We start from the raw sequence: 46,301 nt of genomic DNA, 5'->3' as shown, positions 1-46,301 counted from the left end.
TTCTTCTGACCTATCTTTTTTTACCACAAGTCGGTCAACCCCTCACCCGCTCCGGGTTTTGGCGGGGTTGTCACCCCGCCAGGTAATTAGAGCTTGTTGTTCGCAGATATTACTACATCCTCTCTTGTCTAGTAGTCGCCAGTATAAGGGGATACTTCGTTTTTGCCAGACCAGACTGAGCATAAATACGTTGTGCGATCGCCCGAAGAGTGCGATCAATCGCAAGCTTCAAAGGTTTCGATTTCTTAAATTTGGCTTTTAAAATTTCTTTGACCAGCGGAAACCACAGACTTTCTATGTGGAGGCAGTCTAATTTGAGAAATCTTTGCAGACTACGCCTCCGGCTCTCAAATTGAATTGGATAGGGCCAGAAAGAAGCGAGCAATTCAATACTAACCTGTCTGTGGCTCTGCAACAAATATACCAGAATTTTGAGAGTCAGGTATTCTGCTGGTTTGAGTTGTTTTTCTAAATGGTTCTGGTAAGATTGAGGAAACATAATTAACAGATGGGGCCACTTAATAATTTCGACCCCATCTTTTTTTAGCTCAAGTTGGGTAAATCCGCCACCACTACGGGTTTTGACGGGGTTGTCACCCCGTCAGGTGAGCGCGACTTGACTAAGCGCTCGCCGAACCTCTTAGGCAGAAGTCTAAGATCTAAAATCTAAAATTGACTGATGGCGGACTAATTTCCATCCGGGTTGGTAGGAAATGTGACGGTAAAATTAGTCCAGCCATTCCGGCTTTCAACCTCAATTTTTCCCTGCAACTGTTCGACAAGTTTTTGAACCAAAGCTAAACCCAAACCTGTACCTCCTTGTTTCCAAGGATCGGCGTTGGGAACTCGATAAAATTTCTCAAAAATTCGAGGCAATTCCTCTATGGAAATGGACGATTGATTGCTGAGTGTAAATTGGATTTCTGAAGCCACGGCACTTGCTTGTCGCGAATTTGTCCTTTGTCCTCCCTGTTCCCCGTCTCCGTTTTTGCACTCAACTTTCAGAAAAATTTCGCCGTCATTGGCAGTATATTTGCACGCATTGTTGAGGAGCTCGGCTAAAATTCGTCCCAAACTAGCGCGGTTGGAACTGATCGTGGGGAGGTGGCGATCGCACTCTACTCGCAAATCCTGGTGGCGGTCGTGGGCCCGGGTGTAAAACGGGTCGATAATAGTAGGCAGCCAGACTTCTAAGTTTACTGGTTCGAGGTCGATCGGACAAGTTGCGGCTTCGAGCCGCTGCAAATCTAGCAAAGCATTAATCAAATCTGTTTCTCTAGTACATTCTGTTTCTAAAATTTCTAGATAAATCTGGCGCCGATCTAGCGTGGGAGAAATTCTCAACATATGAATAGCCATTTTTATATTAGCTAAAGGCGTCCGCAGTTCGTGAGAAACGGTGCTGAGAAATTCATCTTTGAGGACGTTTAAATGCTGGAGTTCGTGAACTTTTTGCTGCAATTCGGCGGTGCGTTCTTGGACTTGGCGTTCCAGGTCGGTGTTGAGATTTTGGACTTGCTGATAGAGTTGGGCTTGCTGAATGGCGATCGCGATTTGAGTTGCCAGTTGCAGCAGCAAATCCACTTCCGAAGGTTGCCACTGACGGGATTGGGAACACTGATGGACACACATCATCCCCCACAAATTGCCGTCTTGCAAAATTGGTACAATCAAATAAGCTTTGATTTGCGCTTGCTGGAACCGCGCATATTTTTCGGCGCTCAAACAGGCTTGGTCGAGGTCCGGAACCGCATAAATTTCCTGTTCGATCACAGAAGCAGATTCTTGCCAAATATTATCCGGCATGATTTCTCCCAAGATTGAAGGCCAATTTTCGGCAACTGATTCTGCCACTACAATGCCGTAATTGCTGGACTCTAAATGCAGGATTGCTACTCGGTCAGCTTGCAAAACTTGGCGGACTTCATCGACGCTGGCGTTGAGAATTTCTTCGAGGTTTAAGGATTGGTGAATCCGCAAGGAAATGTGAGTTAACAACCGATCGCGCTGCAATTGTTCGTGGAGTTTTGCAGTCCGTTCCCGCACCTGCTGTTCCAGTTTGGCGTTGCGGCTTTGCAACAGTTCCACTTTTTCGGCTTGGAGCTGATAAACCGACTGCTGCAACTGTTTGACAACTCGGTACATTTCGGTGGGGTCGAGGACTCTGAGCAAGCTGGTCTGAGTAATAATTCCCAACAGTTCTCCGCGCCCCCCGCACACGACCAACCGCTGCACTTGTTGCTGCTCCATTTCTTTGTGGGCCGTCCACAGGGAATCGGAAGGTTGAAGAAATTGCAGGGGAGTTCTCATGACTTTTTGAGCTGGGGTTTGCTCGAAATTTAGTTCGAGAAACTGTGCCTGCACGATGTCGTATTCGGTAACAATTCCCAGGGGTTGGTGAAAGGAATAGTGAAAAATGGAGGTATAGTCATCTTTGGGCTTCTCCATTGTTAATTCTTTATTTTTTGTGATGACTACGCAACTGACTTGATGCTCAGACATCAGTTCGGTTATACTCTGCAGCGAGGCGGTGTGGGGTGCTGTAATTGGCGTAGTCATCAATTCTGCTACCCGCCGCAATTTGAGAATGTTTGAAGGCTGCAATACTTGGCGAATTCTTTCCCGCGTCAGCACTCCTAACAAGTGGCCCAATTGATTGACGATCGGCAAATAGCGAATCTTGTGCTGGCGAAATAAGGATAAAGCGGTAAACACGTCTTGGTCGTCGGATTCTGTGAGGGAGACCGAAACCGGGGACATCACTTCAGAAATTGGTATTTTGTGCAGGGCTACTTTGTGCTGGGTGTCTATTTTGCCAGAAGCTATCAGCCTCACTAAGTCGGCGGGAGTTAATATGCCGATTAACAGTCCGCGCCTGGGGCTATCGGATAAGTTCCCTGTGGTAATAGTCTGCTGGTTCTGCACGACGATCACGCACCGGGCTCGCACCTTGTCCGGCGGGGAGGTTTCGGTCATCCCCCCCCGGTCTGAGGGTACAGGTGTTTTGACTAGGGGACAACTGTTTTGCAACTGACTCATCAGGGCGATCGCCGCTGCTAAGGAAGTTTCTGGCCCGGCAGTTAGGGGGTAGCGGTCGATCGCTTGTTCTAAGGCTGAGGAGTAAAAGGGCGGGTGGTTAAACGGCATAGTTGATTGCAGGTTGTCAGAGGGCGGCTAACTATCGGGCAAAGCCTTAGGGAACGGCAGAAACACCTCGCCTGTGCTTGGGATTTAAATAATAAACTTTCTCATTGATTATTTCCACGCAATCTGAGCTTTAGATTAATGGTGCCACTAATTCGCAATCTCACCGATCTCAAATCCTTGGGCGGTTTTTACTGCCTGCTTTTCTCCTGAGACTCTCCTATAATCAAAATAACCCGAATGTAAAGTTTTACTACAAGATTTATCCATAATGACAACTTTAAGCTTAGAGCAAATTGCAGCCAAGTTAGAAAGCCAAAATTCAGCCGATCGAATGGTGGCTTTGGCCAACTTGCGGAATGTGCCTGCTGCAGAGGCGGTGCCTTTGATTAAAAAGGTGTTGGACGACGAAAGTTTGCAAGTGCGATCGATGGCTGTGTTTGCTCTCGGGGTCAAACCGACAGCAGAGTGCTATCCTATTTTAGTCAAATTGCTAGAAACAGACCCGGATTACGGCATTCGCGCTGACGCTGCGGGTGCTTTGGGCTATCTGGAAGATATCAGAGCTTTTGACGCTTTGGTGCGGGCTTTTTACGAAGATACTCAATGGCTGGTGCGCTTCAGTGCTGCTGTTTCTCTGGGAAATCTCAAAGATCCCCGGGCCCGCGACGTGCTGCTGAAAGCTCTCGACAGCGAGCAAGTGGTGATCCAGCAGGCGGCAATTTCGGCTTTGGGAGAAATTAAAGATCTTGGGGCGATCGATCGCATCCTCAATTTTGCTCAGTCGGAAGATTGGCTGATTCGCCAGAGGCTGGCTGAAGCTTTGGGCAATTTGCCGAGTGTTAAGAGCGTTTCGGCTTTGAAATACTTAGAAAAAGATAGTAATTCTCAAGTATCTAAGGCGGCAACAATTTCTCTCGATCGCCTGTCAAAAGCAGAAGCGTGACATAAAACTTTTAGTATGTTGAAAAACCCGGTTTATTCAATAAACCGGGTTAATCCGTATTTTAGCAATCTTAATAAAATTTATAGAGTAGTGAGTAAAACCAGAATGTATTATTTAAGCTGCGAGGCTAAATCGCAAGTTAAAATAGTTGTCAATCTCCTTTAACTCAAACTAATCATGAATCAAGCGCCCAATCCCTTTAACTCAAATCCCTCCAATCCCCTAGACCCCTTGGAGCAAGAAGTTGACGATCAAGGTGAAGCATTGCCGAGACAGTACCACCCGGCAACTAAAAAAACTCTGCAAAAAGTCTTTATTATCCTGGTAGTTGTCGGGGCAATTATTGGGGGAATTCTGTCTATAGGGGTGATTTCGCTGATGCAGAAGGCGGGACTGACAGATGTGCCGGCAAGGGTACAGAATCCTAAGTGAATGGGTGGGTTGAGCGTACCTGAAGCGATCGCCGAGCCTTAAATTATAATATCGTTCAATATCGTGTCCATTTGCTGGCGCGAAATTAAGATGCGATCGCTCGCCTTCCAAATGAATCTTAATATTTTCGTTATTTTATTTGAGGCAACTGTGCCTATACAATCAAATTCGGTGCTGTCGCGGCCCGGGCCAAAAACAGTTTTAAATAAACCCCACTTATTCTAAGTAAGAAAATGTTACTTATTGCCCTATTTATCGCCACGTTTTTTTTAGCATACTGCAATGGTGCTAATGATAATTTTAAAGGCGTGGCGACACTTTTTGGCAGTCAGACGACGAACTATAAAACAGCAATTGGTTGGGCAACGATTACAACTTTTGCAGGTTCAGTATTTTCTATTTTTTTAGCAGAAACGCTGGTAAAAAGCTTTTCTGGAAAAGGGCTAGTTCCAGACGAGATCGCCAATGGCACAGATTTTCACTTGGCAGTCGCGATCGCTGCGGGTTTAACCGTTATTCTTGCTACCTTAACTGGATTCCCTATTTCCACAACTCACGGTCTTACAGGTGCCCTTAGCGGTGCAGGTTTAGTAGCAATTGGTACTCAAGTTAATTTTTCTGCATTGCAGAAAAGTTTTCTAATGCCTTTGTTGCTGAGTCCCATGATTGCGATTCTATTAGGAGCTTTAATTTATGCGCTGTCTCGCTACCTGCGAGTTTGTTTAGGAATCCAGAAAGAATGGTGTATTTGCGCTGGTCAAATTCAACAGATTATTCCCATTCCCCAGCCCGATGCAACTAACATACTGAAGTGCATCACAACCGCTGATGTCGCGGTCGATTCTCTAGATAAATGCACGCAAAGGTACCAGGGAAATTTTATACAAATTCCCAGCCAAAAGTTAGTGGATGTTTGCCATTTTATGAGTGCGGGAATCGTCAGTTTTGCCCGAGGGTTGAACGATACTCCGAAAATTGTTTCGCTGATGTTAGTCGGTCAATCAATATCAGTTCAGTGGGGAAGTTTAGCAGTAGGTTTGGGAATGGCTATCGGCGGTTTATTGAATGCTAAAAAAGTTGCAGAAACAATGAGCAAAAAGCTTACAGCAATGAATACCGGTCAAGGGCTGGTGGCAAACTTAGTGACGGGATTTTTAGTTATTGCTGCCAGTCGCTATGGACTTCCAGTTTCTACTACCCATGTTTCGGTAGGTTCAATCTTTGGTGTTGGATTGATTTCAAAAAAAGCTAATGTGCGCGTTTTCTATCAGATTCTACTATCATGGATTTTGACCTTGCCAATTGCTGCTGCGATCAGCGGCTGCGCTTACTGGGTGTTGCATCGGTAAGAGAATTAATCGTTAGTCCTAGAAGAGAAAGAGTTCGCAGTTGATTTGGGATTGTCATCAAAGGGTAACCCGATCAAATCTAACGGTAAAAACAAGAAATCGCGCCGGGAGTTTTTGAATAAAAATTTAAGGGTAATTTATGGTTAAAAATTCTACGATCGCGCCACCTGTTGCAGATAAATTGATCGCTGCTGGCTTTCACGCTCTTTCTGACCCCCTGCGGATTCTGATTTTGGAGTTGCTGCGAGAACAGGAGTTGTGCGTTTGCGAATTGTGCGATCGACTTTCTGTCCCTCAGCCTAAACTCTCTTTCCACCTCAAAACCCTAAAAGAAGCCGGTTTAGTTCGCAGCCGCCAAGAAGGCCGCTGGATCTACTACAGCCTCAATTTAGCTCAGTTTGTCGCCCTGGAACTATACCTCGCCGAATACCGCCGCTTCAGCCAGATCCTGCCGGCGCGCCCCTGTTCCGACGCGGTTTAACCTATCAACATTTCTTAATCACTCAAATACTGATATGGAGTGTTTGATGATTGACATATAAATTTTTTTTGATATGATGGCAGGGAACCAATTAGTTGAGAGCGATGGATGCAACAGCTCATAGGTTAGCTTGTACTCGGCCAGATTGCAGGCGAGAGGCGATCGCCGAATTTCTAGGTACATTTATTTTGGTTTTTGCAGGCACCGGCGCGGTGATGGTTAACAAAACTAGCGCTGGTTCCGTAACTCATTTAGGCGTCAGTTTTGTATTTGGTGCAGTAGTAACTGCGATGATTTACGCCCTAGGACACATCAGCGGTGCACACTTTAATCCGGCTGTAACTTTAGGGTTTTGGGCGAGCGGTTTTTTCCCAAAATACAAAGTTTTGCCTTACATTTTAGCGCAGTGTGCGGGTGCAATCGCAGCTTCTCAACTGCTGCTAATTACTTTAGGTGAAGTAGCAAATCTCGGTGCAACTATCCCTCTCAATGGTCACTGGTTGCAGTCTCTAATTTTAGAAACAGTTTTGACCTTTATCTTAATGTTTGTTATCCTCGGTTCGGGACTAGATAGACGCGCTCACATCGGCTTTGCCGGGATAGCAATTGGGTTAACTGTAGGGTTAGAAGCTGCATTTATGGGGCCGATTACCGGAGCTAGCATGAATCCGGCACGCTCTCTCGGGCCGGCTTTAATTGGCGGCATTTGGGATCACCATTGGGTTTACTGGGTTGCTCCTATTTGGGGAGCACAATTAGCAGTCGCAGTTTATCGGGAATTGTCTAACGGATTTCGGGATTTTAATTGAAAGTATCATGGCAAATTTTACGCACAAACCGAGAATTTTGTTTCTATACGGCTCTTTGAGAGAGCGTTCTTACAGCCGCTTGTTGGCGGAAGAAGCGGCGAGAATTATTGAGGACTTCGGTGCCGAAGTTAGGTTCTTTAATCCTCTAGAATTGCCGATTTATGGTAGCGTTCCCGATACGCATCCGAAGGTTCAAGAATTACGGGAATTGAGCCTGTGGTCGGAGGGTCAAGTGTGGTCTAGTCCAGAAATGCACGGCAATATTACCGGCATTATGAAAAATCAAATTGACTGGATTCCTTTAAGCATTGGGGCTGTCAGACCGACTCAAGGCCGAACTTTGGCGGTGATGCAAGTTAGCGGTGGTTCGCAATCTTTTAATGCGGTCAATACTTTGAGAATTTTGGGCCGGTGGATGCGGATGTTTACGATTCCGAACCAGTCTTCGGTTGCGAAAGCTTATCAGGAATTTAATGAAGATGGGACGATGAAGGATTCGCCTTATCGCGATCGCGCGATCGACGTGATGGAGGAACTGTACAAGTTTACCCTGCTGTTGCGGGAGCAAACGGACTATTTGACCGATCGCTACAGCGAACGCAAGGAACAAGCAGCTAAAGAGGCGATCGCACTAGCAAATCGCGCCCTTGAATTACCGGGCGCTTAGAAACCGCCGGAACCCCCACAGCAACCGAGAACCAACAACTCACAAAAACCATGAAAAAAGTAATGTTCGTTTGCAAAAGAAACTCCTGCAGATCGCAAATGGCAGAAGGATTCGCTAAAACCATCGGAGCAGGCCAGATTGGAGTCACCAGTTCCGGGTTAGAATCAAGCAGAGTTCATCCGACAGCAATTCAAGTCATGTCAGAAATCGGCATTGATATCACCGATCAAACATCCAACCCATTAAACGAATTCAATGCAGAAGACTACGATGCCGTAATTTCTCTCTGTGGCTGTGGCGTGAATTTACCCGAAGCGTGGGTATTGCGAGAAGTGTTTGAAGATTGGCAACTCGACGACCCCGACGGACAACCCATCGAAACTTTTCACCGGGTTCGAGATGAAATTAAAGCACGAGTTGAAACATTAGTTGACTCTCTCAAGTAAGATTAAGTAGACGGGCGGGCAGGATTCCCACCCCACAAGAAAATTAACTTTTGTGGAACAGGCCGGAAAGCCTGTTCTTAAGAATGGTGCAAGATGTGAGTTTCAATTAACTTTGTTGCCAATCATTCAAATTAGTCGCTGTCGCATCCAAAGAATTAGTGCTAAATTATGAGAGGTGTTCCGCTGGAACGCCTCTACATTCGTTGCGAGAACAGACCAAAAGGTTAGCACATGATTCAGACAGCAGTCACGCCTTTCAAAAACAAAATTAACTCAGCTTTAACTAAAAAGCAGATTACAGTTTTACAAATTAATCTCGGCAAACGCTGCAACCTCGCTTGCACTCACTGCCACGTAGAAGCTAGCCCGAAACGAACAGAAGAACTTTCCCCGGAAATTTGCGACCAATTAATTGAAATAATTCGCCGCTTTCCTCAAATTAAAACAGTTGACCTCACCGGCGGTGCTCCCGAAATGCTTTACGGTTTTAAACCGCTAGCGGAAGCTGCCAGGGCGGCAGGTAAAGAGGTTATTGTTCGTTCTAATTTGACGATTTACTTTGAAAAAGGTTTTGAAGATATTCCCGAATATTGCGCGCAGCACCAACTCAGAATTGTGGCGTCGCTTCCCTGCTACCAAGCTGACAATGTGGACAAAATGCGCGGCAACGGTGTTTTTGACAGTTCGATTCGGGCGCTGCAAAAGCTAAATCAGTTGGGATACGGAAAAAACCCAAATTTAATTGTAGATTTGGTGTACAATCCACAAGTGCCGGCTACAGACAAGTTTTCGCTAACACCGGAACAAGGCAAGTTAGAGCAAGATTACAAGATTTATTTAGCCGAACAGTTTGGGATTTGTTTTAATCAATTGTTCGCGATTACTAATTTGCCGGTGGGACGGACTAAGTTTCATTTGGAACATAAGAAACTGCACAAGCCTTATCTCGGGTTTTTGGAGGAGAATTTTAACCCCGGTACTCTGGAACATTTAATGTGCCGTAACGAATTGTCGATCGACTATTTGGGCAATGTCTACGACTGCGATTTTAACCAAATGGAAAATTTGCCCGCGAAAACTGGCAGCGGGGAAAAGATAACTGTTGCTAAATTGCTCGAATCTGGCAGTTTAGATGTGATTCAAGAGGTGCAAACTGCTGCTTATTGTTATGGCTGTACGGCGGGTTGCGGTTCTAGCTGCGGCGGTACTTTGATTTGAGAAGGAAGAAGGAAGAAGGAAGAAGGAAGAAGGAAGAAGGAAGAAGGAAGAAGGAAGAAGGAAGAAACTATGCTCTTGGGCCCGATTCCCGATTCCCGATTCCCGATTCCCGATTCCCCATGCTTTTGGGCCCAATGCCCCATGCCCATATTATTGAGAGTGGAGAGTTGAGGTAATGAATGATTCGCGATCGCCCGGTGAAAATCCCCCAACATCAAACAGGTGGAAGCTGATTTTAGGGATTGGTTTAGCTGTGGCTTTAATTGCTGCGACCAAGTTTTTCAACTTCCAAGGAATTTTGAAAAATGCCTTGGAGTCGATCGCGAGTCTCGGCCCTTGGGGCCCGGCAGCTTTTATTCTAATTTACATTGTAGCAACGGTTCTATTTATCCCTGGTTCTTTGCTGACTCTCGGTTCTGGCGTTTTGTTCGGAGTCGTTGGCGGTTCGGTTTGTGTTTCCATCGGCTCGGTTTTAGGCGCAACTTGCGCTTTTTTGGTAGGGCGGTATTTAACTCGCGACTGGGTTTCCAAACAGATAGAGGGCAATCAAAAATTTAAGGCGATCGACTCCGCAGTTGCTTCTGAAGGATGGAAAATTGTGCTGCTGACGCGGCTTTCTCCCATTTTTCCGTTTAATTTGCTTAACTATGCTTTCGGAGTCACGCAGGTATCTTTAAAAGACTATTTTTTGGCATCTTGGATCGGCATGATTCCGGGAACTGTCATGTATGTATATATCGGTTCCCTGGCCGGGAGTTTGACTGCACTTGGAGCGCAAGGGCGATCGCGCACTGCTGCTGAGTGGGCTCTCTACGGCATTGGTTTGCTAGCAACGATCGCCCTCACCGTTTATGCAACCCGCTTGGCTAAGAAAGCTTTAGACGAAAAAATTTCCCCTTGAAACCACAGCGCAAATTGGTAAAATTGTCAATAGTGTTTTTCCCATACATTATAATACATTGCTAATTTAAAAAAGTCCGTATTTTCTCTGTGTTATTTACAATTATTTTGTTATACAAACAAGATAGATATTAAAGATATCGTAAAGCACTAACCTCAAGTAGGTAAACCGAAGGTCGAAATATAAAATTGATGCCAAAATAGAAGGCGATCGTGCGCTCGGAATAAGAATTGTTTGGAGTCAGGAATGCAAGTCATACCATTTTAAATTTGAGATTTGAGATTTTAGATTCGGAATGACTGATGACTACCAGGGTCGGGAGCACCCGCCTACAGTTGCATTATTTTCTGAAAGTGGTCTCACGACTTGCCTGATATTAATTCTGCCGAATGACCAATACCGTTTGATGAATTTGATTCGGAGAGAACATTTGATGATGCAAAACCCAGCAAATCAAGCCGGATCTGTGTCTGCGGCGCCCCCACACCAAACAAAAAACCTGCGCCACTTTTGGGAAAACATCACCAATTCTGCTCAATCAAGGTGGCAGCAAGCGCATAGTCTTTGGCAGCACAGACGGCAGCGCCGCCATTTGCTGACCCTGCTAATTCTGGCCACCACGGCTTTAACCATTAGCACAACTGCTTGCATCAGCTATTTTTTTGTGCGCGGGCTAATCCTCGACAATTTAAAGCAAATAGCACTATTAAAACTAGAAAAAGGCACTGACGAAATCGACCGCTGGCTCAGCACTCGCAAAGCAGAAATAGAAACCCTTGCTTACGATCCTACGGTTAACACTCTCAATTGGAAATTAGTCGAACCCAGGTTGCAAGGAGAAATATACAGGTTAAAAGAGTATTTCATCCTGTCATTAACTCAACCGGACGGCTCGTTTATCAACACTCTAGGCAACCGCGCGAACAACAAAGACCGCCAACACTTTAAAAAAGCAATGGCAGGGCAGCTCAACGTTTCCGACCCGCTGATCGGCCGCAGTACAAAAGTTCCGACGATCATCATTTCAGCTCCTATTTGGGCCTTACCCCCCGCTCCCAATCAAGTAATTGGAACCCTATCGGGCAGCATTAAATTAGACCGAGTAACATCGGTCGCTAACAGCTTACTGTACGGTTCTGACAGTTATGCTTTTGCGCTCAATTCACAAGGAGTGCCCATTGTTCATCCCAACAGTAACTTAATCGGAAATATCGACCGGGAGACCCCAAGCTTTTTACAGTCACAAGACCCCGCACTCTCCACAATTGCGCGGCAGATGATCGACCGCCAGACGAACATCGAACTGGTAAAAATAGATAATAAATGGGTGTATGTGGCCTATGCTCCCCTCAAGGAAGTTAACTGGTCGATGGCTTTAGTAATTCCCCGCGAAAATATTGAATCCCAACTGCAAGCATTAAATTTGCTGACATCCGTAGTCGCCGGACTGCTCGTCCCGGCAATGCTAGCAGCCATTTGGCTAATTTACTCCTCCGAAAACAATCGCGCTCAAGCGGAGCGAGAAGCCATGCTCAACCGGATTGCTGGACGCATTCGCGCTTCCCTGGAATTAGACCAAATTGTGCAAAGTACAGTCGAAGAAATAGCAAGTTTGCTGCACCTAGAACGGGCGGCTTTTGGTTGGTACAAACCGCAAGAAAAAATGTTACAAATCCTCTGGGAATGTTGCCCATCTGATTCTCGGACACAAGCCATAAAGTTTGAGCCTTACTTTCTCGAAAATGTGTTAGTACGGAGCGCTCAAGGCGAACCAATTATTCTTTCGAGCGACACTTGGGCGGAGGGTGTAACTCAACCGCCCGAATTTAAAGCTAATAGCTATTTAGCCGTACCTGTCCATACTCAGAACCAGCCGCAGGGTTATTTAATTTGCAGCCACGTTACTCATTGGCTTTGGAGCAAGGAGGAAATCCAACTCTTAAAAGCGGTAGCCGACCAACTGGCGATCGCAATTACTCAAGCTCACCTTTACAGTCAAACCCAAGACCAAGTAAAACTCCTTAATAGTGCCTTAAATGAACTGAAAAAGACTCAAACTCATTTAGTGCAGAGCGAAAAAATGTCATCACTAGGTCAAATGGTAGCTGGGATAGCGCACGAAATCAACAACCCGGTTAACTTCATTTCGGCTAATTTACCTCACACCAGCAAATATACTAAAAATTTATTAGAATTGGTGAGTTTATACAAACAAAAGTTCCCGGAAGTCCCCCCGGAAATCGCAGACTTTACCGAAGAAATCGAGTTAGACTTTATCGAGGAAGATTTGCCGCATATATTGGATTCTATGAAAATAGGAACCGAACGCATTCGCAGCATCGTTCTTTCTTTGCGTAACTTTTCTCGCCTCGATGAATCTGACAAAAAGCAGGCGGATATTCACGAAGGTATAGAAAATACCTTGCTGTTGCTCTCCAACCGCATCAAAAATAGAATTTATATAGTCAAGAAATACGGAAAAGTGCCTTCAGTCGAGTGCTATCCGTCTCAGCTCAATCAGGTTTTTATGAACTTGCTGAGCAATGCGATCGATGCCTTGAACGAGATCGATCGCCTAGATAAAATCATTACAATTTCCACGGGAGTAGTTCGCGAAAATGGCGGTAAATTTCTGAAAGTGGCGATCGCCGACAACGGCCCCGGCATTCCCGACAGCGTTAAAGACAAAATTTATAATCCATTTTTTACTACTAAACCAGTGGGCCAAGGCACTGGTTTGGGGTTAGCAATTAGCTACAAGATTGTAGTGGATGGACACGGCGGCAGCATCAAAATTTCTCAACCTCCCGGCGGCGGGACGGAGTTTTTGGTAAAAATTCCTATTAGTAACGGAAAGTAAGAGTATTTTAGATTTTAGATTTTAGATTTTCAATTTGGGAATGACTGATAATACAAGGTTTTGGATATTATCTATAGTTGCATTATTTTTGGAAACTGGTATCAGGAGGAAGTGGGAATGGAAGCCCACGGAGTTTGTAACCGAGGTAAGGGATAGAGGTTCGAGGGAAGATGTTGGAGGGGACAAAAAGTTTTAATTAATGCTAAGTTGACGGCCGTTGGCTAAAATTAGAAGAGTTTTTGTTAAAGGTGTTTTATGGCTGTTGGCAAGGATACAATTTTCGAGCGCTTTTTGTCGCCCCTGATGCGACTGGCGATCGACGAACAAGCACTGAAACGACTCTACGAAGGTATCGACTGGGAAACAGCGGGCGATCGCTACCGACAACCCGACTTAGTTTATCCCGAATATTACACCAGCCAAAACTTTCACGGCATTAAACGCGGCTACCTCAACCCCAGTGCCGCCGTTTCCTACGATCCAATCACGCAATATGTTTTGCCTCCCCACGAAACAGTCGTCAGGCAAGGCTTAATTGACGCTGTGCGGGTGAAACCGCGCCGAATTATAGATTTGGGATGCGGCACCGGTTCGACAACGCTCATGCTCAAGCAAGCCTTTCCCGAAGCGGAAGTTGTCGGCTTGGACTTGTCGCCTTATATGCTGGTAGTTGCCGACATGAAAGCGCAAAAAGCAGGCTTAAATATCGAGTGGTTGCACGGAAATGCCGAAAGCGTTGCTTTTGGCGATGCCAGCTTTGATTTAGTCGCAGCTTCCTTGCTGTTTCACGAGACGCCGCCTGCTGTGTCGCGGGCAATTTTGCGAGAAAGCTTCCGACTGCTGAAGGTTGGGGGACAAGTGGCAATTTTGGACGGAAATCAAAAAACTTTGCGGCAGACAGAGTGGCTGACTGATATCTTTGAGGAGCCTTATATTAAGTCTTACGCGGCTGGCAGCCTCGATGCTTGGGCGGGGGCGGCTGGATTCGCGGCGGTGCAAACTCACGAACACTGGTGGGCGAATCAGGTGACACATGGCGTGAAACCTTTGCCGGGGGAAGATTTGGAACAGGTGAGGGTGGCGAGGGGGTGGAATTTGGGCGATCGAACTCCTGATTTTGATGGGGATTTACCGGGCATTCCAGCTCCTGCTTGATCTATTAACTGTTGACTGTTGACTGTTGACTGTTGACTGTTGACTGTTGACTGCTGACTGTTGACTGCTGACTGCTGACTGTTGACTACTAACTAATGACTAATGACTAATGACTAATGACTACTAACTAATGACTACTAACTAATGACTACTGACTACTGACTAATGACTCTAAAAGCAGTTTTATTTGATTTTAATGGCGTGATTGTTAATGACGAGCCAATTCACGAGAAAATAATCGATCGATTGATGCTCGATGAAAATCTCCAGCTCAAACGTGGGGAGTTTCGAGAAGTTTGTTTGGGAAAAAGCGATTGCGCTTGCATTACCGCACTGCTAGAGCGCCGGGGACGATTTCTGACAGAAACATATCTTGAGCGACTGCTGCAGCGCAAGGCCCAAGCTTACAAAGCTCAAATAGATACTTTGGAGAAAGTGCCGATTTATCCTGGTTTGGCAGAATTTATTGACAAAATTCGGGTCGCCGGACTAAAAATGGCCGTAGTTAGCGGGGCAATGCGATCGGAGATAGAATTGGTGTTACATCGGGCCGGTTTGGCAGCAAACTTTGAGTTCATTGTCGCAGGCGACGACTTGACGGCGAGCAAACCAGCACCCGACGGCTATCTATTGGCTGTTGAACTTTTCAACCAGAAATATCCCGACTTTAACCTGCAACCGATCGAGTGTTTGGCGCTAGAAGATAGTTTTGCGGGGATTGAAGCGGCGAAAAAAGCGGGGATTCAGGTTGCGGGTGTGACTCACACTTACCCGTTTCACATGATCCAGCGCCAAGCCAATTGGACGGTGGACTATTTTGCTGATTTAGAGTTGGACAGAGTGGCGCAAGTTTGCTCGATCGCTCCCACTGAGTCGGCTGCGGAAAAAACTTGACCTTTTTAGCAGTTACGTGCTACTGTAGGTGACGGTCTGCGAACGTGAGAGCAAGCAAGACCTGTAAGCCTTTTAGATTCGGCAATCCCGCATCTAAAATGCTAAATTAAAACTCAATCAGGGGAATTAGCTCAGTTGGTAGAGCGCTGCGATCGCACCGCAGAGGCCAGCGGTTCGAGTCCGCTATTCTCCATATGTCGAATTACAAATTATTTGTCGTTGTTAACACATTAATGTCCTGATAATAGACAATACCTAGCTTCAAGTTTGAGAGGAGGCGGGGAGTGCGATCGCAAACTCTGCTCCCCCTCCCAAAGATGAAATTACCTCTATTTTACCCCGATGTTTTTCCACAATCTGGTAGCAAATCGCGAGGCCAATACCAGTGCCTTTTCCTGGTGCTTTAGTTGTAAAAAATGGGTCAAATAGCTTGCTTTGGATTGCGAGTGAAATGCCAGGCCCGTTATCGCTAATTCGCACCATAATTTGGCTACTATCCAACTTTTGCGTCTGAATTAAAATCTGAGGAATTTTACTTTTTTTATAGTTATCCCCGGACTCTTCGAGTGCATCTATCGCATTTTCTATAATATTCATAAATACTTGATTTAGCTGCGCTGGATAACACTCTATTTTGGGCAATTCTCCATAGTTTTTGACAACTTCAATTCCCTGCTTGAGGCGGCTGCTCAAAATCAATAGTGTATTGTCAATGCCTTCATGGATATCAACTAATTTCATTTGAGCTTCATCTAAACGAGAGAAGTTTCGCAAAGACAAAACTATTTGCCTGATGCGTTCTGAACCGATTTTCATAGATTCAAGCAGTTTTAGTAAATCTTCTCTGAGAAAGTCTAGTTCTATCTCTGCGATTTCTTCTGCGATCGCCTCTGTGGGTTGCGGGTATTCCTCCTGATAGAGACGAATTAACTTTAGCAAATCTATAATATACTGGTTGGCGTATTCTAGGTTGCCGTGAATAAAGTTAACAGGGTTGTTTATTTCATGGGCTACCCCTGCCACCATCTGGCCTAAACTGGACATTTTTTCGGTTTGAATTAACTGGGTTTGGGTGTGTTTGAGTTCGTAAAGGGCTGCTGTAAGTTCTTCTGTTCTTTGTTCTACTCGCTCTTCCAAAGTTTGGCGAGCCTGTTCTAATTCATGGGTGTATTCTGCTACCCATTCAACTAATTGATTGATGGATTTGGCTAAGGTGCCCACTTCATCTTCTGTGGTGACAGGTACTTGCAAATCAAAATTTGCTTGTTGAGTAATAGTTTTAGCTACGGTGGTTACCGCTTGGAGAGGAAGGGCGATCGCGCGGCTGGTACAGATGGCTAGAAAAATAGCGATAGCGACTGACCCTAACATACTCACTACGATGATTTGCACTCGCAAGTCCTCAGCTTTATTAAAATTAATGTAAGCTTGTCCCTGCTGTGCCTTAGCTACTTGTGTCATCAAGCTCAAACTCTCTGACAGCCGCTCAAACTTCACATCGAGCTTAACTGCTTTATCCCCTCTAATTAAATCCAATACTTGCTGCTGTGCCTCTTCAACTTCCTCTGGTTTTAGCAAGGAGGGAGCTATTTCTAGCCAAAAAGATTTGAGCAATTGAGAATACGAATCTGTCGCAGTTGTGTAACCGTTTAACAGTTCCTTTAATTCAGCAGAATTTACTGCTAATTCTGTGGAATGTTCTTCCGTAAAAAAAGCTATTTCTGCAATATTTTTTTGGACTACATCCACATCTTCCAAGAACTTAGCAGTTTCATATTCAAACCAGATTGAATCTCCCAAAACTGAGATTAAGCGTTTGGGATGTGACTGCACGGCTTGCACGGAATATTCTAAATCCATGAGCAAATCTTGTTGCTCATCAGCGAAGGTTAGAGCTTGGAAAGCTTGCTTTTGGTAATAGTCTCCAAAGAGCATTCCCCCTGTGGTTCCTAGTACGGCTATTCCAATTGCTAGCGAGTAGCCATAAGTAATTTTTTTGGCAATGCTTAAGCCAGAAATGAAGCGGTTAATGGCAGTCAAGGGAGTTTTTCGGATAGAAGTTTTGATGTCGCGAGATCCTTCCGTGACAGCGGCTTTATTGTTCCGTCTATTGAGGGTAAGATTGTGGAATTTCACCGCCCCATTTTCTCCCTGTTCAAATTTTTGCATACTGGCAACCTGAACTAAATTTTAACAATTTTATTCGTAAATGCACATAAATAAAGTCTCTTATTCGTAGTAGGGGCAATATTCCCTATAGTTTATGGATTAAGGACTAAAGCTCTACTACACATTCGGTCTTACATAAAAAAAATTAACCTTAAAAGACATTACCCTGACCAATGGCTTTATAAGCTTCACGAATCATGTTATAGTCACTGTCGTTTGCTGGCACCAGTTTAGCTCCTTGATACTTATCATTAGCTTTCCCCAGTAAAATTGCTTCAATTAGCTTGTCTTGATTTTCTACCAGGCGAGTGCGGATTTTTTCCACAAGAGTATTAGGCAGGTTGCTACTAGCAACAAACAAGTCACTAGGTAAGGGTACCCCTGTGGCAATAATCCGAAAATCCTTGGTCGATAAGCCGTCTATTTTTAGCAGATCTTTGTATCTATTCAAACCAATTCCTAATGCCTCAACTTGTTGTTTTTTAATAGCTTGCAAACCTTTTTTTCCCAACATTGAGATTTGGAAGTCGGATTGGGGATTTAAGCCAGCATCCATGAGAATTTTAATCGGGCCTAGATGACCGCCAGTTGCACCTACTTCCCACATACCTATTGTTTTACCTTTCAACTGTGCTAGGGACTTAATCTCGCTATTGGCAGGAACAAGAATAAGCGAGTGATAGTTGGGGCGGGTGATGGCAATGATGGGAACAGCATTTGTCCTGGCCCGCATAATCACATATTCAGATGGTCCTGTTAGAGCTAATTTTAGCTGACCAGACTGGAGAGCTACGGCTGCTTCTATATAGTTATCTACGGGGAAAAATTCAATTTTTTTCTCCAAAACTTCCCCAATAACAGTCCGAAATGCTTGATAATTTTGTTGTAAATCTTCTGAGCCCTGAATATCAGTTACAGCAAATTCAAGGGTTTCTGGTTCACTGGCGGCCAAATTGGAAAAACTGCGATTAGATTGATTTACTGTTGTAGAACAGCTTGCTACAAACAATAGGGAGAACCCAACAAAAGGCCGCCTCTTCATAATTTTTAGGAATTTTAGTGGCAGTTGAAAAATTCATAACTATTATAAGCTATTTGGAATAAGCTTTGATTAAAAGAGATTATCCATTGGTTAAACTCCAGTGCGGAAAAATCTTTAAGAAAATTTTTGATCGGTGTTTGGGTTAGCAGCGTAAGGCAGCGGATATTGTAAACCTAACTGCTTAAACGCTGCCCGTGGTAAGTGACAGGAATCGCAAACGCCACAAGCAACCTCACCGTCGGTGTCACAAGACTAAGTTTTTTCCGAAGGCACTCTCCAATTATTGCCTAATTTAATAATTTCTGTCTTGTTTAGCTCAATCCGCGGTGTTGAGATAGAAATTGCTTCGCCTTCTCTTCCTTGTCTTGTCCCTAACCGCAATACTTGTTGTATGGCTTGAATATAATCGGGGCGACAGTCTCGATAGCCGGAATAGTCTAAAGCGTTGACGCAAATGCAAATGCGATCGGCGTTGAGAGTTGCAGCCCTGGCGACGCCAAAACTTAGGAAAATTGTATGGCGAGTGGGAAAGTAGGTGATGGGAATGTTTTCGGACATTTGAGCGAGGGTGCGATCGCGCCAAAAAAGCGTCTGGGTGTCCTGCAACCGTTTTCAAGGGAGCGATCGCCTCAACGGAAATGGATCGATCGGGTACAATCCCGTATCACGAACACGCCTCCAGAGCAATTTGATTTTCTAATCAACCTTCTAAGCTGTTTTTTCAAAAAACGATCCTTAATTTGTTAGACGCTGCCCTAATTTTTGCCAGCCGCGTTTTTTAAGAAGCAACACAGAATTTCTGAAAAGTTTAAATAGCGACAACGAGCGTGTTAAAATCACTGCTGTACTTTTGGGGTAAAAAGCTGCTACAATCCATATCTAGCAAGGACTTCAGCTCCTCGGAGCGATACGGCATTAATTTTTAAAAGCGACAAATAATTTGTTATTCGACAATCAGGGTGATTTACACAAGTCCGATCGTACTCAAAGCGCAGTGCGAGCGCCACCCGTTTTGAGATACTGTACTGTAAATTGTCGAAAATTGTCCTTAAACTTTAATTTACTTAATAAAATTTTTTGTATCCAAAAATACAACTCTCTTATTAAGGGAGTCTTAATATCAAGTCGCTATGTGTTATTATTCTCAATCATCTGACTCATCTATTCAAGAGTAACAAGAAAAAATGACAAAGCGATTCGATCGGCGGAAATTTATTTTATACAGTTCTGCTACCCTAACATCCAGTTTATTTCTCAAAGCTTGTAGAACTCCAACTCCAACAACAAATCCCGCCGCTTCTCCCACATCAACAGGAAATACACCAGCAGCAGCCGGGGGCGGAAACACGATCAAAGTAGGAATTTTGCATTCCTTGAGCGGCACGATGTCAATCAGCGAAAAAAGCGTTGTCGATGCCGAACAATTAGCTATCGAAGAAATTAATAAAGCTGGGGGTGTCCTCGGAAAACAAATCGAAGCAGTAATAGAAGATGGCAACTCAGACTGGCCGACTTTTGCCGAAAAAGCCAAAAAATTGATCGACCAAGATAAAGTTGTCGCCGTCTTCGGCTGCTGGACATCCGCCAGCCGCAAAGCAGTATTGCCAGTATTTGAAGAAAAAAATCATATGCTCTGGTATCCCGTACAATACGAGGGTCAAGAGTGTTCCAAGAACATTTTCTACACCGGGGCGGCGCCGAACCAGCAAATCGAACCAGCAGTTGACTGGCTGCTAGAAAATAAAGGCAAAAAATTCTTCTTAGTCGGGTCTGACTACGTTTTTCCCCGCACGGCAAATACCATTATCAAGGCCCAGCTAGCAGCCAAAGGCGGCGAATTAGTTGGGGAAGATTACATTCCTTTGGGCGGGACAGAAGTCACGCCAATTATTACTAAAATTAAGGCAGCTTTGCCAGACGGGGGCGTCATTTTCAATTCCCTCAACGGCGACAGCAACGTAGCATTTTTCAAACAGTTGCAGGGCGCAGGTTTGGGGCCGGATAAATATCCGTCAATGTCTGTCAGTATTGCTGAAGAAGAAGTAAAGGCGATCGGCGTAGAATATCTTAAAGGCCATTACGCCGCCTGGAATTACTTCATGACTGTGGAATCTCCGGCCAATACAAAATTTGTGGAAGCTTTCAGAGCAAAATATGGCAAAGATAGAGTGACTAACGACCCGATGGAAGCAGCTTACATCATGGTTTACCTGTGGAAGCAAGCCGTCGAAAAAGCCGGGACAGCCGACGATTTGGAAAAAGTGCGGGCAGCAGCTTTGGGTCAAACCTTTGACGCGCCAGGGGGCACAGTAACAATGGATGTTAACCATCACCTTTCTAAATTTGTGCGGTTGGGCGAAGTGAGAGAAGACGGTTTGTTTAACATCGCTTTTGCTACACCAGAAGCAGTGAAGCCGGTTCCTTGGAATCAGTTTGTCGCGGAAACAAAAGGCTTTGCTTGCGATTGGTCAGACCCCGCAAAAGGTGGCAAATTCCAAGCTTGATAAGTAGGTAATACCAATTTTTTTAAGGTTGGCAAGGTATCTTCGATCCCCCCTCGCCCCCCTTAATAAGGGGGGGACAAGAGCGTTCTTGCGTCACCCCCTACTCCCCTGAATCAGGGGGAACAGGAGTCTTCAAAGTCTCCCTTATTAAGGGGGATTTAGGGGAATCGAGATACTCACTCTAAGCATAATTTATAGAAAAATTGACGCTTAAGTTGATACCAATGGGGTAAAATCCGCCCCTAATTATCCGCGAACAAAGTTAACCGACTTGATGCAGGAGTAACAAAATTGGCGATATTAGATGGTTTATTTAACGGCATTAGCATCGGCGCAGTTTTACTAATTGCAGCCCTGGGATTAGCGATTATTTTCGGGCTGATGGGCGTAATTAATATGGCTCATGGCGAGTTGATGATGCTGGGGGCTTATACAACTTTTGTGGTGCAAAATGTCTTCAAAGGTATGGGAGGATTTGCTTTTGAAACATACATTTTATTTGCAATTCCCCTAGCTTTTTTAGTAGCTGCATTGGTAGGATTAATTCTCGAACGCGGAGTGATTCGCTATCTTTACGGGCGGCCGCTAGAAACTCTGCTGGCAACTTGGGGCGTAAGTTTAATTTTGCAGCAGTTTGTCCGCAGCGTCAGTTGGGTGCTGGTAATTGGGATTGCGGTGTTTTGTTTGCTGTTTTTTGGCGGTTTGCGGGTGCTGAAATCTCGCCTTGATTTCGATCGCACTCGCAGCAAAATTATCGCCATAATTTTGCCTTTATCTTTGGGTATTTCCTGGGCGGTGAGCGCCTTTTTAGGGCAAACTTACAAACTGGCAGTAACTCAACCTTGGTTTGGCGCTCAAAATGTGGATGTAACTGCACCGAAATGGTTGCGGGGCGGCATACCGCTGGGCAATTTTCAGTTGCCCTACGCCCGAATTTTTATTATTGTGCTGACTGGAATTTGTTTGGCGGGAATTTACCTATTTTTGCAAAAGTCGGTGTGGGGATTGCGGATTAGAGCCGTGACACAAAATCGCAGCATGAGCGCGTGTTTGGGAATTCCTACCGAACAAGTAGACGCGCTGACTTTTGCTTTGGGTTCGGGGTTGGCAGGTGTCGCTGGGTGCGCGATTAGTTTGATCGGTTCCGTAGGGTCAAATACGGGACAAAATTATATAGTCGATACCTTTATGGTGGTGGTTGTGGGCGGTGTCGGCAAGATTGTGGGGAGTGTAGTTGCTGCGATCGCGATCGGCACTGCAAATTACCTGATCGGTTCGGGAACATTAGCAATAATATTCGCTCCTGTCAAGCCTTTAGCCGACTTCTTCACATTTTTCGCCACAACCAGCATGGCAAAAGTGATGGTATTCGCCTTAATTATGGCTTTTCTGCAAGTGAAGCCGGGAGGGATTTTCCCGCAAAAAGGGCGGACGGTAGAAAATTAAAAATTACAACTGCGAGTGTAGCGAAAAATGCAGAAAACACATCAAAAACCCTGGCTAAAAGAAGCGGCAATTGTCAGCGCGATCGCCCTCACATTCATCTTACTCATCCCAGGAATACTCCCCGACGTTCGGCTCAATCAATTGGGGCGATTTTTAGCACTAGCAATTGCAGCCCTAGGCATAGACTTGATTTGGGGATACACCGGTTTACTTAGTTTAGGGCATGGGGTGTTTTTTGCGCTCGGCGGCTACGCCTTAGCCATGCACCTAAAACTGCAAATTCCCCCAACCGCCAGCAGTCAATTGCCAGAATTTATGAACCTCTACGGCGTTACCGAACTCCCCTGGTTTTGGCAACCATTTTATTCATTTCCTTTCTCAGCATTAGCAGTAGTTCTCATCCCCGCCATCTTGGGCGCACTTTTAGGTTATTTAGTATTCCGCAATCGAATTCGAGGCGTTTACTTTTCAATTCTTACCCAAGCAGCAACCATTGTATTTTTCAACTTCTTTAACGGTCAGCAAAAACTGATTAACGGCACCAACGGACTCACCGACTTTAAAACCCTGTTCGGAGCCACAGTCAATGACCGAGATACTCAATATATTTTCTACATTCTCACCATACTATTTCTAGCAGCAACTTACGCCCTCTGCCGATGGCTGACCAGCGGGCGTTTCGGCCGCCTGCTAGTTGCCATTCGCGACGACGAAGTGCGCCTGCGTTTCTCAGGTTACAATCCCACAGGATATAAAGTTTTAGTCTTTGCAATTTCCGCCGGTTTAGCCGGGATTGCAGGCGCATTATTTACCGTACAAACCGGAATCATTTCGCCAAAAGCAATGGATATTGCCTTTTCAATTGAAATGGTAATCTGGGTCGCAGTGGGAGGTCGCGCCACATTATCGGGAGCAATACTGGGAGCGTTGCTAGTCAACTTTGGCAAGAGTTTCTTGAGCGAACAATTTCCCGAAGTGTGGCTATTTTTCCAAGGCGCGCTATTCTTAATAGTAGTAACAGTCCTGCCCGACGGCCTAGTCGGATGGCTGCAAGATCAAAGTTTCGACCAAATCCGCGCCCTGTTCAGAAAACCGAAGTACGTATCTACTTACCCCAGCCTGGAACAAGACCCCCAAGTGCAGCTCGAAAAAGAAGAACTGGAACATTGAGTGCAAAAACATCGTGTAATTTATAAGTAGGTGGAAATAAATCAATTTCACTTGCAAGAGACAAACAAAGCAATCACAATAGACTTTGGAAAAGCTGCGTTTCTCTCGCAGGAGACGCAATATATATGTCCACCTACTTAGATATCCCTAGGAAACAGCTTCGTTCTTGAACTTGAGGGAAAACATATGGCAGATATTATTGACTACAAAATTTACGGCGACGATTTGCAACTCATCGAAATTGAACTCGACCCCAAAGAAGGCGTCAGGGCTGAAGCTGGAACCATGACATACATGGAAGGCGACATCCAAATGCAAACATCCACAGGCGGCGGCTTATTTCAAGGTTTCAAACGGATGCTGACAGGAGCGGGTTTTTTCATTACCACCTTTGTCAACGCCGGAAATCGTAAGGCCCGCGTCGCTTTTGCCGCGCCCTATCCGGGTAAAGTAATTCCCCTAGATTTAGGCCAACTTGGCGGTAAATTTTTGTGTCAAAAAGACTCATTTCTCTGTGCGGCCAACGGCATTGAAATTGAGGTAGCATTCACCAAGCGGCTCGGTGCCGGTTTCTTTGGCGGAGAAGGTTTTATCCTGCAAAAATTGCAGGGTGACGGGCTAGCTTTTGTTCATGCGGGAGGAACAATAGTTGAGAAAAATTTGGGAGTTGGCGAAGTGTTGCGAGCGGACACTGGTTGTTTGGTAGCTTTTGCGCCGACTGTAGATTACGATATTCAGTTTGTGGGCGGGTTTAAAAATGCTCTATTTGGCGGCGAAGGCTTGTTTTTAGTCAAGCTTACCGGGCCGGGAAAAGTGTATTTGCAAAGTCTGCCGCTCTCGAAATTAGCTGAGCGAATTATGGCTGCAGCTCCATCTCCACTGTCGAGCAGTTCTAGCAGTTTTACATGAGAGTAAACTGCCAGCAAAAAGTAGTAAGTATGGTGTCAGAGAAGGAGAGAAAGTCTCCTTAATAAGGGAGGATATTTGCCTGCCACACCTACAAGAGGTATGGGTTGTTGTTCATTAGTGAGTGAATTGTTAATTATGAATGGAAAAGTCTTAGAAATAGAAAACTTGACTGTAAGTTTTGATGGTTTTAAAGCCATAAACGGTTTAAATTTCAGCATGGATGCGGGCGAACTGCGAGTTATTATTGGGCCCAATGGTGCGGGCAAAACAACTTTTCTCGATTCGATTACCGGGAAGGTGCAGCCGACAGAGGGCAGGGTATTATTTAAGGGACAAAATTTACGCAATTTGTCGGAAGATAGGATTTCGCGCTTGGGAATTGGCCGCAAGTTTCAGACGCCGCGAGTTTACTTGAATTTAACGCCACGCGAAAATTTGGAATTGTCTTGCACCCGCCACAAAAATGTTTTTTCGACTTTGTTCCAGCCTGCTTCGGCTGCTGAAAAACGCACGGTTGCGGGTTTGTTAGAAACAATTGGTTTAGTTGCTAAAGCTGATATTTCGGCGGGTTTGCTTTCTCACGGGGAAAAGCAATGGTTGGAAATTGGAATGTTGGTGGCTCAATCTCCTGATTTGTTGTTGGTAGATGAACCTGTGGCGGGTTTGACGGATGAGGAAACGATGTTAACGGGAGAGTTGCTAATTTCGCTGGCGGAAAGTCATTCGGTGTTGGTAATTGAACACGATATGGAGTTTGTGCGGCAAATTGCGCGGCAGGTGACGGTGTTGCATCAGGGTGCGGTTTTGTGTGAGGGGACTATGGATGAGGTGCAAAATGACGATCGGGTAATTGAGGTATATTTGGGCAAACCGGAAGAGTAAGAAGAAGGAAGTTCGGCAACGGATTCTGTAACGGATGTAACGGATGTAACGGATGGAAGGAAGAAGGAAGTTCGGCAACAGATTGTGTAACGGATGTAACGGATGTAACGTATATCAGGAAGAAGGAAGAAGGAAGAAGTTATTTGTTAGTTGCTACTAATTCCCAGGCCCAATTACCAATTAAAAACTATGCTACAAGTCTCTAATTTGAATGTTTACTACGGCGAAAGTCACATTTTACGCGATGTCGATTTAAGCGTCAGGGCGGGGCAAATGGTTTGCTTGATCGGCCGCAATGGTGTGGGCAAAACTACTATGCTAAAAACGATTATGGGGTTGCTGCAACCGCGCAGTGGCACTATTGCTTTTGGCGGAGAATCTATTGCTTCTAAGTTGACTCACCAGCGGGCTAGATTAGGCATTGGTTATGTGCCTCAAGGGCGCGAAATTATTCCACGTTTGACGGTGAAAGAAAATCTATTGTTGGGTTTGGAAGCGAAACCAACCAAAATCAAAAATCCTGAAATTCCTGATGAAATTTTTGATTTATTTCCGGTTTTGAAAACTATGCTCGATCGCCTGGGAGGTGATTTGAGCGGGGGACAGCAGCAGCAGTTAGCTATTGCTAGGGCTTTGATGGGTGAGCCGCAGTTGCTGGTTTTGGATGAACCTACGGAAGGGATTCAACCATCCATTATTTTAGATATTGAAGCTGCCGTGCGCCGTGTGGTTGCGACTAGGGGAATTTCTGTTTTGTTGGTGGAGCAACATTTGCATTTTGTGCGGCAAGCTGACTGGTATTATGCTATGCAAAAAGGCGGCATTGTGGCTTCTGGAAGCACTAGCGAATTAAGTGATGAGGTGATTCAGAGGTTTTTGGCTGTTTGATTCAGAAGGAAGTTCGGCAACGGATTCTGTAACGGATGTAACGGATGTAACGGATGGAAGGAAGAAGGAAGAGGGAAGAGGGAAGCAGGAAACGAGGCAACGAGGCAACGAGGCAGAGCCTCTAGATATTTATTCCCAAGCAGAGTCTGGGAACAAGGAATCAAAAAACTTGTATTCAGTCTCCGTAGGCGGACAAAAGTTTGACAATAAGCGATTTCAATCGCCCAGGAAACGAGGCATTTTCCTTCTTCCTTCTTCCTTCTTCCTTCTTCCTTCTTCCTTCTTCCTTCTTCCTTCTGCTATATTATTGATTTTTTCGGCCGTCGGGCATTGTGGTGCCGCCCATACTTGCTCGATCGATACTAGCGCCATCTATATTAGCATTGCGGAGGTTGGCATCGGAAAGATTGGCATCTCTCAAGTCGGAAAATCGCAGGTCTGCACCGTCTAAATTTGTCTTTGTCAAGTTAGCTTTTCTGAGGTTAGCGTTGCTGATTCTCGCTCCTACTAATTCGGCTCCGCTTAAGTTTGTGCGAGCTAGATTGGTGTTGACAAAATCTGAGATCTCGAAGCGACTACCGCTGAGGTTGGCATCTGATAAATCTGCTCCTGTAAGGATGGGATTTTTTAAGTTAATGTTAACTAATTTTACTGCTCGGAGGTCGCAGCGGGAGCAGCTTTGAGTTAGCAGCAGCATTTCGACGTTGGCGTTGATTTGGTCGATTTGTTGCTGGGAGAAATTTTCGGCAAATTCTGGGGAGACGTAGCCGAGTTTTGTGGGGTCGTTTGCTTTTGGTTGGGGTGTTTGTATTGGTTGGGGGGTTTGGATGGGTTGCGGTGTTTGGATGGGTTGCGGTGTTTGTGGTTGGGGCGTTTGTGGTTGGGGTGTTGGGATTGGTTGGGGGGTTGGGATGGGTTGGGGTGTTTGGATTGGTTGTGGTGTTGGGATTGGTTGGGGTGTTTCTATTTGCCCGATCGCACTTAGTTGTAGCCCCACCTTCGGCAGTTCGAGAGTTCCTGCAAAAATTAGTAGGGCGATCGACAGGATTGTGAGTTTTTTCATAAATCAATAAGTTTTTGTTTGCATAAATACCATTCATCTGGTATAATACCTCGAAAAGTGAACACCCTACATTTCGCTAAGTAGATCAAAATTCAGATAAAAAACTTCGGAACCATCAGGCGCGCGAATTAACTTTTCTATTACCGAAGGCAGTTGCTGTTGACGGTACAATTCGGGAATCTCGCAGAAGCTTTCTTCGGTAATTTCCAAAATTTTTGGCATATCAGGAATAGGAATCCCCAACCGCTCGCTTTTATTTAAGGTACAAATTATCAGGTATTTGCACTCAGCAAAGCTCGGACTGCTGGGAAATATTGTGGATAAATTAATTATCGTAATCAGTTCTTCTTGATGCCGCAATAAACTATTACCGTTAGGTAAAATACCGTAGGCATTAAAGTTTTTAACAATGCGCTCCACTCGTTCAATAGGAACAGCATAGTAAATATTTCCTAGTTCAAAGAAAACAAATTTTTGAGGGGCAATTCTAACAGTGGCTTGTTTCTTGCTCCGAAATCGGCGATTGTAATTGGCGTGAGTCATTGGATTTTAGATTTTAGATTTTAGATTTTAGAATTATTTTATTGAAAATTGAAGATTATTTGATTGAGAATTGAAGATTGAAGATTATTTGATGTGAAATTGAAAATTATTGGAGTTTAGTAGGTGAGTCGGCTGCGTATCTTTCCTCTATAATTCGCGTGTTCAATTACTTTTTGCTTAAGTTGTGTTTGATATTAGGGATTATTTGATTGGAAATTTGAGATTGTGAATTAAATTATTGATTGGTGGATTAATTTGGGAATAGCTTGTAAAAGTTGGGCTTCGCTGTAAGGTTTGGTGAAGTATTGATTTGCGCCTAATTCCATTGCCATTTGCCGATGTTTTTCCCCGCTACGGGATGTCAGCATGGCTACGGGAATCTTAGCAAAGCGCTCGGTCGATCTGATCGCTCGCAACAATTCAAATCCATCCATCCGGGGCATTTCAATATCGACGATCGCCAAACTGCAATCAAGACCATTTTGCAACTTTTCCAGGGCATCCACACCGTCTTTAGCCTGTACCACCCGGTAGCGAGCACGAGTCAGCGTCATAGACAGCAACTGGCGAATTGTATAGGAATCATCCACTACCAAAATCTGCGGTGACTGACTCGAACTCGGCGGTATCTCCTGCACTTTACCGGAGACAGCGGCGATCGAACTATTTACCCCAGGTTGGCCCACCAAATCGTCCACATCCAGAATATTCACCACGCGCCCGTCCCCCAAAATCGTAGTCCCCAAAACGCCGCGAGGCTTGGATAGAGGCGGCGGCAAAGGTTTAACCACAATTTCCTGCTGACCGATCAGCCGTTCCACGGCCACCGCCAGCATTCCTTCGGTAGAAGCCAAAACCAGGACAGGAATTTCGTCTTGGGTCAAAGGGTCAGGAGAGGGGGCATCCGGCCCGACGACGCTGTATTCGAGCAAATCTTGCATCCTCACCAAACGAATAAATTCCTCTCGCCACCACAGCATCGGCTGATTGCCGGCGATGTGAACTTCCGAGGCTTTAATGTGCAGAATTTCCTCGACTGCATCCAGCGGCACTGCTATTTTATTGTGATCTGTCTTCACCATCAGTGCATCAGTAATCGACAGCAGCAGCGGCAGTTTGATAATAAAACTCGTACCTTTTCCCAGGCGAGAGTCTACCTTCACACTCCCCCGCACAGTCCGCAAATTTGTTCGCACCACGTCGAGCCCGACTCCCCGCCCCGAAAGGTCGCTGACCCCTTCTGTAGTGCTGAAACCCGACCAAAACAGAAAATCGTAGAGTTCGGCAATGGAAAATTCTTGAGCTTGTTCCTCCGTAGCCAAACCCCTTGTGACAACTTTACGGCGAATCATTTCCGGGTCAATGCCTCTGCCGTCATCGGCGACAGTAATAATCGTTTGGCCGCCTTGGTGGCGGGCTTCTATTTCTATTTGACCGCTGGCCGGCTTGCCGCTTGCTTTCCGAACTTCGGGCATTTCGATGCCGTGGTCGAAAGCGTTTCTCACTAAGTGTATTAAGGGGTCGCGCAAAGCATCGAGCAAACTTTCGTCAATTTTGGTATCTCTTCCCACTAGCAGCAGGTTGACTTCCTTATCGTATGTGAGGCACATCTCCCGCAGGGCTCTGGGCAAGTGATCGACGGCGCGACTGAAACTCACGACTCGCAACTGCATGACGCGGCTGCGTAGTTGTTCGGTAATGCGGCGCAGTTGGTCGGTACTGCGCTCGAATTTCATCGCTAAGGTGTCTAATTTGGTGGCGGAGTGAGAAATTGCTTGGGCAGTTTCGATGACTTCTGCGGCTGTCGAGTGGAACTCTGTATAACGATCCATCTCTAAGATATCGAAGTGAGCATGGGCCGGAGAGGATTTGCCGTTAGCGATCGTTGGGAATTCTGTTTCTGCTGCTGCAAGTTTTCCCAATCCAGAGTTCCCGTTTCCCCCCCTCCACTCTGCAAAGCTCAGTCTGTCGTATTCTTCTCGCAACTGACCGCCGAATTGGCTCAAATCTACGATATTGCGGCGGATGCGCTTGACTTCGCCGCGCAGTTCGGATTCTTGAAGTTCTAAATTTGTACGGTTGATGACTAATTCCCCGACTAGATTCACCAATTCAGTTAAGCGTTCTAAGTCTACCCGGATTGTCGGCCTTTGCGGGTTGGGGACTGGGAGAGTCGAGGAGGGGGGGACTGTCGGGGAGGGGGAGGGGGAGATTTCCGGGGGAGTCGGGGAGGGCGAGGGGGAAATTTCCGGGGGAGTCGGGGAGTCGGGGAGTTGGGGGGAGTCGGGGGGAGTCGGGGAGGGGGAGATTTTGGGGAGGTCGATCGCCCTTCCTTCCAATATTTGTTGGCGTGCGGTTTGCAAGTTTTGGGCGATCGCCCAACCCTCGGATTGCAACCGTTGTAGAGTCAAGTTTGGAGAGTCGATCAAATCTCTGATGGCTGCGGCGACTTTCCCAAAATCCGGCAATTGCAGCATTCCAGCCAAACCGGAGAGTTGGTAGTAAACCTGGTTGAGGGCGGTGACGCTTGTTGTCAAATCTGCCTCGGAAGCTTGGGAAAGCTCGGTTTCTAGGCGATTGAAGAGTGCCGGCACTTGGTGTTCAAAAATCTGTTTCAGGGTTTCCGGGGCGGCAGATTGGCTGACTGCGAGGACTGGCGCCGGTTCTGACTTGCCGTACTTGGCCTGCAACTGAGCGAAAATTTGGGCGATCGCCTCCAAGTTTTCCGTTTGATCTGGAGTTGTGACATCGGAATGTTGAACTGATTCGAGCGTAATCTTTTTGAGAGCATCCACCCCCTGCAGCAAAACACTCACAGTAGTCGGTTCCAGAGCCGACAAGTCTGTGCGATCGCGCAAAATGACAAAACAGTCCTCCAGCGTGTGAGCTGCGACAGACACGTTTTGAAAGCCCAACATCGAACCCGCACCTTTAATCGAGTGAGCCGCCCGAAACATTTCTTTAACTGCTGCTTGTCGCTCTTTCAAACCCGCAGATTCCATCGCCAGCAGATTCGTCTCCATCGACTGGAGAAACTCTTCGCATTCTGCGGTAAAAGCATCTATTAATTCGTTTAAATCGTCATCATTCATATTAGTTTGTTGTCTGTTGTCTGTTGACAGTTAACTGTTGTCTGTTGACAGTTAACTGTTGTTTGTTGTCTGTTGGCAGTTTATATATATAATATTTGCCGTTATTTAACTGTAATTGTTGTCAGGGTTGGTTCACGATTATCTATAAATTCGCATTCAGGATATTTGTCAACCCGCCCCGACAACAACGATAGTTATTAGTGATTCGTATAACAGTCAACTGTTAACTGTCAACTGTTAACTGTCAACTGTCAACTGTTAACTGTCAACTGTTAACTGTTGACTGTCAACTGAACTAACTGCGGAAATTCGCCACCGACTTTTGCAATTGGCCCAGAGAACCAGACAGGTCGTCCAAAGATGCTTTGACATCCGCACCTTTTTGTGCAGTCGTGTTAGCAATCTCGTTGACTTGCTGCATACTGTTAGCAATTCCCTCAGCCGAAACAGTTTGCTTGGCAGATGCGATAGTAATATTCTGCACCAAAGCATTCATTTCTCGACTAACTTCGATGATGGCATTGAGGTGAGTTTTAGCTTCGCTTGCCAGCTTAGTGCCTTCCACTACCTCCAGCGTCCCGGATTCCATTGCCTTCATCACTCGGCTGATTTCTTCTTGAATTGTACCGACAATTTCCGAGATTTCCTCAGTAGCGCCGGCGGATCTTTCTGCTAATTTCCGCACTTCTTCAGCAACAACTGCAAAGCCTAAACCTTGTTCGCCGGCTCGCGCCGCCTCAATAGTAGCATTCAGAGCTAATAAATTAGTTTGCGAAGCAAGTTGAGAAATCGAAGTCACAATTTTACCAATTTGCTGCGAAGATTCCCCCAAACGCTTCATCATTTTCGAGGTAGAGGCGATCGTCAACCGGAGCCCGTTAATGCCTTCGACAGCTCGATCGACCGCCATACCGCCGACTTCAGCCGTTTGAGAAGACTGCTGAGCCACTGTTTCGGCGCGCACCGAAACATCTCGCACGTCGCGGATCGAATTCACAATCCGCTCAATTTCGCGCATGATAGCAGATATTTTTGCTGCTTGAATTTCTGCCTGTTGGGTGAGTTGACTGGTATTGTTAATTGACTCGTCGGTGGCAGATGTTACCTGTTCGGCTAAAGTTTGAATTCCCGTTACCACTTTCCGCAGAGAACCGATTAAGAAGTTGAAAGAGTCGGCGACAGCACCTAAAACGTCGTTGGTCACTTCTGCCCTGACTGTCAAGTCGCCTTGAGCCGCGCCTTTAATTTCTCCCAACAATTTAAGGACTTGCTGCGTCAGAGAATCAGCTTCAGCTTTACGTTCTGCTGCCAATTTTTCTAGTCGTTCTTCTGCTTCTTTGCGCTCGGTGATGTCAAAGCGAATGGCGATATATTTAACTATTGTGCCGGTGGTATCAAAAATGGGAGAGATCGTCGAATCTACCCAATAAAACGAGCCATCTTTGCGCCGGTTTTTGACTTCCCCTTTCCACACCAAACCGCGAGAAATTGTCACCCACATTTCTTCAAAAAATGATTTGGGATGATAACCGGAATTGACGAGGCGGTGGTTGCGGTGCAGGAGTTCTCCTATGCTGTAACCGGAGATTTCAATGAATCCGTCGTTGACGTAGGTAATCATGCCTTGGACATCAGTTTCGCTGACGAGCGCCGATTCGTCGAGAGCATTCTGCCGCGTTTTGAGTTCTTGCAGCAAGCGTTCCTGTGCCTCGGCCAACTGCTGCATTCGCTGCTGGGATGCTCTTTGTTCGGTGACGTTGCGGCAAACCACTACGCCGCCTTTAAGCGCCCCCGTTTCGTCTTTGAGTGGCCGACCGTTAATTTTCACCCACACGCCCTCTGGCTTGCCTGCGTGGCGGGTGAAAAGGTCTACGTCGTCAACGGCTTCTCCTCGAACCGTGCGCGCTAAAGGTATTTCGGCTGGGGGAAAGGGAGTTACGGTATCGGGCAAGAATAAACCGTATCTTGTTGACCATTCGTCGGGAAGAGTATCTGTCGAACCCGTGCCAAAGATATCTTGGGCGGCGGGGTTGAACAACACAAAATTGTTATTTTCGTCGGCAGCAATTATGCCATCGCCAATGCTATTTATTAGCAGTTGCAAGAGATTGGTTTGTTGCCGAAATTGGTCTTCGGAACGGGCTAATTGGGCTGTCGTTTTTTCCAGTTGCACCATCGCCTGTTTGGTTTCGGTAACGTCGCGAGCCACTGCATACATGAGCTTTAGTTCGGTTACAGGTCGCACTTTCCACGACAGCCACCTGTAGGAACCGTCTTTGCAGCGGTAGCGATTTTCATAAGACTTTAATTCGGCGCCGCTGGCTACTTTTTCCGCTTGTTCTATGGTTGATTCGCGATCGTCTGGATGGACTAAATCGATATAATAGTTGTCTTCAAGTTCATGCGCCTTATAGCCGAGCGTGTTTTCCCAAGAGGGATTGATGCGCTTGAATTTGCCTTCAAAACTTATAATACAAACCAAGTCTAGGGAAAGGGTAAAAAATCGATCGCGCTCTTCTTCTGCTTTTTTGCGCTCGGTAATTTCGATCACCACACCCCCGACACCGATGGGTTTGCCGTCAGAGCCCGGCAAAGGAAAGTATGATGCTAGCCAATCTCGCACGACGCCCGGTTGGTTTAAGGTTGAGCCCGACATCTCAACGTTTAACAACGGTTGGTTGGTGACGAGAACTTGCTGCAACATCGGCTGTAGGGTATCGACCATTTCGGGTACAACTTCCCTCACCGTCTTACCGAGGTGTTCGGCCACTGAGGGGCCGGTGGTTTCCGCTAATTTATCGTTGACTTGCACGAAGCGCAACTGCTCGTCAAAAATAAACATTGAGGCCGGGGCGGCTTTGAAAAATGCGTCAAAGCGGGTTTGACGCACAACTAATTCTCGTTCTAAGGCTTTGCGATCGCTGATGTCGCGAGCTTCGGGAATCAGCAGCACCACTTTGCCGCTGTCGTCTACGATCGGCTTGAGGGAGAAGTCCACAGTTATCACAGCACCCCCAGCAACGAGCACGTCGGCTTCGTAGCGGACTACCTCGCCGGCGGCGGCTTTTGCGAGCGCAGCTTGCACTTTTTGCTTGGCTTCTGGGGAAATTTTCCACCACAAATTATCTACAAACTGCGTGCCTATGAAGTCTTCGCGCTCCACTCCGGCGACGGCGAGGGCTGTTTGGTTGACTTCCAAAACGGTTCCGTCTGGTTTGAGCAGCCCCACTAATTGGAACGATTGGTCAAAAATGGCTCGGAATAGTCTTTCGCGATCGCGCAGCATCTCTTCTGCGCGTTTGCGATCGCTGATGTCGCGAGTAACTGTTGCGAACCCCATAGGTTCGCCGGTTTCTGGGTTTTTGACTGTAAATAGGGTAAAGTCAACCGGAAAGTCTTGGCCGGTTTGAAAGTTCCTCAAGCGGAATTCACCCTGCCAAAAACCGTCTCGTACAGTAGCCGGCACGATTTCTTCTTTGAAAATCTTAGCATCTTCTACTGAGAAGAAGTCATACATACTTTTGCTTTTGACTTGTTCAATATTTTGCAATCCTACTTGTTTAAGTCCAGCGGCATTCAGGTATGTTCCCTGTCCCTCCAGGGTTGCTGTGCCGATAAAATCCGAGCTGTTTTCTACGATCGAAATCAATCTTTGCTTTTCGATTTCTGCTTGTTTGCGCTCCGTGATATCGTTGTTAGTTTCTAAAATGGCTTTGGGTTTCCCCTGTTCGTCTCGCTGCAAATTCCAGCGGCTAAATACGGTAATCTTGGTATCATAATTGGTGGTATGAATTACTTCTCCTTCCCAATAATCCTGCTCTTCTAACTGTGCCAAAATAGCTGCGAAAGGCTGGGGGAAAATGGTGTGCAGTAGAGTATGGGTGACTTTCCCCAAGGCTGCTTTTTTTGTCCAGCCGTACATCCGTTCGGCTCCCTGACTCCAATAATTAATCGTGCCGTCCATATCCCGAACGATCAAGGCGTCGCTTGCCAGGTCAAGCATTTGCAAGTTCTGCTGCAAGGCTTCTTCTGTGCGCTTGCTTTCTGTAATGTTGCGGGCGATAGTTGACAGAAATTCAATTTCTCCCTTCTCGGATTTGTTAGCAATAATTACTTGAGAAACTGGTATTTCTTGGCCGTCTAAAGTTCGCCACGTTGCCTCGCCGCTCCAGGTCCCCTCCCGGCAAGCTGCGGGGATGCCGACGTTGATAAGAGTGTCGATACTTTTGGGCGATGTCAGGTCGGAAATGCTGAATCCGGCTAAATCTGCGTTTTCGCCAACTCTCAACATTTCTTTGGCTGCGCGGTTGAGATAAATGGTGCGCTGTTGGGAGTCGGCGATGCCTACCCAGTCTGTTGTGGTTTCTAAAATTGCTTTGAACCGCAATAGTTCTTGTTCGGATTTGCGGCGCTGTGTGATGTCGCGTGCCAAGCCGAGCATTCCTAAAGTGTTGCCTTCTGCGTCTGTGAGAGGCAATTTCAGCGTGTCGAAGGTGTGTACTTTGCCGTCGGCTAAGGTGGCTGAGCCGTTGGAGTTCGGGGCGAGATGGTTGTCTGCCCGGAAGTTTTGGATTTGGTTCTGGGAATCGGTTTGGGCCTGGAAGCTGCCAAAGATTCGATCGACCGATATGCCTATTTCTGCGTCGTCTTTGCCGATAATTTCTGCTTGAGTTTTGCCGAAGGCGGTGGCGAAACTTGCATTGACTAGGGTATAGCGCGAGTTTCGATCTTTGACAAATATGCAGTCTGGCGTAGCGTCAATGACTGTCCGCAGCAAGTTTTGGGAGCTTTCTACTTCAGCGAGCGTCTGCCGCAGTTGTTCTTCCATTTGCACGCGCTTGGTGATATCTCTCATCGCGGAAACGAGAAATTTCCTGCCGTCGGTATCTACAAATGTAGATTTTTTGGCGGAGAGAAAGCGGGTGTTGCCTGCTGGGTCTATGAGGGTTTTTTGGATTTCGCTGCTGGTATTTGTCAATAAAACTAATTCGTCTTTTTCTCGATATCTCTGGGCTTCCTCTTTGGGCAAAAACTGGTCGTAAGATTTGCCAATTAGTTCTTCTCTGCTGTGACCTATGTATTGACAAAAGGCATCATTTAATATAATCCAGCGGTGCTGTTGGTCTTTGACATAAATCGGGTCGGGGATGCTGTTGAGGATGTTGTTTAAGAATAGTTCTGAGGTTTTTAATTGCTCTTGGGCTGCGGTGCGATCGAGAATTTCCTGTTCCAATTGTGCGTTAGTTTGCAGGATCTGCTCGGTTCTTTCATTCACTCGCTGCTCTAGTTCTGCGCTTAGCTTCTGCAATGCGGCTTCTGCCTGTTTGCGCTTGGTAATCTCCCGGCCTTCTGCGAGGATTTGAAATACTTCTCCTGTTGCATTTAACAGCGGCTTAAACGACAAGTCAATTACTGTTACCTGGTTGTTAGCTCCGGTGATTTCGTATTCTTCCCGGACAAAATTTCCGGCAGAAACTTGTTGAATGTTCGTTTTTAGGCGCTGCTGGTTGGTTGGGGATGATGCCCACCCTGGTATCAGCCAAAATTTCAGCCCCTGCACTTCTGATGCTGGGAAATCGCCCAATTTTAGCGCTGTCTGATTGGCTTCGATCAGAGTACCGTCTGCCTCCAATAATGCGATCGCTTGAAAAGCTTGGTCGAAGATTGCGTGAAATCGCTGGGTTGTTTCGCTCAGCGCTTGTTCTGTTTGTTTTTTAGCGTTAAGGATGCGGGTGGAACCTACTAAGAAGCCGTAGCGGTTGGACAAACTCAAAAAAGCGATCGCCGCAATTACAGTGATCCAATCGAACACAGTTTGCACTACCGCAGAGTGCGGCAGTCCTAGGTATTCGGCAGCGTGGCCGCTGTGGCCGAAAGCGCAGGTCCAAAATATGCCTGCTGTGACTGTGGCGAAGATGTCGAACCCGAATTGACGGTTTCGCCACATAGCTAAGCTGATTAGCCAAGCGATGACAAAGTAACATCCAGAAATGATGACATTAGCAGCCCCAGCTAGCAGCGATGGGGAGAAGTCAGGCAACGTCAGGGTTAAAGTCGTTGCGATCCAGGTATAGAGAATTTCGATCATAAAATTAAGGATGGGCAAATCGGATGCGGGCGATCGTTAGTTAAATGTATTGATGCAAAGCAGTTGCAGACTTAGGTTTATGGTGGCTTTTTACCAGCGTTCGGAATGGGCGATCGCTTCTACATCGACAATCATTAGCAAGCGTCCTTCGGAATTGTACAGACCTTTTAAGAATGGAGCTAGGTCGGGACTCACATCTAGTGCTGAGACAATGCGATCGGGATGGAGAGGTAAAACTCCTTCGACGCGGGAAACGGCTAATCCTAGGCGGATTCTCGACAACAATCTCACGTCTCGCGGATCGGGCGCTTCTACAACTAAGATGCGGCTGTTTGGGTGGTAGATGTCAACCGACTCAATACCGACGAACAGTCCGAAGTCTGCTGCTGCTAAGATTTCGCCCCGCAAGTTGGTTAATCCCAGCAAAAATGGCAGGGTGTTGGGAACCAGGGAAATCGGTTGTTCCTTGAGGGAAAGGACTTCCCGCACTGCCTCTAATTCTATGCCGAACAGACTGCCTCCCTGACCGAACAGGAGAAATTGCTTTGTTATACTTGTCTGATTCCCCCCTGCGGTGGGAGCCGTTATTTTCATGGCTTATTTTTTGTTTATAGTGTAGCTTACCAATTAGAATTTTGCTTTGACCCTAAAGTCGATCGCCGATCTAGTTTTTCTGCATCAGTTTTGGTGCGTCAAATGTTTATGTTAAATAAACCGCCGGTTGGCCAACAAGCAGGTTGCTATCATTAAATATAAAACTTTTATGGGTTTCAAAAACCCAGTTTCTTAAAAAAAACGGGGTTTGTCGGTATAATATTTTTTGGAAAGCTGCCGATCGCTTTATATTCAGATTACGGGGAAAGCAGGCGCTGCACTATGTGGAGGAGTTGCTGAGGTTCAAAGGGTTTGCTAACGTAAGCGTCTGCGCCTAAATCAGTTCCCCAAGCTTTATCGATCTCGGTGTTTTTATGAGTACAAAATACTACGGGCAATTTGGCAGTTGCGCGATCGCCCCGCAATTCTCTGATCACTTCAAACCCGTTCATTCGTGGCATCACTACATCTAAAACGACCAGAGCCGGAGGGGTTTTGCGGATCATGGCGATCGCTTCTTCGCCGTCGCCTGCCCGGATCACATCCATTCCGGCATCTTGAAGAATGCGGCAGATGATTTCTAGTTCGCTCTTAACGTCGTCCACGACTAAAATTTTTGACATATTCCACACTTCCTTGCTGTTATTGACAGCGGACTACGTTTATTCAGAAGCTGGCGCGACCGGCGGCGATGAGACTATACCGCTTTGCGGACAAATTAATGTACTTCTAAATACAATATAGCCGATCGTATGGCTGAAGGTTGGCGGTCAGCCATAAAAAGCGATAAAAATTTACTTTGCTAACGGAATCAATTTGAATAAATTAATCGGCAATTAGTAATGGATCGTTGGTAATTTGCGGTTGGGAAACCCACAGGTTTTAGTAGAAGGATCGATGGGAAGACCAAAGCCGGATTTGCTATGATATTGTTTTAGCTTTATTCCCACTCACCTAGTTGAGAGCATTGCCTAAAGAAGGTAGGGTTATTTTTTTATTAGCGCCAATAACAGCAAATTAAAAGTAGTTATAGCGGTATTGTTACTGGTGTTAAAATATTTTTTTTACTTAAAACACAGCCCAATATCGCTTAGTGAGCGCTATTATTTTCTTAATGAGACAAGTCAAAATAGAGGAGGATAACAAGGACATTTAAAGAATTTTATGGTGTGCGATTTATAATTGGGGGACAAATTCAATGGATCGCGCGGCAGTCCCATTTTACCCAGTAGAGGAGTGTTGCGTTCACCAAAACTACTACCAGCAGGCGATCGCCATCCTTGAGCTCGATCGTGGGCCCAGCAGCAAAGACTGCTGCAAGATGCGGTCAATCGATTTTAGATTTTAGATTTTAGATTTTACAATTGAAGAAAGCGCTCCCACTGATAAATCCGGGGGCTGCTGATGAGCATTCGGAGCTTTTTTCTCGTTTCACGGATGAATCCGCGGCCCCCGGATGACATTGCTTGATTGTCAAATTAGTCGGTGAGGGAGAGACGGCGATCGGCTATAATAAAGGGCTAGAGGAAAAGAACACCGAAAACCCGAAAATATGGTTGCCATCCAAAGAAATCTCAACATTGCCGCGCTAGAAGCAGAATACAGTCAAAAAACACCGCGAGACATTCTCAAATTTGCCCTAGAAAATTTTGACAATATCTCCATTTCTTTCAGCGGGGCTGAAGATGTAGTTCTGATCGATCTTGCCTCAAAAATTACTAAAAATTTCCGCGTTTTTACCCTAGATACCGGACGGCTGCACTCAGAAACTTATCAGTTTTTGGATCAAGTCAGAAAACATTACGGCATTAAATTAGAAGTAATGTTTCCCGATGCAGCAGAAGTACAAGCCCTAGTAGAAGAAAAGGGATTGTTTAGTTTTTATCAAGACGGTCACAAAGAATGCTGCGGCGTGCGGAAAGTCAAGCCGCTGCGCCGCAAACTGAATACTCTCGATGCTTGGATTACTGGTCAGCGGAAAGACCAAAGTCCCAGCACCCGCAACGGTATTCCAGTTATTGAAGTTGACACTGCATTCTCCACTCCCGACCATGAATTAATTAAATTCAACCCCTTAGCAAACTGGTCTTCCGCAGAGGTTTGGGAATACATTCGCGCTTTGGATGTGCCTTACAACAAGTTGCACGAACGCGGTTTTGTAAGTATTGGTTGCGAACCTTGTACGAAGCCGATATTGCCGAACCAACACGAACGCGAAGGTCGCTGGTGGTGGGAAGAAGCGACCGTAAAAGAGTGCGGTTTGCACGCTGGTAACGCGCAAAAATAGTAAATCACTTAAGGAGTAAGGTGCGCCTAGCGCACCAAAAAAATAGTAGGGTGCGCCTAGCGCACCTTACCCAACCCAAAAATAAATGCACTTCACATAAATCGTAGCCGAAGAATTCGCAATTAAAATAAACACAAATTAAGCTGACCTTGCCCTAGAACTTTGATATAATGAGCGACATTCAGAATAAATACTAGCGGAATAATTCGCAATTAAAATAAACACAAATCAAGCTGAGTTTGGCCTAGAACTTTGATAGAATGATCAACATTCAGAAAAGTTTTTAAAGTAGGTACTATATGCTCGCCTCAACTAGCGAATTGCTGAACACAGCCTTGAGAAATGGTTATGCGATCGGCGCTTTTAACGTCTACAACCTCGAAGGAGTAAAAGCCGTCATCAAAGCGGCCGAAGCGCTGCACAGTCCTGCTATACTGCAACTTCACCCCAGCGCCCTCCTATACGGTAAATCGCCTTTAGTCGCGCTGTGCCTCAAAGCGGCCCGCACATCTTTCGTGCCGATCGCAGTACACTTAGATCACGGCACCTCAGAAAAAGACATTCAAATCGGTCTAGCCGCGGGCATTAAATCCATTATGGCAGACGGTTCTCCTTTGCCATACGAACAAAACTTAATATTTAGCCGGGAAATGACTAAATTAGCCCACGCTAACGGTGCGGCAGTTGAAGCAGAAATCGGCAGAATTAGTGGCAGGGAAGACCGTTTGACAATCGATGAGAAAGCCGCAAGGATGACCGATCCAGTGGCAGCAGTAGAGTTTATCAAAGAAACTAAGGTGAATTTTTTAGCCGTAACAATTGGTAACGTTCACGGCAAATATTTAAGCCAACCAAAACTAGATTTTCCTCGTTTGGAAAAAATCCGGGCTGCTGTTTCAGTGCCCTTAGTGATGCACGGTGCTAGCGGCTTGCCGGAATCAATGATTCATCAATGTATTGAATTCGGAGTATCGAAATTTAATGTGAATACAGAAGTTCGCGAAGCTTATATGGACGTGTTAAAAAGTAGCATTTCTGAGGCACATCCGGATTTGTTGGAAATAATGGAAAAAGCTATCGATGCCATGCGATGGGTCATTTCTGACAAACTGCAACTTTTCGGTTCTGTCGGTAAAGCTTATTTGCATCACTCTGTCGAGACGGCTGAATTGACCGCAAAGAGTACCCGCAACAAACAAACAAGCCGCAACCAATCCAGTTTCGATCAAAGGTTAAAGCCTGTGTATAGTGAGGCCTTGAGTCTTATGTTGAAGTAAAAAAAAACTAAAGTCCTGACTGCGAACCCGTTTTTAGTCAGGACTTCAGTCCTCTCTAACCGTTTAAAAATCGATCGGGGTCGATGCCAGATTCCCGCAGCCGCCGAATTAAAGGCTGCAATTGAGCTTCCGCTGACTCGGCCCGCTGCCGTTGCTGTTTCGCTTCAGTCAGAATCCAATTGCCATCAACATCATACCAGCGCAGCCACAGTCGATCGATTTCCTGAAACTCTGCCACAAACCCAAGCCCAAAATTAGGTCACCCATCCACACTCGCGACTAGGGCAATTCTAATTCTTGATAGTGTCCGCCCTTCAATTCAAACACTCGCAATTTGTTAGTATAGCGGCTGAAAACAGCATAAACAGAAACCCACAAATTTGGCTGGTAAACATCCCATTTTATCGGCGGTTCCTCCTTCGTCTCCGCCTCCAAAACTGGCTCGTTACCCGCAGCGTTTCCAGACTGAGGTGGCAAATTTTCCTCATCCGTATTGTCGCCTAAATCTTCTTTTTCCGTTCCCCGCGAAAGCAGTTCTACAATTACAAAAGAATTCACCCCTTCTTGCCAAATAACGTAACTCATCCGCTGTTCGGAGCTATCGTCAAGTCGGGGAACTCCCACAACTGCAAACCAATCCGGCCGCTTGTGCCACAGAGTATGATGCACCTCCTAATAAAGGTTTATGTCGGTGCCGCTAAATATCTCAGAAGCTGGATAATTCCGAGGCCGAAACGTCAGGCTCAACAACTGCGGCTGCAAATCGTGAAATTCGTCCCGCAAACCAGGTTCCTCCGGGTCTTCGCTGGGTAAATCGTACATCGTCGGCAGCGTTTATCTGGGCGATCGCAGCGGATCTGTTTGCGGCACAGGATATTATTTAAAAAGCAACATATAATATTGAGAAATGACTGCATTTATGCTAACATCATTTTTTTAATACTTGCAGGACGAGCGCCAACACCCTGTAAAACGTTTATTGCCAACTTTTCTTCCTCTCTTTTGTGAAGTCAATCTCACCTCTTAAATCTCAAATCGACTGAGCCGAAATTCTGCACTATGATCGACATTCCTCAACTGATTGCTCAAGAACTTTCCATTAATCTGTCTCAAGTCAATAATGCTCTGGAACTTTTCGCCGAGGGAGCAACTATTCCGTTTATTGCCCGCTACCGCAAAGAACGCACGGATTTGTTGAATGAAATTCAGTTGCGCGATATCTCCGATCGCTTCACCTATCTGACGGAAATTGAAGAGCGCAAAAAGTCGATTTTAGATACGATTAGCTCTCAGGGGAAACTCACTGAAGAACTGCAAGCAAAAATCGAATCGTGTTTGCAAAAAAACGAACTAGAAGACCTTTATCTGCCTTACAAACCAAAGCGGCGGACGCGAGCGACAATTGCTAGGGAAAAAGGTTTGGAACCGCTGGCAAATTTTATCAAATCTCTGAACTTACCGACGGCTAAACCAGCAGATTTGGAGGCGGAATCCGCTAAATACATTTCGGAAGAAAAGGGAGTGAAAACAGCAGAAGAAGCTCTCAAAGGTGCTGCGGATATTTTGGCGGAGGCGGTTTCGGAAAAAGCAGAATTGCGGGCTTATTTGCGAGAATTTTTGATGAAAACAGGAGTTTTTGTCTCTAAAATTAAAGATGATTTTCCGGAAGGAAGCACTAAATTTGAAATGTACCGCAATTACCAAGTTGCAGCGAGAAGCGTTCAGTCGCACAATATGTTAGCGCTGTTTCGCGGGGAAACGGAAGGAGTCTTAGATTTGGAACTGGCTTTTGATGAATCTGCAGTGATGGCTTATTTGGAAGCTCAGGAAATTAGAACTAGGATACCGGAAGTTAAAGAGTTTTATCGATCGACTTTGAAGGATGCCTTCAACCGACTGATGAAGACTTCGTTAATTACAGAAGTGCGATCGCACAACAAAGCCATCGCTGATATCGAGTCGATCGCCACTTTTGAAACCAACCTCCGCGAGTTGCTGCTGTCGGCGCCGGCGGGAATGAAACCCACATTGGCGATCGATCCGGGATTTCGCACGGGGTGCAAAGTTTCCGCCCTTGACGAAACCGGGCAATTTTTAGAATATCAAGCAATTTTCCCCCACCAAGCGGCAGGTCAGCGCCAGCAAGCTGGTAAAATTGTCAAGCATTTAATTGAAAAATATAAAATTGAATTAATCGCGATCGGCAACGGTACAGCTTCCCGGGAAACAGACGAATTTGTTTCGGAAGTTTTGGCAGAAATGGACAGGAAACCGATTAAAGTCATGGTGAATGAATCCGGTGCATCGATTTATTCAGCAAGCGAAGTGGCGATCGCCGAATTTCCAGACCTCGACATCACCGTCCGCGGCGCAGTCAGCATCGGACGGCGCTTGCAAGACCCCCTCGCCGAACTCGTGAAAATCGACCCGAAATCAATAGGAGTCGGTCAATACCAGCACGATGTTGACCAAAAATTGCTCAAAAAGAAACTCGACGAAACAGTCGAAAGCTGCGTTAATTATGTCGGAGTTGACTTAAACACAGCCTCCAAAGAACTGCTGACATTTGTATCGGGAATGACGGCAACAGTTGCCAAAAATATCGTCAATTACCGCAACGAAAACGGCGCATTTAAAAATCGCCGCCAACTCCTGAAAGTTCCCAAACTCGGGCCAAAAGCTTTTGAACAAGCAGCCGGGTTTCTCCGCATTCGCGGCGGCGAAAACCCCCTGGACAATACAGCAGTTCATCCCGAAAGTTATCCTGTAGTGCAGGCGATCGCCAAGGATTTAGACTTGCCTCTGACTGAAATAACACAAATTTCGGAAAAAATCAAGAGTGTAAACATCAAGAAATATGTCACAGAAAAAGTGGGAGAACCAACACTCCGAGACATTATTTCCGAACTAGAAAAACCGGGAAGAGACCCGCGAGCCGAGTTTAAATATGCCACTTTCCAAGCAGGAATCAAAGAAATCTCCGACTTGCAAGTTGGCATGGAATTAGAAGGAATAATCACGAATGTAGCTAACTTTGGAGCCTTTGTTGATGTGGGGGTGCACCAAGATGGTTTGGTTCACGTTTCTCAATTAGCCGATCGCTTTGTAGATGACCCCAAACAGATTGTCAAAGTCGGACAAGTGGTGAAAGTGCGGGTTTTGGAGGTGAATGAGAAGTTAAAGCGGGTTAGTTTGACAATGAAGCTGCAAGAAAAACCGCAACCGCAAAATGGCAATAGCGCGAGGCTTCCGGCCCCGCGCCGACGTTAAAAGTTTGGGGGAAAGGTGAAAAAGGGCGATGGCGTCCCGCCCCGCAAGCTACGGCTATAATTGTGCCTCACCAACCTCAAAATTATATGGTTGCAAGTAAAAGCGACACCTACGTCTCTCCTGAAGATTATTTAGCAGCCGAGAAAGTCAATCCGATCGAACACGAGTACAGGCACGGCAAAATCTATACAAAAGCAGGAAAAAGCAAACCTCATGTCATTATTATGGGGAACGTATCTGTACTTTTGAAAAATCATCTTCGGGGAAGTGGCTGCATACCTTACATGGCAGATATGAAAGTTTGGGAGGAGACATCTAATTTTTTTGGTAGTGGTGAATAGTAATGGTCAACAGCGAAGAGAGGCATTGTAATGATGCACCAACTACCAAATTGCACCAATGCAATGGTTGAATATCCTCGCTTACCAGCTTACCATTACTATGCTTCACTACCCAAAAAGAATCAATCAAATCTGTTTAAAGCCGCTCAAAAAGTAGTCAAATCTCAGAGTGAGAGCGACAAAAATCAAACCCACGAACACCTACATGGACGCACAACAACTCGAATCACCACAATTTATGCCATTGCTCCTCAATTATTACCCCTGTGGGCGGGCGCCAAACACATAATTGCGATCGAGAGAACTGGCAGCAGATGGTAAGGGAAAAAAAGTCGTCGTCGATTGATTGATTTCCATGAAGCACATTATTATTTAAGTAGTTTGGATGGGTCGCCTCATCAATTTGCCGATGCAATTCGGGGACACTGGCTAATTGAGAATCGACTGCATTGGGTTAAAGAGGTGACCTTAAATGAGGATAACTGTATTCATCGCGGTGGCAACGCACCTGCTAATTGGGCAACGGTTAGACAATTTTTAGTATCGCTCGCTCGGATGAATGGTACAAATACTCTTCCACAAGCTTTAAGATTGATGACCACCCAGCTCGAAAAGCTTTGTGAGTTGCTTTTCGGTTTTCAGTGTCCAGACAAACCAGTTAAATCTTTCACGTAGCATCATCAAATTGCCCGATCGGCTTAGTTTATTTTTTCGCCAATTAATCCACCCTGCTTCCCTTGCTGCTGTATGTGGGAGAAACGCACCGCACTCCCAAACAACGGTAGATGAGCCATGATTGCCATCGCTACGTTGCCAACTACATCGAACTTCATCGGCGTTATTCCCTGGATGTGGCTGTGGCTATTGCGTTTTGGTACGGAGCGCCACTTAACGGGACTTGAACAAAATTCAAGCCCAAACATAGCCCAAACCTGCTAGGTGTATGGCAAATACGTCACCATTATCTTGGAGCCAACCGACAAATCTATAAGATACAGCATATTCCAGGTTTATGAAGTACAGTAGCAGCAGCTTGTAAACCAGTTTTTTAAGTGCTTAGGATTGACCAAATCAAGAGCCGTAGCCAGCAAAATGTCAACCATCTTAGTAGTGGTTGGCGAGAACTGACGTAAAAAAGACTTGAGTTGCGACCACCATAATTCTATAGGATTGAAGTCGGGAGAATAGGGTGATAAGTTTAGTAAACTAGCACCAGCGGCTTGTATCAATGGTTCAATAGTCCCCAACTTGTGAGCTGGTAGATTATCCATAACAACTACTGCACCCTCCCATAAGGAGAGGCACTAAAAAATGTTTAATAAAGACTTCAAAAGCTCTGCCATCCAGTGACCCATTGAGTGTCATTAATCCTACGACTTTTTTTAAGCTAATTGCTCCGACGACCGTGACTTTGGCGCCGCGATAAAATGGTTT

General features: G+C 45.8%; 39 protein-coding genes, 1 tRNA gene and 2 pseudogenes. 26 read left to right on the top strand and 16 right to left on the bottom strand.

Going from position 1 to position 46,301, the window contains the following annotated elements; genetic code table 11:
• Nucleotides 1-112 precede the first annotated feature (112 nt).
• Together QUB14_RS20825 and QUB14_RS20820 are read right to left on the bottom strand one after the other, a co-directional pair.
• Nucleotides 113-499 (bottom strand): hypothetical protein, encoded by a 387-nt coding sequence (locus QUB14_RS20825; RefSeq protein WP_333220026.1) that lies wholly within the window; start codon nucleotides 497-499, stop codon nucleotides 113-115.
• Between the two features lie 188 nt (nucleotides 500-687).
• Nucleotides 688-3,147, bottom strand: a complete 2,460-nt coding sequence (locus tag QUB14_RS20820) for a CBS domain-containing protein (protein ID WP_333220028.1) — start codon at nucleotides 3,145-3,147, stop codon at nucleotides 688-690.
• Nucleotides 3,148-3,415: 268 nt separating this feature from the next.
• Between QUB14_RS20820 and QUB14_RS20815 the strand changes: the two genes are divergently transcribed.
• The 14 genes from QUB14_RS20815 to QUB14_RS20750 all read left to right on the top strand — a co-directional run bounded on the left by QUB14_RS20815 (nucleotide 3,416) and on the right by QUB14_RS20750 (nucleotide 15,495).
• Nucleotides 3,416-4,090 carry a HEAT repeat domain-containing protein gene (locus QUB14_RS20815; RefSeq protein WP_333220030.1) on the top strand — a complete coding sequence of 225 codons (675 nt, stop codon included), beginning with the start codon at nucleotides 3,416-3,418 and terminating at the stop codon, nucleotides 4,088-4,090.
• A 177-nt stretch (nucleotides 4,091-4,267) separates the two neighbouring features.
• Complete coding sequence (locus QUB14_RS20810) at nucleotides 4,268-4,522, top strand: hypothetical protein (RefSeq protein WP_006633832.1); 255 nt, start codon at nucleotides 4,268-4,270, stop codon at nucleotides 4,520-4,522.
• 233 nt (nucleotides 4,523-4,755) lie between these two features.
• Nucleotides 4,756-5,871: an inorganic phosphate transporter gene (locus tag QUB14_RS20805; RefSeq protein ID WP_333220032.1), complete on the top strand. Its 1,116-nt coding sequence runs from the start codon at nucleotides 4,756-4,758 to the stop codon at nucleotides 5,869-5,871.
• 139 nt (nucleotides 5,872-6,010) lie between these two features.
• Nucleotides 6,011-6,352 (top strand): metalloregulator ArsR/SmtB family transcription factor, encoded by a 342-nt coding sequence (locus QUB14_RS20800; protein WP_333220034.1) that lies wholly within the window; start codon nucleotides 6,011-6,013, stop codon nucleotides 6,350-6,352.
• Nucleotides 6,353-6,456: 104 nt separating this feature from the next.
• Complete coding sequence (locus QUB14_RS20795) at nucleotides 6,457-7,161, top strand: MIP/aquaporin family protein (RefSeq protein WP_333220036.1); 705 nt, start codon at nucleotides 6,457-6,459, stop codon at nucleotides 7,159-7,161.
• A 7-nt stretch (nucleotides 7,162-7,168) separates the two neighbouring features.
• Nucleotides 7,169-7,828 carry an arsenical resistance protein ArsH gene (arsH, locus tag QUB14_RS20790; RefSeq protein ID WP_190732268.1) on the top strand — a complete coding sequence of 220 codons (660 nt, stop codon included), beginning with the start codon at nucleotides 7,169-7,171 and terminating at the stop codon, nucleotides 7,826-7,828.
• 50 nt (nucleotides 7,829-7,878) lie between these two features.
• Nucleotides 7,879-8,274, top strand: a complete 396-nt coding sequence (arsC, locus tag QUB14_RS20785; RefSeq protein ID WP_333220039.1) for an arsenate reductase, glutathione/glutaredoxin type — start codon at nucleotides 7,879-7,881, stop codon at nucleotides 8,272-8,274.
• A 231-nt stretch (nucleotides 8,275-8,505) separates the two neighbouring features.
• Nucleotides 8,506-9,492, top strand: coding sequence for an arsenosugar biosynthesis radical SAM (seleno)protein ArsS (arsS, locus tag QUB14_RS20780; RefSeq protein WP_333220041.1), 987 nt, complete (start codon nucleotides 8,506-8,508; stop codon nucleotides 9,490-9,492).
• Nucleotides 9,489-9,668, top strand: coding sequence for a hypothetical protein (locus tag QUB14_RS20775; protein ID WP_333220043.1), 180 nt, complete (start codon nucleotides 9,489-9,491; stop codon nucleotides 9,666-9,668). The genes arsS and QUB14_RS20775 overlap by 4 nt, the downstream gene beginning before the upstream one ends.
• The gene (locus QUB14_RS20770) at nucleotides 9,668-10,393 is read left to right on the top strand and encodes a TVP38/TMEM64 family protein (RefSeq protein ID WP_333220045.1); all 726 of its coding nucleotides are present in this window, start codon (nucleotides 9,668-9,670) and stop codon (nucleotides 10,391-10,393) included. Before QUB14_RS20775 ends, QUB14_RS20770 begins: the two co-directional genes overlap by 1 nt.
• Before the next feature lie 295 nt (nucleotides 10,394-10,688).
• Nucleotides 10,689-13,253: an ATP-binding protein gene (locus QUB14_RS20765; RefSeq protein WP_333220048.1), complete on the top strand. Its 2,565-nt coding sequence runs from the start codon at nucleotides 10,689-10,691 to the stop codon at nucleotides 13,251-13,253.
• Between the two features lie 255 nt (nucleotides 13,254-13,508).
• Nucleotides 13,509-14,408, top strand: coding sequence for a methyltransferase domain-containing protein (locus tag QUB14_RS20760; protein WP_333220050.1), 900 nt, complete (start codon nucleotides 13,509-13,511; stop codon nucleotides 14,406-14,408).
• 165 nt (nucleotides 14,409-14,573) lie between these two features.
• Entirely contained in the window at nucleotides 14,574-15,302 is a 729-nt protein-coding gene (locus tag QUB14_RS20755; RefSeq protein WP_333220052.1) for an HAD family phosphatase, read from the top strand.
• Between the two features lie 120 nt (nucleotides 15,303-15,422).
• Nucleotides 15,423-15,495 (top strand) — tRNA-Ala (locus QUB14_RS20750).
• Nucleotides 15,496-15,563: 68 nt separating this feature from the next.
• On the opposite strand, the gene QUB14_RS20745 is transcribed toward QUB14_RS20750, so the two are convergent.
• The 3 genes and pseudogenes from QUB14_RS20745 to QUB14_RS20735 all read right to left on the bottom strand — a co-directional run.
• The gene (locus QUB14_RS20745) at nucleotides 15,564-17,471 is read right to left on the bottom strand and encodes an ATP-binding protein (protein WP_333220054.1); all 1,908 of its coding nucleotides are present in this window, start codon (nucleotides 17,469-17,471) and stop codon (nucleotides 15,564-15,566) included.
• Nucleotides 17,472-17,622: 151 nt separating this feature from the next.
• Nucleotides 17,623-18,423 carry a PhnD/SsuA/transferrin family substrate-binding protein gene (locus tag QUB14_RS20740; protein WP_333297303.1) on the bottom strand — a complete coding sequence of 267 codons (801 nt, stop codon included), beginning with the start codon at nucleotides 18,421-18,423 and terminating at the stop codon, nucleotides 17,623-17,625.
• A 204-nt stretch (nucleotides 18,424-18,627) separates the two neighbouring features.
• A pseudogene (locus QUB14_RS20735) lies at nucleotides 18,628-19,089 on the bottom strand (7-cyano-7-deazaguanine synthase); the annotation flags it as partial.
• Nucleotides 19,090-19,697: 608 nt separating this feature from the next.
• Between QUB14_RS20735 and urtA the strand changes: the two are divergent.
• The 6 genes from urtA (at nucleotide 19,698) to urtE (ending at nucleotide 26,312) form a co-directional block, all read left to right on the top strand.
• Nucleotides 19,698-21,017, top strand: coding sequence for an urea ABC transporter substrate-binding protein (gene urtA / locus QUB14_RS20730; protein ID WP_333220058.1), 1,320 nt, complete (start codon nucleotides 19,698-19,700; stop codon nucleotides 21,015-21,017).
• Between the two features lie 291 nt (nucleotides 21,018-21,308).
• Entirely contained in the window at nucleotides 21,309-22,463 is a 1,155-nt protein-coding gene (locus QUB14_RS20725) for an ABC transporter permease subunit (protein WP_333220060.1), read from the top strand.
• A gap of 27 nt (nucleotides 22,464-22,490) precedes the next feature.
• Nucleotides 22,491-23,633, top strand: a complete 1,143-nt coding sequence (urtC, locus tag QUB14_RS20720) for an urea ABC transporter permease subunit UrtC (RefSeq protein ID WP_333220062.1) — start codon at nucleotides 22,491-22,493, stop codon at nucleotides 23,631-23,633.
• 186 nt (nucleotides 23,634-23,819) lie between these two features.
• Entirely contained in the window at nucleotides 23,820-24,542 is a 723-nt protein-coding gene (locus tag QUB14_RS20715) for a TIGR00266 family protein (RefSeq protein ID WP_333220064.1), read from the top strand.
• A 135-nt stretch (nucleotides 24,543-24,677) separates the two neighbouring features.
• Nucleotides 24,678-25,424 (top strand): urea ABC transporter ATP-binding protein UrtD, encoded by a 747-nt coding sequence (gene urtD / locus QUB14_RS20710; RefSeq protein WP_333220066.1) that lies wholly within the window; start codon nucleotides 24,678-24,680, stop codon nucleotides 25,422-25,424.
• 189 nt (nucleotides 25,425-25,613) lie between these two features.
• Nucleotides 25,614-26,312: an urea ABC transporter ATP-binding subunit UrtE gene (urtE, locus tag QUB14_RS20705; protein WP_333220068.1), complete on the top strand. Its 699-nt coding sequence runs from the start codon at nucleotides 25,614-25,616 to the stop codon at nucleotides 26,310-26,312.
• 304 nt (nucleotides 26,313-26,616) lie between these two features.
• Here the strand turns inward: urtE and QUB14_RS20700 are convergent, their stop codons facing one another.
• The 6 genes from QUB14_RS20700 to QUB14_RS20675 all read right to left on the bottom strand — a co-directional run bounded on the left by QUB14_RS20700 (nucleotide 26,617) and on the right by QUB14_RS20675 (nucleotide 38,315).
• Nucleotides 26,617-27,375 carry a pentapeptide repeat-containing protein gene (locus QUB14_RS20700; RefSeq protein WP_333220070.1) on the bottom strand — a complete coding sequence of 253 codons (759 nt, stop codon included), beginning with the start codon at nucleotides 27,373-27,375 and terminating at the stop codon, nucleotides 26,617-26,619.
• Between the two features lie 66 nt (nucleotides 27,376-27,441).
• Nucleotides 27,442-27,918 carry a chemotaxis protein CheW gene (locus QUB14_RS20695; protein ID WP_333220072.1) on the bottom strand — a complete coding sequence of 159 codons (477 nt, stop codon included), beginning with the start codon at nucleotides 27,916-27,918 and terminating at the stop codon, nucleotides 27,442-27,444.
• Between the two features lie 230 nt (nucleotides 27,919-28,148).
• Entirely contained in the window at nucleotides 28,149-31,010 is a 2,862-nt protein-coding gene (locus QUB14_RS20690; RefSeq protein WP_333297301.1) for a hybrid sensor histidine kinase/response regulator, read from the bottom strand.
• Nucleotides 31,011-31,305: 295 nt separating this feature from the next.
• Nucleotides 31,306-37,098, bottom strand: a complete 5,793-nt coding sequence (locus QUB14_RS20685) for a PAS domain S-box protein (protein WP_333220844.1) — start codon at nucleotides 37,096-37,098, stop codon at nucleotides 31,306-31,308.
• A 90-nt stretch (nucleotides 37,099-37,188) separates the two neighbouring features.
• Nucleotides 37,189-37,692, bottom strand: coding sequence for a chemotaxis protein CheW (locus QUB14_RS20680; RefSeq protein WP_190662981.1), 504 nt, complete (start codon nucleotides 37,690-37,692; stop codon nucleotides 37,189-37,191).
• Between the two features lie 257 nt (nucleotides 37,693-37,949).
• Entirely contained in the window at nucleotides 37,950-38,315 is a 366-nt protein-coding gene (locus QUB14_RS20675; RefSeq protein ID WP_333220841.1) for a response regulator, read from the bottom strand.
• Nucleotides 38,316-39,244: 929 nt separating this feature from the next.
• Here QUB14_RS20675 and QUB14_RS20670 point away from each other — a divergent pair.
• Both QUB14_RS20670 and QUB14_RS20665 read left to right on the top strand, forming a co-directional pair.
• Nucleotides 39,245-39,979 carry a phosphoadenylyl-sulfate reductase gene (locus QUB14_RS20670; RefSeq protein ID WP_333220839.1) on the top strand — a complete coding sequence of 245 codons (735 nt, stop codon included), beginning with the start codon at nucleotides 39,245-39,247 and terminating at the stop codon, nucleotides 39,977-39,979.
• A gap of 299 nt (nucleotides 39,980-40,278) precedes the next feature.
• On the top strand, nucleotides 40,279-41,256 hold the full coding sequence (locus QUB14_RS20665; protein WP_333220837.1) for a class II fructose-bisphosphate aldolase: 978 nt from the start codon (nucleotides 40,279-40,281) through the stop codon (nucleotides 41,254-41,256).
• A 55-nt stretch (nucleotides 41,257-41,311) separates the two neighbouring features.
• On the opposite strand, the gene QUB14_RS20660 is transcribed toward QUB14_RS20665, so the two are convergent.
• Genes QUB14_RS20660 through QUB14_RS20650 form a run of 3 tightly spaced genes read right to left on the bottom strand, consistent with a single transcriptional unit; the run spans nucleotide 41,312 to nucleotide 42,078 of the window.
• Nucleotides 41,312-41,494 carry a hypothetical protein gene (locus QUB14_RS20660; protein ID WP_333220835.1) on the bottom strand — a complete coding sequence of 61 codons (183 nt, stop codon included), beginning with the start codon at nucleotides 41,492-41,494 and terminating at the stop codon, nucleotides 41,312-41,314.
• 41 nt (nucleotides 41,495-41,535) lie between these two features.
• On the bottom strand, nucleotides 41,536-41,880 hold the full coding sequence (locus tag QUB14_RS20655) for a hypothetical protein (protein WP_333220848.1): 345 nt from the start codon (nucleotides 41,878-41,880) through the stop codon (nucleotides 41,536-41,538).
• Between the two features lie 48 nt (nucleotides 41,881-41,928).
• A complete protein-coding gene (locus QUB14_RS20650) occupies nucleotides 41,929-42,078 on the bottom strand; it encodes a hypothetical protein (RefSeq protein ID WP_333220833.1) in 150 nt (49 codons plus the stop codon).
• 237 nt (nucleotides 42,079-42,315) lie between these two features.
• On the opposite strand from QUB14_RS20650, the gene QUB14_RS20645 reads away from it, so the two are divergent.
• From QUB14_RS20645 to QUB14_RS20630, 4 genes are all read left to right on the top strand, one after another.
• Nucleotides 42,316-44,526, top strand: coding sequence for a Tex family protein (locus QUB14_RS20645; RefSeq protein ID WP_333220831.1), 2,211 nt, complete (start codon nucleotides 42,316-42,318; stop codon nucleotides 44,524-44,526).
• 86 nt (nucleotides 44,527-44,612) lie between these two features.
• Nucleotides 44,613-44,867 carry a Uma2 family endonuclease gene (locus QUB14_RS20640; protein WP_333220829.1) on the top strand — a complete coding sequence of 85 codons (255 nt, stop codon included), beginning with the start codon at nucleotides 44,613-44,615 and terminating at the stop codon, nucleotides 44,865-44,867.
• A 30-nt stretch (nucleotides 44,868-44,897) separates the two neighbouring features.
• Nucleotides 44,898-45,188 (top strand): hypothetical protein, encoded by a 291-nt coding sequence (locus QUB14_RS20635; protein WP_333220827.1) that lies wholly within the window; start codon nucleotides 44,898-44,900, stop codon nucleotides 45,186-45,188.
• Between the two features lie 21 nt (nucleotides 45,189-45,209).
• Entirely contained in the window at nucleotides 45,210-45,542 is a 333-nt protein-coding gene (locus QUB14_RS20630) for an ISAs1 family transposase (RefSeq protein ID WP_333220825.1), read from the top strand.
• A gap of 23 nt (nucleotides 45,543-45,565) precedes the next feature.
• Here QUB14_RS20630 and QUB14_RS20625 read toward each other — a convergent pair whose 3' ends face one another.
• Both QUB14_RS20625 and QUB14_RS20620 read right to left on the bottom strand, forming a co-directional pair.
• Nucleotides 45,566-45,700 carry a hypothetical protein gene (locus tag QUB14_RS20625; protein ID WP_333220823.1) on the bottom strand — a complete coding sequence of 45 codons (135 nt, stop codon included), beginning with the start codon at nucleotides 45,698-45,700 and terminating at the stop codon, nucleotides 45,566-45,568.
• A gap of 177 nt (nucleotides 45,701-45,877) precedes the next feature.
• Nucleotides 45,878-46,141: pseudogene (locus QUB14_RS20620) on the bottom strand (transposase); the annotation flags it as partial.
• Nucleotides 46,142-46,301: the final 160 nt, after the last annotated feature.

The organism is Microcoleus sp. B3-D2 (assembly GCF_036705345.1).
GTDB lineage: Bacteria > Cyanobacteriota > Cyanobacteriia > Cyanobacteriales > Microcoleaceae > Microcoleus.
The sequence above is the reverse complement of the archived record's forward strand: the minus strand, read 5'-3'. Positions and strand labels throughout refer to the sequence as shown.

Coding starts and splice junctions, on each gene's coding strand:
- QUB14_RS20825 (WP_333220026.1), bottom strand. CDS start 499: ATGTTTCCTCAATCTTACCAGAACCATTTAGAAAAACAACTCAAACCA.
- QUB14_RS20820 (WP_333220028.1), bottom strand. CDS start 3,147: ATGCCGTTTAACCACCCGCCCTTTTACTCCTCAGCCTTAGAACAAGCG.
- QUB14_RS20815 (WP_333220030.1), top strand. CDS start 3,416: ATGACAACTTTAAGCTTAGAGCAAATTGCAGCCAAGTTAGAAAGCCAA.
- QUB14_RS20810 (WP_006633832.1), top strand. CDS start 4,268: ATGAATCAAGCGCCCAATCCCTTTAACTCAAATCCCTCCAATCCCCTA.
- QUB14_RS20805 (WP_333220032.1), top strand. CDS start 4,756: ATGTTACTTATTGCCCTATTTATCGCCACGTTTTTTTTAGCATACTGC.
- QUB14_RS20800 (WP_333220034.1), top strand. CDS start 6,011: ATGGTTAAAAATTCTACGATCGCGCCACCTGTTGCAGATAAATTGATC.
- QUB14_RS20795 (WP_333220036.1), top strand. CDS start 6,457: ATGGATGCAACAGCTCATAGGTTAGCTTGTACTCGGCCAGATTGCAGG.
- arsH (WP_190732268.1), top strand. CDS start 7,169: ATGGCAAATTTTACGCACAAACCGAGAATTTTGTTTCTATACGGCTCT.
- arsC (WP_333220039.1), top strand. CDS start 7,879: ATGAAAAAAGTAATGTTCGTTTGCAAAAGAAACTCCTGCAGATCGCAA.
- arsS (WP_333220041.1), top strand. CDS start 8,506: ATGATTCAGACAGCAGTCACGCCTTTCAAAAACAAAATTAACTCAGCT.
- QUB14_RS20770 (WP_333220045.1), top strand. CDS start 9,668: ATGAATGATTCGCGATCGCCCGGTGAAAATCCCCCAACATCAAACAGG.
- QUB14_RS20765 (WP_333220048.1), top strand. CDS start 10,689: ATGACTGATGACTACCAGGGTCGGGAGCACCCGCCTACAGTTGCATTA.
- QUB14_RS20760 (WP_333220050.1), top strand. CDS start 13,509: ATGGCTGTTGGCAAGGATACAATTTTCGAGCGCTTTTTGTCGCCCCTG.
- QUB14_RS20755 (WP_333220052.1), top strand. CDS start 14,574: ATGACTCTAAAAGCAGTTTTATTTGATTTTAATGGCGTGATTGTTAAT.
- QUB14_RS20745 (WP_333220054.1), bottom strand. CDS start 17,471: ATGCAAAAATTTGAACAGGGAGAAAATGGGGCGGTGAAATTCCACAAT.
- urtA (WP_333220058.1), top strand. CDS start 19,698: ATGACAAAGCGATTCGATCGGCGGAAATTTATTTTATACAGTTCTGCT.
- urtC (WP_333220062.1), top strand. CDS start 22,491: ATGCAGAAAACACATCAAAAACCCTGGCTAAAAGAAGCGGCAATTGTC.
- QUB14_RS20715 (WP_333220064.1), top strand. CDS start 23,820: ATGGCAGATATTATTGACTACAAAATTTACGGCGACGATTTGCAACTC.
- urtD (WP_333220066.1), top strand. CDS start 24,678: ATGAATGGAAAAGTCTTAGAAATAGAAAACTTGACTGTAAGTTTTGAT.
- urtE (WP_333220068.1), top strand. CDS start 25,614: ATGCTACAAGTCTCTAATTTGAATGTTTACTACGGCGAAAGTCACATT.
- QUB14_RS20700 (WP_333220070.1), bottom strand. CDS start 27,375: ATGAAAAAACTCACAATCCTGTCGATCGCCCTACTAATTTTTGCAGGA.
- QUB14_RS20695 (WP_333220072.1), bottom strand. CDS start 27,918: ATGACTCACGCCAATTACAATCGCCGATTTCGGAGCAAGAAACAAGCC.
- QUB14_RS20690 (WP_333297301.1), bottom strand. CDS start 31,010: ATGAATGATGACGATTTAAACGAATTAATAGATGCTTTTACCGCAGAA.
- QUB14_RS20685 (WP_333220844.1), bottom strand. CDS start 37,098: ATGATCGAAATTCTCTATACCTGGATCGCAACGACTTTAACCCTGACG.
- QUB14_RS20680 (WP_190662981.1), bottom strand. CDS start 37,692: ATGAAAATAACGGCTCCCACCGCAGGGGGGAATCAGACAAGTATAACA.
- QUB14_RS20675 (WP_333220841.1), bottom strand. CDS start 38,315: ATGTCAAAAATTTTAGTCGTGGACGACGTTAAGAGCGAACTAGAAATC.
- QUB14_RS20670 (WP_333220839.1), top strand. CDS start 39,245: ATGGTTGCCATCCAAAGAAATCTCAACATTGCCGCGCTAGAAGCAGAA.
- QUB14_RS20665 (WP_333220837.1), top strand. CDS start 40,279: ATGCTCGCCTCAACTAGCGAATTGCTGAACACAGCCTTGAGAAATGGT.
- QUB14_RS20650 (WP_333220833.1), bottom strand. CDS start 42,078: ATGTACGATTTACCCAGCGAAGACCCGGAGGAACCTGGTTTGCGGGAC.
- QUB14_RS20645 (WP_333220831.1), top strand. CDS start 42,316: ATGATCGACATTCCTCAACTGATTGCTCAAGAACTTTCCATTAATCTG.
- QUB14_RS20640 (WP_333220829.1), top strand. CDS start 44,613: ATGGTTGCAAGTAAAAGCGACACCTACGTCTCTCCTGAAGATTATTTA.
- QUB14_RS20635 (WP_333220827.1), top strand. CDS start 44,898: ATGATGCACCAACTACCAAATTGCACCAATGCAATGGTTGAATATCCT.
- QUB14_RS20625 (WP_333220823.1), bottom strand. CDS start 45,700: ATGAAGTTCGATGTAGTTGGCAACGTAGCGATGGCAATCATGGCTCAT.